Origin of the sequence: Streptomyces sp. NPDC053541, from assembly GCF_044544705.1 — a bacterium.
In the GTDB taxonomy this organism is placed as follows: Bacteria; Actinomycetota; Actinomycetes; order Streptomycetales; family Streptomycetaceae; genus Streptomyces.
The window spans coordinates 400962-442310 of the sequence record NZ_JBITXM010000009.1; the positions used below are offsets into that span (position 1 = coordinate 400962).

Sequence of the window (41349 nt, forward strand, 5' to 3'; positions counted from 1 at the left end):
CGGGGGGGGGGGGGGGGGGCGGGGGGGGGGGCGCGGGGGGCCCCCCCGCCCCCCCCGGGGGGGCCGGGGGGGGGGGCGGGCCCCCCCCCCCCGGCGGGCCCCTTCGTTCCGCGGGGACGGGGTCAGACCGTGTCGACGAGCTCCGTCTGCCCCTTGGCCTTGCGGACCCGGTCCTTGACCAGGCCGATGGCCAGCACCAGCGCCGCCACCAGGAGCGAGAGCACGACCTGCTCGCGGTTGCTGCCGCCGTCGTAGACCATGTAGCCGAGCACGAAGGTGATCATCGCGATGGTGGCCCAGGTCAGGTACGGGAAGAGCCACATCCGCACGATCAGCTTCTCTGGCGACTCGCGCAGGATGATCCCGCGCATCCGCAGCTGGGTCACGCAGATGACCAGCCAGACGAAGAGCGCCACCGCGCCGGAGGAGTTCAGCAGGAAGGCGAAGACGGTGTCGGGCCACTTGTAGTTGAAGAAGACCGCGACGAAGCCGAAGGCCACCGAGGCGAGGATGGCCGCCGTCGGCACACCGCGCGCGTTGGTGCGGGCGAAGGCCTTCGGGGCGTCACCGCGCTGGCCCAGCGAGAAGGCCATCCGGGAGGCGGTGTAGAGGCCGGAGTTCAGACAGGACAGGACGGCGGTCAGCACGATCACGTTCATGACCTGGCCGGCGTGCGGGATGCCGATGGAGTCGAGGGCGGCGACGTACGAGCCCTTGTCGACGATCGACTTGTCGTTCCACGGCAGCAGGGTGAGGACGACGAAGATCGAGCCCAGGTAGAAGACGCCGATCCGCCAGATCACGCTGTTGGTGGCCTTGGTGACGGCCTTCTGCGGGTCCTCCGACTCGCCGGCGGCGAGGGTGACGATCTCGCTGCCCATGAAGGAGAAGACGACCATCAGCACACCGGTGAGGATCGCGCCCGCGCCCATCGGGAAGAAGCCCCCGGTGTCGGTGAGGTGCGCGAAGCCCGCGCCCGGGTTGTCCGAGCCCGGCAGCACGCCGAAGACGGCGAGCAGACCGACGACCACGAAGGCGCCGATGGCGACGACCTTGATGCCCGCGAACCAGAACTCGAACTCGCCGTACGAGGAGACCGAGGCCAGGTTGGTGGCGGTGAGCACCACCATCACGATGAGCGCCCAGCCCCACTGCGGGACGGCCGGGATCCAGCCCTCCAGGATCTTGGCGCCGGCGGTGGCCTCGACGGCCAGCACGACCACCCAGAAGAACCAGTAGAGCCAGCCGATGGTGAAGCCGGCCCAGCGGCCGAGCGCCTGGTCCGCGTAGGCGGAGAAGGAGCCGGAGGTGGGGCGGGCGGCGGCCATCTCGCCCAGCATCCGCATCACGAAGACGACCATCGCGCCGACCAGCGCGTAGGACAGGAGGATGGCGGGGCCGGCGGCGGCGATGCCGGAGCCGGAGCCGACGAAGAGGCCGGCGCCGATGACACCGCCGATGGCGATCATCGACAGGTGGCGGTTCTTCAGTCCGGCCTTGAGGCCGTTGGCGTCGGCGGGCTGGTTTTCACCGGGGTGTCCGGTGGTTCCGCCTTCCTTCGCCAGGGTCGGCTCCGTGTTCATGAACGCTTCCTTCGGTGTGGGGGCCGCTCGGGTCGCGAGCTGGGGACATGAAACAGAAAGACCGGTGGGTACGGAAGAGATGATTCCGGATCGTGATTCAGGACATATGCGGGAGATAAGGTCCAGACCAGTCGACGACAGATGTCCCGCGGCGGCCCGTTCCGGCGTCGGACCCCGCTGACCGCTACCCGCTCCCGGCCGTGCCACACTCGGAACATGCGCGTCTACCTCGGCTCCGACCATGCCGGCTACGAACTCAAGAACCACCTCGTCGAATGGCTGAAGGCCCACGGCCACGAGCCCGTCGACTGCGGACCCCACATCTACGACGCCCAGGACGACTACCCGCCGTTCTGCCTGCGCGCCGCGGAGAAGACCGCCGCCGACCAGGGCAGCCTCGGCATCGTGATCGGCGGCTCCGGCAACGGCGAGCAGATCGCCGCCAACAAGGTCAAGGGCGTCCGTGCCGCCCTCGCCTGGAGCGAGCAGACCGCCGCCCTCGGCCGCGAGCACAACAACGCCAACGTCGTCGCCGTCGGCGCCCGCATGCACTCCGAGGAAGAGGCGACGAAGTTCGTCGAGATCTTCCTGAACACCCCGTACTCCGGCGACGAGCGCCACACCCGCCGCATCGACATGCTCACCGCCTACGAGACCACCGGCGAGCTCCCGCCCATCCCGGCCCACCACCCGCAGGAGCCCACCGCCTGATGCCCGAAGGGCACACCATCCACCGGCTGGCCGCCGACTACCGGGAACGGTTCGGCGGCCGGCCCGTGCGCGTCTCCAGCCCGCAGGGCAAGTTCGCCGACTCCGCCGCCCTGCTCGACGGCACCGTCCTGGAGCGCACCGAGGCCCACGGCAAGCACCTCTTCCTCGGCTTCCCCGGCGAGGAGTGGGTCCATATCCACCTCGGCCTCTTCGGCAAGGTCGGCTTCGGCGACGCGCCGGCCCCGCCGCCCACCGACACCGTCCGGCTGCGGCTCGCCAACCCCGAGGCGTACGTCGACCTGCGCGGGCCCACCACCTGCGCGCTGATCACCGACGCCGAGAAGCGGGCGATACACGAGCGGCTCGGCCCCGACCCGCTGCGCCCCGACGACGACCCCGGCCGCGCCTGGAAGCGCGTCTCCCGGTCCCGTACGACCGTGGCCGCGCTCCTCATGGACCAGAAGGTCGTCGCGGGCGTCGGCAACGTCTACCGCGCCGAGGTCCTCTTCCGGCACGGCATCGACCCGTACCGCGCCGGCCGGGACCTGACCCGGCCGGAGTGGGACGCGATCTGGACCGACCTGGCGGCGCTGATGCGCGAGGGCGTCCGGCTGAACCGCATCGACACGGTCCGCCCCGAGCACACCCCCGAGGCCATGGGCCGCCCGCCCCGCGTCGACGACCACGGCGGCGAGGTCTACGTCTACCGCCGCGCCCACCAGCCCTGCCACATCTGCGCCACCGAGATCCGCACCGCGGAACTCGCGGCCCGCAACCTCTTCTGGTGCCCGGGCTGCCAGAAGGGCTAGCCCGCTAGAAGCTGTGCGGCAGCCACGGGGCCACCGGTGAGCCGAAGGCGACCGAGGCCGCCGTCAGGGTTCCCGGCCGCAGCTCGCGGACGCGACCCGCCGCCGCCAGGGACAGCAGCGACACCCCGCCCAGATACGCGGCGCCCAGCTCCCGCACGCTCAGCGCCAGGTCCGCCGGGTCGTCCGTGCGGACGCACCGGGCGCCCGCCCTGTCGGCGGTCAGCCGCCAACGGCCCTCGTTCCAGGGGCAGAAGGCGTCCGCGACCTCGAACACCACGTCCACCGGCGTCTGGTACGCGCGCGCCTCCAGGGCCGCGCCCAGCTCCACCAGGCGCACGAAGAGGATCTCCCGCAGGGTCGGCTCGCAGCGCCGGACGTCCGTCACCAGGTGCTGCCAGGCGTCGTCCACCGGCCGGCTGAAAACCCGCACCCGCGCGGTCAGGTCCACCGAGCACAGGAAGCGCCAGAGCGCCGCCTCCGCCACCGGGTCGAGCCCGGCGAGCTGGTGCACCGAGACCGAGCCGTCGGAGCCCGCGAAGGACCAGTTCGGCTTGATCGCGTAGTGCGCGTAGCCGACGACCCGCCCGTCCCGCTCCGCCAGCACGCACAGCCGCGGCGAGGCGCCGTCCCGGTCGCCCGGCGGGTCGAGCAGCGCGACCCGCTCCCAGCCGGGGCGGCGCTCCAGCATCCCGGGCCGGCCGGGGACCAGCGCCGCGTACACCGCCTCGGTCGCGTCCAGCGCCTCCGTCGGCGACGTCACCCGCAGCGTGATCCCGTCCGTGCCCTCCGGCACCGTCAGGCCCACCCGGGTCGTGTCGATCGTCGCGTGCACCGCCTGGGTCGCCGCCCCGTAGCCGAAGCGCCCGTAGATCACCGGCTCCGAGGCCGTCAGGACCGCCAGCGGCTCGCCCCAGCTCCGTACGTCCTCCAGCTGGCGCCGCATCATCGCGGTGAGGATGCCGCGCCGCCGGTGGGTGCCGGCCACGCTCACCATCGTCACGCCGGCCGCCGGCACGGACCGCCCGCCGGGCACGGTCAGCCGGAAGGAGAAGGCGCCCGCCGTGCCGACGCACCGGTCGCCGTCCCAGGCGCCGAGGGACCGCTCGTGCTCGGTGAGCTCCTGCCAGAGCTTGCGCTCCTCGTCCGCCTCCGGAACCCCGCCGAACGCGAGTTCGAGCACCGCGTACCACTTGTCCCATTCGGCCGGGTCGAGCACCCGTAGTTCAGTCGTCATATGCCATCGATATCAGCGCCGGCTGCCCCAACGCGACCCGGTTTCGGCCGCCTTGTCACCTGGGTCCCCCTGCACGAGCTCCGGGCGGGTGGATAGGGTCCAGGCCAATGGGACGTCGCGGCGCAGTGGACTCGTACGCGGCCCGGATGCGCAGGCGCGCCCGCCGGGCCCGCACCGTGCTGCGCCGGAGCGGGGTCGACTACTTCCGCGGCGACGGCTCCGACTGGATCGCGCTGGCCGGACTCCTGCTCACCGTCCCGGCCATCGCCGTCGGCAGCCTCACCAACCCCGTCTGGTGCTCGCCGGTCGCGCTCGTCCTGCCGATCGTCGCAGGCGGGCTGCTGCTGCGGCCCGCCAGCCTGCTCGGCCTGTACGCGGCGGCCGCCGGCGCGCTGATCGTCGAGTCCGTCGTCCTCGGCCCCTACACCGAGGGCCCCGCCCGGGTCACCCCCGGCACCGTCCTGGTGGTCGCCGCCTGCGGGCTCTTCGGCCTGCTCATCGCCCAGTTCCGGGCCCGGGTCGGCGTGCCCTGGCGGCGCGGCGGCACCATGCTCTTCGACCTGCGCGAACGCATCCGGGTGCAGAGCGCGCTGCCCCGCCTGCCGGCCGGCTGGCACCGCGAGATGGCGCTCCGCCCGGCCGGCGGCCAGTCCTTCTCCGGCGACTTCGTCGTCGCCGCCCGCACCAACGGCGGCCGCACCCTCGAAGTCGTCCTCACCGACGTCTCCGGCAAGGGCATGGACGCCGGCTCCCGCGCCCTGCTGCTCTCCGGCGCCTTCGGCGGCCTCCTCGGCTCGCTGCCCCCGCACGGCTTCCTGCCCGCCGCCAACGCCTATCTGCTCCGGCAGGACTGGGACGAGGGCTTCGCCACCTCCGTCCACCTCGTCCTCGACCTGGAGTCCGGCGACTACGAACTCCTCTCCGCCGGCCACCTCCCCGCGCTCCAGCTGCACGCGGGCACCGGCCGCTGGGAGGAGAAGGCCGCCGAGGGCCCGCTGCTCGGCGTCTACGACGGCGCCGAGTTCCACCCCGTCAAGGGCTCCCTGCGCCCCGGCGACGTCCTGATGCTCTTCACCGACGGCCTCGTCGAGAGCCCCGACCGCGACATCGCCGAGGGCATCGACCGCCTCACCGGCGAGGCCGACCGCCACGTCGCCGCCGGCTTCGAGGGCGCGGCCTGGCACCTCATCGAGGCCTGCGCGAAGGACGTCAACGACGACCGGGCACTGCTGCTCATCTCCCGTTCTTCGTGAACGCCCAGGCCATCTCGGGCTCGGTCACCGGCTTCATGACCTTCCGTACGACGGGGGTGCACAGCAGGGTCATCACCACGAGGATCGCCACCGTCACGACCACTCGGCCCAGCGGGGTCTGGAGCTGCTCGAGGCCGTCGTAGAACCCGGAGTAGGAGCCGAGGCGGATCACGATGCCGTGCAGCAGGTAGCCGCAGATGGTGCCGGCACCGAGGACCGTGAACCAGCGTTGCGTGCCCGGCACCAGCGAGAGGAAGGCGGCACAGAGCAGCAGGGTGAGCAGGAAGAGGACACCGGCCCAGAACACGCCGGGGAGCAGGCCCATGGACAGCTCCTGGACGCTGCGGGAGCGGTAGACCCAGTTCAGCGGGACGTACGGGGTCACCCGGTAGGTGACCACCAGCGTCACGGCCAGCACGGCCAGGGCGGCCACGCGCACCGGGGTCCGGCGCAGCCACGCGAAGTGCTCGGGCCTCATCCGCAGGCCGATGACGAAGAACGGCAGGAACTGCAGGATCCGGGGGAGTTCGAGCTGTCCGCCGAGGCCCGGCGTCACCGTGGCGAGCGCGGCGATCGCGAGGGAGACCGCGACCGGCCACCGCACGACGGACCAGAAGGGGGCCGTGATGCGCCACGCGAAGAGCGCGAGCAGGAACCACATCAGATACGTGGGCTGGAGCAGGCTGAACGGCCTGCCGGGCTCGACCCAGCGGGTCAGCAGCGTGTACACGACCTCGAAGACCACGTACGGCAGCGCGACGCCGGTCAGCAGCCGCTTGAGCTGGGCGGGCTTCCCGGTGTAGCTGCGCGAGAGGTAGCCGGAGACGAGGATGAAGACCGGCATGTGGAACAGGTAGATGAACTCGTACAGGGCCCGGGCGGACCGGCTCCCGATCAGGACGACGGGCAGGACGTGCCCGACGGCCACCAGCAGGATGGCCAGATACTTCGCGTTGTCGAAGTACGGGTCCCGGCGGGACGCGGCCGGGGCGCCGGGGGGCGTCGCGGGCCCGGCGGGCGCGACGGCCGTGCCGACGGAGTGGCCCTGGTCGGTGTGGGATGACATGGCCGTTGACGCTATCTGTGCGTCACCTGTGCGAAAAGTGTCGTGCGGACTGTCGTCAAATCACCCCCAAATGCCACAAATTCAGGCATTGGCTCATAGGTCATCCCTCTGAAACGGGGTAAAAGGCGCACCGTTGTGCTCGTGTGCCGTTCGTCTCTCTTTTCCTCGGCCCCTTGCCGGGACGATTCGTCACCCGGCCGCAGCGGGCAGGGAGTTGGTGGCACGATAGGTGCAACGGGGGTGTTCTGTGACGTGCGCTCCCGGGCGGCAAGGCGGGACCGACCGAGGGTGTGATCAGTTGTGGCCATTTCGCTGTCTGTGGTGTTGCTGTTGGCGATCGTCCTGGTGGTGCTGATCCGCGGCGGGAACCTCAAGGCCGGTCCGGCCGTCGTCGCGGTGCTCTTCGGCTTCTTCCTCGCCTCCACCGGCATGGCCGACGACATCCAGCGCTTCCTCGACTCGATAACGCAGACGATCGGCGCCATCAAGTTCTGATCCCGCCAGGGGCGGGCGCCGACGGAGCGGACACCGGGCGAAAGAGCCCCCGCCGCGAACGGCGGGGGCCCCGACCCCGTGTGGCGCGCGGCCGGGCTCAGAACAGCCGGAGCTCCCCGAAGCCCGAACCGCCGAGCGGTACCGGCGCGCCCAGGGTGCCGTCCGCCTGCCCGGGGTGCAGCACCAGATCACCCCGCCGGTCGACGGCGACCAGGTCGTTCACCTCGTCACCGGTCAGATCGCCGGCCGTGACCAGCGACGGCACCCGCCGCGCGCTCCACCCCGAGTCGGCCACCGTCACCGGCGGCACCAGCGCGTACGGCGCGACCGGGCCGTAGTCGACGCCCGCGAACTCCAGCGAGCCCTCCTCCGGGTCCCGGGCGAGCACACCGGCCGCGAGGTACCCGTAGTTCCCGTCGGACGCGACGATCGTCCGCCCGGCCCAGCCGCTCGACGCCAGCACCGTCGGCTCCATCGCGGTCAGCCCGGAGAAGCCCGGGTAGAGGTCGAAGACGAGCAGCCGGTCGCCCTCCACCGCGACGATCTTCGGCAGGAAGCCCTCGGGCGTCCGGTTGACGGCGATCGCCGTCACGGCGGACCAGTCGTATCCGGTGACCTCCGAGGGAGAGCCGAAGCCGCCCGCCCCGTCGCCCGGGTACACGAAGAGCTTCGCGCCCTGCCGGACCAGCAGGTCGTTGCGCACGTCATTGGGCTGCTGCTGCCCGTACCGGTTGAGCAGGTAGCCCGCCCGGGCCACCACGGCGCCCGACCAGTCCCGCTCGTCGGCGACCACCGGCGCGGCGAAGCCGCCGCCCTCCCGGCCGGCGCCGAGCGTCAGGCGTCCCCGGTCGTCCACCCCGAGCAGATCCGGCCGGCCGTCGCTGTCGAAGTCGCCGAACGGCTCCACGAACGGCCTGCGCACCCAGTAATCGGCGCCCGCCGCGTCCGAGACGTTCCCCGCGCGGTCCACCGCGCGCGCCCACACGGTCGCCGGGCCGCTCTGCTCCGGCGTCACGAACGTCGTGGTGGCCGTGCCGTCCGCGCCGACCGGCACCCGCCGGTCCACCGCGCAGGACGCGCCCGGCTGGGTCAGCGGATCCACGCAGAAGTACGAGGCCTCCGTCCCCTCCGGCAGCGCGATCCGCACGGTCCGGACCGTGCCCGGATCCGAGGCGTTCGGGTACGGCGTCGCGTCCAGGAAGGTCACCGTCGGAGTGCCCGGCCGCGTGTGGTCCGTCGAGAAGCCGCACGCCGTGGTCCACTCCGAGGCGCCGCTCGCGCTCTCCACCCGCGCCTGCCACCAGTACGGGCCCTCCGGCGGCACCATCTCCCGCGGGACCCGCAGCGTCACGGTCGAGCCCCCGCTCGTCCCCAGGGTCACGTCGGCCACGGGAGTCTCGGGCGCCCCCTCGCGCCACAGCCGGAAGTGCGCCTCGGGAAGCCCCTCGGTGCTGCTCTGCCCCTGGACCCTCACCGTCAGGTTCACGTCCGTGTTCCCCACCCAGGCGAGCTCGCCCGCGGTGGTGCAGCCGCCGGGCTGTGCCGACGGATCGCTCACCGTGTACGGGTACTCGGCGGCCGACGCCGTGCCGCTGCCCAGCAGCACGGCAGCGGACGCGAGCGCCAGCGAGACCGCCGCGCCCCTCTTCGTCCCCTTCATCTTTCCCTCCCCTGAAGCCTGTTGATCGCCCCGGCCGAGACGCTAGCGCGCGGGCCCGGCGCGGAGCGCGGGGATTACGGGGAAGGGGGCGGGAACCGGCCTGCCCGGAAACGGCGACGGCCCGGTCCCTTCCACCGAGGAAGGGCCGGGCCGGCACGGACAGAGCGGGCGACGGGAATCGAACCCGCGTAGCTAGTTTGGAAGACTAGGGCTCTACCATTGAGCTACGCCCGCGAACGGAGCACCGCAGGCCAGGGCCCGCGGCACGGACGCCATCGTAGCGGGTCCGGGCGGGTGCCCGCACGCCCCGGTGAAACGGGGGCGTCGCACCGTCTCCGTCCATGTACCCTACGTGTCGCACCGACGGGGTGTGGCGCAGCTTGGTAGCGCGTCCGCTTTGGGAGCGGAAGGCCGTGGGTTCAAATCCCGCCACCCCGACCAGCCAGGAACACGTGACCAGCCAAGATCACGTTGTGGGGCGCCTGCCGCTTGCGGTTACTATGCAAGCTGCGTGCCCGTGTGTCTCTCTGACCGGGCCGATCGGCCGGAACCGCCCCTGGCGGTGAAGCCGGAAACCAGGAATCAGCCACCAAGGAGACCGAACCGTGAAGAGCGCCGTGGAGACCCTGAACCCGACCCGGGTTCGGCTCACTGTCGAGGTGCCCTTCGAGGAGCTCAAGGACAGCCTCGACGCGGCGTACAAGAAGATCAACCAGCAGGTCACGGTCAAGGGCTTCCGCAAGGGCAAGATCCCCGCGCGCGTCATCGACCAGCGCTTCGGCCGCGGTGCGGTCCTCGAGGAGGCCGTCAACGACGCGCTCCCGAAGTTCTACACCGAGGCCGTGAACGAGGCCGAGGTCAACCCGCTGGGTCAGCCCGAGGTCGACATCACGGAGCTGAAGGACGGCGAGCTGCTGGCCTTCACCGCCGAGGTCGACGTCCGCCCGACCATCGAGATCCCGGACTACTCCGGCATCGAGGTCGAGGTCGACGCCGTCGAGGTCACCGACGAGGACGTCGAGAAGTCCGTGGAGCAGCTGCGCGAGCGCTTCGCCTCCACGAAGCCGGTCGAGCGCGCCGCCGCCGAGGGTGACGTCGTCACCATCGACCTGCAGGCCAAGGTCGACGGCGAGGTCCTGCCCGACGGCATCGCCGACGGCGTCTCGTACACCATCGGCTCCGGCGAGCTGCTCGACGGCATCGACGCCGCCGTCACCGGCCTGGAGGCCGGCGGCGAGGCCACCTTCACCTCCGAGCTGAAGGGCGGCTCGGCCGCGGGCAAGGAGGCCGAGGTCACCGTCAAGGTCACCGCCGTCGCCGCCCGCGAGCTCCCCGAGCTGGACGACGAGTTCGCGCAGATGGCCTCGGAGTTCGACACCCTCGACGAGCTCAAGGCCGACAGCCGCAAGCGCCTCGAGAACATGAAGCAGTTCGACCAGGCCACCCAGGCCCAGGAGCGCGTCCTGGAGAAGTTCCTGGAGCTCGCGGAGATCCCCGTTCCCGAGAAGCTGCTCGAGGACGAGATCAACACCCGCAAGCACAACCTGGAGCACCACCAGCTCGGTCAGATGGGCCTGACCCTCGAGAAGTACCTGGAGTTCCAGGGCAAGACCGTCGAGGAGTTCGAGGCCGAGACCAAGGAGCAGGCGGTCAAGGGCATCAAGACCCAGTTCCTCCTCGACGAGCTCGTCTCCAAGGAGAAGCTGAACGTCGAGCAGGACGAGCTCACCGAGCACCTGATGCGCCGCGCCGCCTCCTCCGGCATGTCCCCCGACCAGTTCGCCCAGGCCGTCGTCCAGGGCGGCCAGGTGCCGATGCTGGTCGGCGAGGTCGCCCGCGGCAAGGCCCTCGCGGTCGTCGTCGAGGCCGCCAAGGTCGTCGACACCAACGGCAACGTGGTGGACCTGTCCGACGAGGACGAGGAGCAGGCCACCGAGACGGTCGAGACCGTCACCGGCGAGGCCGAGGTCTCCGAGGAGAAGTAAGCCCCACCAGGATCGGCGGGCGGCCCAGGCCGCCCGCCGGACCCCGCGCCACGGGCCCGGACGCACCCCTGTGCGACCGGGCCCGTGGACGTACCGGGACCCCCGCCGGGCCCGGTGGTGACCCGTTCATGCGCGCCCAACTACCTTGCGCTCCCAGCGAACAGTTCGGGAACCGGGATGGCGTTGTCCTACCTGCGCGTTAGGGTCCATGAATACGGGGGCAGTGCCCTCAGAACGAGACGCGAGACGGCCCGGGGCCGTCGGAGACGAGCAGGTGGATACGTGACGAATCTGAAGCCTTACGCCGCGGGTGAGCCGTCCATCGGTGGCGGCCTCGGCGACCATGTCTACAACCGGCTGCTCGGCGAGCGGATCATCTTCCTCGGCCAGCAGGTCGACGACGAGATCGCCAACAAGATCACCGCGCAGATGCTCCTCCTGGCCGCCGACCCGGAGAAGGACATCTTCCTCTACATCAACAGCCCCGGTGGCTCGGTGACGGCCGGCATGGCCATCTACGACACCATGCAGTACATCCCCAACGACGTCGTGACGATCGGTATGGGCATGGCGGCCTCCATGGGCCAGTTCCTGCTCACCGGCGGCACCGCCGGCAAGCGCTTCGCGCTCCCGAACACCGACGTCCTGATGCACCAGGGCTCCGCGGGCATCGGCGGCACGGCCTCGGACATCAAGATCCAGGCCGAGTACCTGCTGCGCACCAAGAAGCGCATGGCCGAGATCACGGCGCACCACTCCGGCCAGACCGTCGAGACGATCATCCGCGACGGCGACCGCGACCGCTGGTTCACCGCGCAGGAGGCCAAGGAGTACGGCCTCATCGACGACATCATCACCCACGCCGCGGGTGTCCCGGGCGGCGGCGGCACGGGCGCCTGAGCCCAGGCAGCCCGCTCCCAGCCCAGCCCCCGCCGAACGCCACCAGGACGGTGAACACCCAGATGCAGAACAACCTCTCCGCGAGCGGCCTCTACACCGGCGCGCCGATGGACAACCGCTATGTCGTCCCGCGCTTCGTGGAGCGCACCTCGCAGGGCGTGCGCGAGTACGACCCGTACGCGAAGCTGTTCGAGGAGCGCGTGATCTTCCTCGGCGTGCAGATCGACGACGCCTCCGCCAACGACGTCATGGCGCAGCTGCTGTGCCTGGAGTCGATGGACCCGGACCGCGACATCTCGATCTACATCAACAGCCCCGGCGGCTCCTTCACCGCCCTGACGGCCATCTACGACACGATGCAGTTCGTGAAGCCGGACATCCAGACGGTCTGCATGGGCCAGGCGGCCTCCGCCGCGGCCGTGCTGCTCGCCGCCGGCACCCCCGGCAAGCGGATGGCCCTGCCGAACGCGCGCGTGCTGATCCACCAGCCGTCCGGCGGCACCGGCCGTGAGCAGCTCTCCGACCTGGAGATCGCGGCCAACGAGATCCTGCGCATGCGCACCCAGCTGGAGGAGATGCTGGCCAAGCACTCCTCGACCCCGATCGAGAAGATCCGCGACGACATCGAGCGCGACAAGATCCTGACCGCCGAGGACGCCCTCGCGTACGGCCTGATCGACCAGATCATCTCGACCCGCAAGAGCACGGCGGGCGCGTCGGTCTGACGCTCGACTTTCCCTTGGCACGGCACGTGTGGCCGAATCGCATCCATGTGAACCGTGCCAAGGGGGGCCCGAACGGGGGGTCCGGCAAGGTACCGTCGAATATGAGGCACCAGGAGTCGCTGAACCAAGCGCTCCCAGGCGAAGGGGAAGCACCTCGTGGCACGCATCGGTGATGGCGGCGATCTGCTCAAGTGCTCGTTCTGCGGAAAGAGCCAGAAGCAGGTGAAGAAGCTCATCGCGGGACCCGGTGTGTACATCTGCGACGAGTGCATCGACCTCTGCAACGAGATCATCGAGGAAGAGCTCGCGGAGACGAGCGAAGTGCGGTGGGAGGAACTTCCCAAGCCGCGCGAGATCTACGAGTTCCTCGAGGGGTACGTCGTCGGGCAGGAGCCCGCGAAGAAGGCCCTCTCGGTCGCGGTGTACAACCACTACAAGCGCGTCCAGGCCGGCGAGAACGGCGGCGCGCAGGGCCGGGACGACGCCATCGAACTGGCGAAGTCCAACATCCTGCTGCTCGGTCCGACCGGCTCCGGCAAGACGCTCCTGGCGCAGACCCTGGCCCGGATGCTCAACGTGCCGTTCGCCATCGCCGACGCCACCGCGCTGACGGAGGCCGGCTATGTGGGCGAGGACGTCGAGAACATCCTGCTGAAGCTGATCCAGGCCGCGGACTACGACGTCAAGAAGGCCGAGACCGGCATCATCTACATCGACGAGATCGACAAGGTCGCCCGTAAGAGCGAAAACCCGTCGATCACGCGCGACGTCTCCGGCGAGGGCGTGCAGCAGGCCCTGCTGAAGATCCTGGAGGGCACCACGGCCTCCGTTCCGCCGCAGGGCGGCCGGAAGCACCCGCACCAGGAGTTCATCCAGATCGACACGACGAACGTGCTCTTCATCGTGGGCGGCGCCTTCGCCGGTCTGGAGAAGATCATCGAGTCGCGGGCCGGCGCCAAGGGCATCGGCTTCGGGGCGACCATCCGCTCCAAGCGCGAGATCGAGGCGAGCGACCAGTTCCAGGAGGTCATGCCGGAGGACCTGGTGAAGTTCGGGATGATCCCCGAGTTCATCGGCCGTCTCCCCGTCATCACCTCGGTCCACAACCTGGACCGCGAGGCCCTGCTCAAGATCCTCGTCGAGCCGCGCAACGCGCTGGTGAAGCAGTACCAGCGCCTCTTCGAACTCGACGGCGTCGAGCTGGACTTCGACCGCCCGGCCCTGGAGGCCATCGCCGACCAGGCCATCCTGCGCGGCACCGGCGCGCGCGGCCTGCGCGCGATCATGGAGGAGGTCCTCCAGTCGGTGATGTACGAGGTCCCGTCCCGCAAGGACGTGGCCCGCGTGGTCATCACGGCGGACGTGGTCCGCGACAACGTCAATCCGACGCTGGTCCCGCGGATCGTGAAGAACGACGGCCGCCACGAGAAGAGCGCGTAGCGCGGCAGGACAAGGAAAGGGGCGCCCCGGAGAACCGGGGCGCCCCTTTCGTGTGCGTGGGCCGGGTCAGGCCTTGGAGCGCGCCGTGTTGTAGAGCTTCGCCGCGAGGTCGGCCACCTCGGACTGGGGGAGCGGGGCGCCGCCGGTCATCATCGTCGACAGGTCGATCAGGTTGACCGAGCCGACGGTCGAGTAGTCGGCCCAGATGCAGGTCGGGGCCTCCAGCGACTTCGGGCCGAGGGCGCCGCTGCTGGAGGGCTTCTCCTGGGTCATCTTCACGTTCTGGCACTTCATCAGGGCGCCCTTGAAGCCGGCCGGCTCCACGACCTCGGCGGTTCCGACGAGTTCGTACTTCACGCCCAGCTTCTTGGCGTCGGGGTTCGTCCCGATGCCGGCGAAGTAGGCGTCGATCGTCTTGTCCGGGTCGGCGATCTCGCCGTACAGACCGCTGAAGCTGAGCTGCTTGCCCTTGAGCGGCGCCGTGTCGTTCTTGTACTGGCCGACGACCTGGGCGGCGTTCTTCACGCCCATCGCCTCGGCGCGGGCCTTCTGCTCGGCGGTCAGCGTGGGCGGCTTGGACGCCCCCGAGGTCTTCTTGTACGCGTCCACCGTCTCCGGGGCCGTCAGCTTGTACCCCTTCGTGTCGTCGCTCACCGCGCCGTTCCCCGCGCCGCTCCCGCCCAGCACGAAGTACGCACCCACGCCGAGCGCCGCCACCACCGCGATGCCGCCGACGATCCAGCCGGCCTTGGACTTCTTCGGGGCCGGGCCCTGGGGCATGTAGCCGCCGGGGCCCTGCGGGGCGCCGTACGGGGGCTGCTGGGGCGGCTGGCCGTAGGGGCCCGGCTGCTGGGGCTGCTGGGGGTAGCCGTACGGGGCCTGCGGGGCCTGCGGCGGGACGCCCTGGGGGGCCTGCTGCGGGTAGCCGTAGCCGGGCTGGGGGGCCGGCGGCTGGCCGTAGGGGTTCGGCTGACCGCCGTAGGGCCCGGGCTGCTGCCCGTAGGGGTTCGGCTGGCCGCCGTACGGGCCCGGCTGGTTGTAGCTCATGGACAGGTTCCCCTCACAGGATGTTTATGCGTAGCGAACATCCTGTCGGAAGCCCCGCCCCACCGGAGCGCTGGGGGGCACACCGTTACCGAACAATCGAGTTTCAGGACACGTCCGGGACACCCCTAAACTGGGCCCGTGACCGAGAACACTCAGCAGCAGACAGCAGCCACCACCGAATTGCCGACCCAGTACACGCCGGCCGAGGTAGAGGGGCCGCTGTACGAGCGCTGGGTAGAGCGCGGGTACTTCGAGGCCGACGCGAAGAGCGAGAAGCCCCCGTACACCATCGTCATCCCGCCGCCGAACGTCACCGGCTCGCTCCACCTGGGCCACGCGTTCCAGCACACGCTGATGGACGCCCTGGTCCGGCGCAAGCGCATGCAGGGCTTCGAGGCCCTGTGGCTCCCCGGCATGGACCACGCCGGCATCGCCACCCAGAACAAGGTCGAGCAGCAGCTCGCCGAGGAGGGCAAGTCCCGCCACGACCTGGGCCGCGAGGAGTTCGTCGAGCGCGTCTGGCAGTGGAAGGAGGAGTACGGCGGCCGGATCCTCGGCCAGATGCGCCGTCTCGGCGACGGCGTCGACTGGTCGCGCGAGCGCTTCACCATGGACGAGGGCCTGTCCCGCGCCGTCCAGACCATCTTCAAGAAGCTCTACGACGACGAGCTGATCTACCGCGCCGAGCGCATCATCAACTGGTGCCCGCGCTGCCTCACCGCGATCTCCGACATCGAGGTCGAGTACCAGGAGGACGCCGGCGAGCTGGTCTCCATCCGGTACGGCGAGGGCGAGGAGAGCCTGGTCGTCGCCACGACCCGGGCCGAGACGATGCTCGGCGACACCGCCGTCGCCGTCCACCCGGACGACGAGCGCTACAAGCACCTGGTCGGCAAGCAGATCAAGCTGCCGCTGACCGACCGCACGATCCCCGTCGTCGCGGACACGCACGTCGACCCGGAGTTCGGCACCGGCGCCGTCAAGGTGACCCCGGCGCACGACCCGAACGACTTCGCGATCGGCCAGCGCCACGACCTGCCCTCGCTGTCCGTCATGGACGAGCACGGCGTCATCACCGTTCACGGCCCCTTCCTCGGCCTGGACCGCTTCGAGGCCCGCTCGGCGATCGTCGGCGCGCTCAAGGAGCAGGGGCGCATCGTCGCCGAGAAGCGTCCGTACATGCACTCCGTCGGGCACTGCTCGCGCTGCAAGACCACCGTCGAGCCGCGTCTGTCGATGCAGTGGTGGGTCAAGGTCGGGCCGCTGGCCCAGCAGGCCGGTGACGCCGTCCGCGACGGCCGCGTGAAGATCCACCCCGAGGACATGTCGCGGCGCTACTTCGACTGGGTCGACAACATGCACGACTGGTGCATCTCGCGCCAGCTGTGGTGGGGCCACCGCATCCCGATCTGGTACGGCCCGAACGGCGAGGTCGTCTGCCTCGGACCCGACGACGAGGCGCCGACCGGCGAGGGCTGGACCCAGGACCCGGACGTCCTGGACACCTGGTTCTCCTCCGGCCTGTGGCCGTTCTCCACGCTCGGCTGGCCGGAGAAGACCCCGGACCTGGAGAAGTTCTACTCGACCGACGTCCTGCTCACCGGCCACGACATCATCTTCTTCTGGGTCGCCCGGATGATGATGTTCGGTCTGTACGCGATGGACGGCCAGGTCCCGTTCACGACGATCGCGCTCACCGGCCTCGTCCGCGACGAGTTCGGCAAGAAGATGTCGAAGTCGAACCCGAACGCGGTCGACCCCCTGGACTGGATGGACGCGTACGGCTCCGACGCCGTCCGCTTCACCCTCGCCAAGGGCGCCAACCCGGGCGCCGACGTCCCGATCGGCGAGGACTGGGTCCAGGCGTCCCGGAACTTCGCCAACAAGATCTGGAACGCGACCCGCTTCGCGATGATGAACGGCGCGACCATCGAGGGCCCGCTGCCGGACGCCTCGCAGATGTCGGCGACCGACCGCTGGATCCTGTCCCGCCTCAACGAGACGGTCGCGCAGGTCGACGCGTACTACGAGGACTTCCAGTTCGCCAAGCTGAGCGAGTCGCTCTACCACTTCGCGTGGGACGAGGTCTTCGCCTGGTACGTCGAGCTGTCGAAGACCACCTTCTTCGCGGGCGGCGAGCAGGCCAAGGTCTCCGGCCGGGTCCTCGGCGAGGTCCTGGACGTCATGCTGCGCCTGCTGCACCCGATCGTCCCGTTCGTCACCGACACCCTGTGGACCACCCTGACGGGCGGCGAGTCCCTGGTGATCGCCGACTGGCCGAAGGACTCCGGCTTCCGCGACAAGGCGGCCGAGGAGGAGATCGAGCTGGTCCAGCGGCTCGTCACCGAGGTCCGCCGGTTCCGCAAGGAGCAGGGCCTCCAGGACGCGCAGAAGGTCCCCGCCCGCCTCGAACTCGCCGGTACCGCGCTGGTCGCGCACGAGGCCGCCATCCGGCAGCTGCTGCGCCTCCAGCCGGAGGGCGAGGGCTTCGCCGCCACCGCCTCCCTGCCGGTCGCCGGCGCGACGGTCTCGCTCGACCTGTCGGGCACGATCGACGTGGCCGCCGAGCGCAAGCGGCTCGCCAAGGACCTCGCCGCCGCCGAGAAGGAGAAGGCGCAGGCCGAGGGCAAGCTCGGCAACGAGGCCTTCCTGGCCAAGGCGCCGGACAACGTGGTCGACAAGATCCGCACCCGTCTGGCCAAGGCGGAGGAGGACATCGCCCGCATCCAGGCCCAGCTGGAGCGCCTGCCGCAGGCGTGACCCGTACGGGGTGATCCCCAGGGCAGCACCGAGGGGCCCGGCACCGCACACGCGGTGCCGGGCCCCTCGCGCGTGGGCCGGCCCGGTCGGGCGCTTCATGCGCATTTCCGTCGTAAGTGCCCGATGTCACACCGGGCGGGACTTCGGGTCCTCGGCGGCGGGACGAAGGACCCGGGATGATGGAACGCATGCTTCCCCTTCCCGCCCCGTCCGCGCTGCGCCGCTGCGCGGACCGGTGGGCGGTGTCGCCCCGCGCCATGGACCTGGTCGCCGCGCTGAGCGCCTTCGGCCTGATGGTGCTCGACGTGCCGGGGCTGGCCCGCGCGGACAACTCGCTCACCGGGGTCACCGCCACCCTGGTCCTCGCCGCCGGCGCCGCCACCCTGGTGCTGCGCCGCCGGGCGCCCTGGGTGCCGTTCGCGGTGGCGCTCGTCCTGATGGGCTGGCTGCACGAGCTGACGATGATCCAGTTCGCGTTGTACTCGCTCGGGCGCTTCCGGGGCCGGCGCACGGCCGTGCTCGCCACCCTGCTGTACGTGGCCGCCGCCTACGCGTACTTCCAGACGCCCGGCTGGCCCGCCCGGCACGGCGAGGCGCTCAGCGACTTCCTCAGCCTGGTGGTCCCCATCGGCGTCCTCGCGGCCGGTGTCGGCATCGCCGCCTACCGCCACGACCTGGTGCGCGCCCTGGAGGCCGAGCGCCGCGAGGCCGCCGCCCGGCAGGCCGTCCAGGAGGAGCGGATCTCGGTCGGCCGGGACGTCCACGACCTGGTCGGCCGCGAGCTCACGGTGCTCGCCGTGCGGGCCGAGGTGCTGGCCGCCCGGGCCGGGCGGGACGCCGGGGGAGAGGCGTACCGGAAGGACTTCGAGGAGCTCGCCGACACCGCACGGCGGGCCCACCGGACGCTCAACGAGACCCTCGTGCGGCGCGCCGACGAGTGCGCCGCGCCCGGGCTCGACGGACTCGCCGCGCTCGCCGAGGAGAGCGGGCGGATCGGCAGCCCGGTACACCTGGAGGTCGCCGAGGAGGCGAAGGCCCTGTCGCCGCTGCGCCAGACGGCCGTCCACCGGGTGGTCCGCGAGTGCCTGACCAACGCCGCCAAGCACGCCCCGGGCCTCCCGGTCACCGTCACGATCACGGTCGAGGGCCCCGAGCTCCGCGTCGAGGTGCGCAACCCGCTCGCCCCGGCCCCGCCCGACCGCGCCCCCGTCTCCACCGGCACCGGCCTGGTCTCCATGGCCGAGCGGGTCACCAGCATGGGCGGCACGCTCACCGCCCGCCGCGAGCACGGCGCCTACGTGGTCCGCGCGACCCTGCCGGCCGGCCTCGGCCAGAGCCACCGCGCCGCGCGCCCGCGCGGCGCGGCGGCCCCGTCGGGTGCTGTCGGCGGCGCTCCGTAGACTGGACGCGTGAGTGAGCCGAGCGACCCGACCGACCCGCGCGATGCCAGCGACGAGCTGTTCGACGACATCGTCGACAACGAGACCCACCGTGACCCGGACCTGGCGGTGATCGAGGCCGGCAGCCGCACCCTGCGCACCATGGGCGGCCCGCCGCAGGGCGACCCGGTGCCGGCCCGGCCGGCCGACCCCGAGGTCGACAAGGCGCTGCGCGAGGTCGAGACCGAGCTGTCCACCCGCTGGGGCGAGACCAAGCTGGAGCCCTCCGTCAAGCGGATCGCCGCGCTGATGGACGTGCTCGGCGAGCCGCAGCGCGCGTACCCGTCGATCCACATCACCGGCACCAACGGCAAGACCTCCACCGCCCGGATGATCGAGGCCCTGCTCGGCGCCTTCGACCTGCGCACCGGCCGCTACACCTCGCCGCACGTGCAGACCATCACCGAGCGCATCAGCCTGGACGGCGCCCCGATCGACCCGGAGCGCTTCGTCGAGACCTACCGGGACATCGCGCCGTACGTGGAGCTGGTCGACGCCCGTGAGGAGTACCGGCTCTCCTTCTTCGAGGTGCTCACCGCAATGGCGTACGCGGCCTTCGCCGACGCCCCGGTCGACGCGGCCGTGGTCGAGGTCGGCATGGGCGGCACCTGGGACGCGACCAACGTCATCGACGGCTCCGTCGCCGTCGTCACCCCGATCGACCTCGACCACACCGACCGGCTCGGCGGGACGACCGCCGAGATCGCCGGCGAGAAGTCCGGGATCATCAAGCAGGGCGCGACCGTGATCCTGGCCCAGCAGCCGGTCGACGCGGCCCAGGTGCTCCTGAAGAAGGCCGTCGACGTGGACGCCACCGTGGCCCGCGAGGGCATGGAGTTCGGCGTCGTCTCCCGCGAGATCGCGGTCGGCGGGCAGCTGCTCACCCTGCGCGGCCTCGGCGGCGAGTACGACGAGGTGTTCCTGCCGCTGCACGGCGCGCACCAGGCGCACAACGCGGCCGTGGCGCTCGCCGCCGTCGAGGCCTTCTTCGGCATCGGCGCGCAGCACGCCCGGACCCTCGACGTCGACACGGTCCGCCGGGCCTTCGCCCAGGTGGCCTCGCCGGGCCGGCTTGAGGTCGTGCGCAAGTCCCCGACGGTGATCCTGGACGCCGCGCACAACCCGCACGGCGCCCGCGCCACCGCCGAGGGGGTCAGCGAGGCCTTCGGCTTCTCCCGGCTCATCGGCGTGGTGTCCACCAGCGCCGACAAGGACGCCAAGGGCCTCCTGGAGGCCTTCGAGCCGATCTTCGCGGAGGTCGTGATCACCGCGAACTCCAACCCGCGGGCCACCGACGTCGACGCGCTCGCCGCGCTCGCGGTCGAGGTCTTCGGCGAGGACCGGGTGGTGGTCGAGCCGCGCCTGGACGACGCCCTGGAGACGGCGATCACCCTCGCCGAGGAAGAGGGCGAGTACGCGGGCGCGGGAGTCCTCGTGACCGGTTCGATCTTCACGGTCGGCGACGCCCGGCTGCTGCTCAAGAGGGGCTGAGGCGGAGCCATGCGGGTGCTGTGTTCCTCGACGCTGATCGGCGAGTTCTTCGTCATCGGCTTCGCCGGGCTGGTCGCCATGAAGGACGACACGCTGGCGATGTCGACCGTGTGGTGGGTCTGCGGGATCGCGATGGTCCTGTCGGTGCTGCTGTGCGGGATGATCACCCGTCCGGGCGGCGTGCAGCTCGGCTGGGCCCTGCAGATCGCGCTCATCGCCAGCGGCTTCTTCGTGCCGGTGATGTTCTTCCTCGGCGCGGTCTTCGCCGTGCTGTGGTGGGCCTCGGTGCACTACGGGCGCCGGATCGACCGGGTGAAGGCCGACTGGGCGGCCCGCCAGGCGGCCGAACCGGTCTCCGCAGGGCCTGACGCTGCGTGATCGGCCCCGGCCGGGGCCCTGTAGATTCGTACGCCCGCACACTGTTGTCTGAAGGAGTTCTTCCGTGAGCCAGCGATCGCTCGTCCTGCTCAAGCCCGACGCCGTCCGCCGTGGTCTGATCGGCGAGATCATCGGCCGTATCGAGCGCAAGGCGGGCTGGACCATCACGGCCCTGGAGCTGCGCGAGCTCAGCGAGGAGACGCTGGAGCAGCACTACGGCGAGCACAAGGGCAAGCCCTTCTACGAGCCGCTGATGGGCTTCATGCAGTCCGGCCCGGTCGTCGCGCTGGTCGTCGAGGGCGAGCGGGTCATCGAGGGCCTGCGCACCCTGGCCGGCCCGACCGACCCGATCGCCGCCGCGCCCGGCTCCATCCGGGGCGACTTCGGCACCATCGTCCGCGAGAACCTGATCCACGCCTCGGACTCCGAGGAGTCCGCCGCCCGTGAGCTGAAGATCTTCTTCCCGGGTCTCGTCTGAACCCTCCGCTGACCGGGTGTCATCCGATCAGCGTCACGGCCTGGGGGCGACCGAAGGAATTCGGTCGCCCCCAGGCATATGAACGCCGATCCCGGGAACGGATCGCCGCGTCCAACCGTCACCTGTACAGAGGTGGACTGGGGCGGTCCGCCGCGCGGTATCCGTGCGGGCGGCACTACGATGGAAAACTCCACGCCGTACCACCTTCAGCCACCACCTCGCCGACCTGAGAAGCCGTCAACGCTCCGCTAGGGAAGGCCCGACGCATCCTCATGGGAAACAAGGGGAACTCAATGTCGTTCATCGGCCGTGACATGGCTGTCGACCTCGGGACCGCCAACACGCTGGTGTACGTCAGGGGTCGAGGCATCGTTCTGAACGAGCCGTCCGTCGTCGCGATCAACACCAACACCGGCGGCATCCTCGCGGTCGGTGCCGAGGCGAAGAAGATGATCGGCCGGACGCCCGGCAACATCGTCGCCGTCCGTCCGCTCAAGGACGGCGTGATCGCCGACTTCGAGATCACGGAGCGGATGCTCCGCTACTTCATCCTCAAGATCCACAAGCGCCGCTACCTGGCCCGCCCCCGGGTCGTCGTCTGCGTGCCCTCCGGCATCACCGGAGTGGAGCGCCGTGCCGTCATCGAGGCCTCCACCCAGGCCGGCGCCCGCCAGGTGCACATCATCGAGGAGCCGATGGCCGCGGCCATCGGCTCGGGCCTCCCGGTCCACGAGGCCACCGGCAACATGGTCGTCGACATCGGCGGCGGCACCACCGAGGTGGCCGTCATCTCCCTCGGCGGAATCGTCACGGCACAGTCCATCCGGGTGGCCGGCGACGAGCTGGACAACGCGATCATCCAGCACATCAAGAAGGAGTACTCGCTCCTCCTCGGTGAGCGCACCGCCGAGCAGATCAAGATCACCATCGGCTCGGCCTACGACCTCGAACAGGACGAGCACACCGAGATCCGCGGCCGCGACCTGGTCTCCGGCCTGCCCAAGACCGTGGTCATCTCCGCCGCCGAGGTCCGCAAGGCCATCGAGGAGCCGGTCAACGCGATCGTCGACGCGGTCAAGACCACCCTCGACAAGTGCCCGCCGGAGCTCTCCGGTGACGTCATGGACCGCGGCATCGTTCTCACCGGTGGCGGCGCCCTGCTGCGCGGCCTCGACGAGCGGCTCCGCCGCGAGACGGGCATGCCGATCCACATCGCCGAGGACCCGCTGGACTCCGTGGCCCTCGGCTCCGGCAAGTGCGTCGAGGAGTTCGAGGCGCTCCAGCAGGTCCTGGACGCCCAGCCGCGCCGCTGACCCGCGGCGCGCCCGCGCCCGCACCCCCACCCGTACAACTCCATCTTCACACCCCGTCACATCCCGTCGTTTCGAGGAAGGGCACGGCCGCCGCACGTGAGGGACACACGAGAGAGCCGGCTGCTCCTGGTGCTGCTGATCGCCATCGCGTTCGCACTGATCACGGTGGACATCCGAGGAGGCCAGGAGTCGCCGGTCGACGGTGCCCGACAGGCCGCGGCCGCGGTCTTCGGCCCCGTCGAGAACGGAGTCGCCTCGGCGGTCGACCCGATCGGCAACGCCATAGGGGCGGTCCGCGACTCCGGCGAGCGGCACGACCGGATCGCCGCCCTGGAGCAGGAGAACGCCGCCCTCAAGGCGAAGCTCGGCAGCGACGACCGCAACCGCAGCCGGCTGCGCGAGCTCGACGCCATGCTGAAGACCGCAGGCGCCGGGCAGTACGGCATCAAGGGCGCCGAGGTCATCGCCATAGGAGCGGCCCAGGGCTTCTCCTGGACGGTCACCATCGACGTCGGCGCCCGCGACGGCATCCGCCGCGACATGACCGTGCTCAACGGCTCGGGCCTGGTCGGCCGGGTCACCACCGTCGGCCCCAGCACCTCCACCGTGCTGCTCGCCAACGACCCCGACTTCACCGTCGGCACCCGCATGGAGAAGACCGACGAACTCGGCTTCGCCACCGGCCAGGGCGACCGCCCGCTGCTCGTGCAGCTGCTCAACGGCAAGGCCAAGGTCAAGCCCGGCGACCGGCTCGTCACCTTCGGCTCGCAGGCCGACAAGCCCTTCGTGCCCGGCGTGCCGGTCGGCGAGGTGGTCCGCGTCGACCCCTCGGGCGGCGGCCTCACCCGCAACGTCTACGTCCGCCCGTACGTCGGCTTCACCAAGCTCGACATCGTCGGCGTCGTCGTCCAGGCCCCGCGCACCGACCCGCGCGACATGGTCCTGCCGCAGAAGCCCAAGCCCGCCCCGACCGTCACCGTCACGGTGACCCCGCCGCCCCCGGACGGGCAGCAGCAGCCGGGCGGCAACCAGAACCAGCCGCAGCAGCAGGGCGTGCGGCCGGCCGATCCGCAGGGCCCGGCCGCGCCGCAGGACCCGGCGGCCCCGGCCGACCCGCAGAAACCGGCCGACCAGCCGGACCAGCAGCAGCCGCAGGACCAGGGGGAGACACCGTGAAGATCAACCGCATCCTCCTCTCCGCGGCCCTGATCGTCGTCGCCCTCGTCGTCCAGGTCTCCGTCCTCGCCCGGCTCCAGCTCCCCGGCGCCGTCCCCGACCTCGTCCTGCTCACCGTCGTCGCCCTCGCCCTCGTGCACGGGCACGTCACCGGCGCGCTCGTCGGCTTCACCGCCGGACTGCTCGCCGACCTCGCGCCGCCCGCCGACCACGCCGCCGGGCGCTACGCCCTCGTGCTGTGCGTCGTCGGCTACCTGTGCGGCCTGGCCAAGCCCGAGAACGGCCGGCTCAAGTCCGCCACCGGCCCGATGACCGTGGTCGTCGTCGCCGCGCTCGGCTCCACCCTGCTCTACGCGGGCGTCGGCGCCCTGGTCGGCGACACCGCCGCCCGCCATGTCGGCCTGGGCTTCCTGTTGTTCACCGCGGCCCTCTACGACCTGCTCCTCGCGCCCTTCACGGTGCCGCTCATCATGGCGATCGCCCGGCGCGCGGAGAACGACCCGCTGGCCGACACCAACGGCGGCAGCGGCGCCGACGTCGCCTCCGGCTGGCTGTCCTCCGGCACCGGCCTGCGGATCGGCACCCAGCGCGGCGGACTGCGCGTCAAGGCCGCCCGCACCCGCGCCTCACGCGCCGGACGCATCAAGGGAGTCAAGCGACTGTGACCCAGGGGGAAGCCGCAGCATGAGCAACATCCCCGAGACCGGGCGGACCCCCCGGGTCCAGATCCGGCTCGTCGTCATCCAGGTCCTCGTCTTCTCACTGCTCTTCACCCTCGGCGGACGCCTCTGGTACCTCCAGATCCGCAACGGCAAGGAGTACACGGACGAGGCCAAGAACAACCACGTCCAGCAGGTCGTCCAGCCCGCCGTCCGCGGCTCCATCCTGGACGCCCGCGGCGTGCCGCTGGCCGACAACGAGACCCGGCTCGTGGTCTCCGCCTCGCGCACCGAGCTGATGAAGATGAAGGACGACGGCAAGGGCGTCCTCACCCGCCTGGCCGGCGTCCTCGGCATGAAGCCCGAGGACGTGGTCAACAAGATCCGGCTCTGCGACTCCAAGACCCCCAAGCCCTGCTGGAACGGCTCGCCCTACCAGCCGATCCCGGTCACCGACGAGGCCACCACCCAGCAGGCCCTGCAGATCCGCGAGCGCGCCGAGGACTTCCCCGGCATCACCGCCGAACCCGCCGCCGTCCGCCGCTACCCGGCCCCCGGCAAGGCCCGCACCTCCCAGGTCCTCGGCTACCTCTCGCCCGTCACCGACGAGGAGATCACCAAGGCCAAGGACACCGATTCGCCCTACCTGCGCTCCGACCAGGTCGGCCGCTCCGGCCTGGAACGCACCTACGACAAGGAGCTGCGCGGCAAGGCCGGCGTCACCCGCTACGAGGTCGACAACCTCGGCCGGGTCATCGGCCAGGCCAAGGCCGACCCCGCCGTGCCCGGCGCCAACGTGGTCACCTCCATCGACGCCCGCGTCCAGGCGGTCGCCGAGTGGGAGCTGCACAACGCGATGGTCGAGGCCCGCAAGACCTTCGACAAGAACACCAACGAGAACTACAAGGCCGACGCCGGAGCCGTCGTCGTCATGGAGGCCAAGACCGGGCGCATCGTCGCCATGGCCTCCCAGCCCGACTACGACCCCAACGCCTGGGTCGGCGGCATCTCCGCCAAGGACTACGCCGCCCTCACCGGCAAGGACTCCAACTTCCCGCTGCTCAACCGCGCCATCCAGGGCCAGGCCGCCCCCGGCTCCATCTTCAAGGTCGTCTCGACCACCGCCGCCGTCAACGCCGGCTACGACTTCGACGGCCGCTACCAGTGCGGCAGCTCGTACTCCATCGGCAACCAGGTCTTCAAGAACTTCGAGTCGCAGAACCACGGCCCCATCAGCCTCGGCCGCGCCCTCGAAGTCTCCTGCGACACCGTCTTCTACGCCCTCTCCCACCAGCAGTGGATCAAGGACGGCGGGATGAAGCCGAAGAAGAACCCGGGCGACTGGTTCTACAAGACGGCCCATCAGTTCGGCCTCGGCGCCGAGACCGGCATCGACCTCCCCAACGAGGTCAGCGGCCGCGTCCCGGACCGCCAGTGGAAGCAGAAGTTCTGGGAGGCCAACAAGGACTGGTGGTGCAAGAACGGCAAGAAGGGCGGCACCTACGTCCAGCAGCTGTCGTACGAGAACTGCCTCGAAGGCAACCTGATGCGCGCCGGTGACTCCGTCAACTACTCCATCGGCCAGGGCGACACCCTCGTCACCCCCATCCAGATGGCCACCATCTACGCCGCCATCTCCAACGGCGGCACCCTGTGGAACCCCACCGTCGGCAAGGCCGTCATCAGCGCCGACGGCAAGAACGTCCGCGAGATCGCGCCCAAGTCGCACGGCCGGCTGCCCTTCGACGCCAAGACCCGCGACTTGATAGACGAAGCCCTCGCGGGAGTCGCCACCCGCGGTACGGCCGCCTGGCGCTTCGGCGGCTGGCCGCAGGACAAGATCCCGATGCACGCCAAGACGGGTACCGCCGAGGTCTACGGCAAGCAGACGACCTCCTGGTTCGCCACGTACACCAGGGACTACGCGATCGTCATGACGATCTCCCAGGGTGGTACGGGCTCCGGCGCCTCCGGCCCCGCCGTGCGCAACATCTACGACGCGCTCTACGGACTCGACGACTCCGGCAAGCAGGACCTCAAGCGCGCCCTGCTCCCGCAGCCGCAGAAGGCGCTGCCGAAGATCGAGGCCGACGGCTCCATCGACGCGCCGAAGATCCAGCCGTACGACCCCGAGGCCGGCAAGGTCGACCCGGAGAAGGCCCTCGCGGACGGCACCCAGCCGCCCGCCCCGCCGGCCGACCCGGCGAAGAAGCCCGACGACGACCCGCTCGCGGGCCCGCCCCCCACCCACCGAGGGAGGCTCTGACCCGATGAGCGCACCCCACGGCTTCTCCGTCTCCCGCTACGCCCCCGAGCGCGGCGCCCTCGCCCGGCTCACCGCCCGCGACTCGGTGCTGCGCCGGCTCGACTGGCCGATGCTGCTGTCGGCGCTCGCGCTGTCCTTCCTCGGCTCGCTGCTCGTGTGGTCCGCGACCCGCGGCCGCACCGAGCTGAACCAGGGCGACCCGTACTACTTCCTCTTCCGGCACGTCCTCAACACCGGCATCGGGCTCGCCCTGATGATCGGCACGGTCTGGCTCGGCCACCGCACCCTGCGCGGGGCCGTGCCGTTCCTCTACGGCCTCTCGATCCTGCTGATCCTCGCCGTCCTCACCCCGCTCGGCGCCACCATCAACGGCGCCCACGCGTGGATCGTGGTCGGCGGCGGCTTCTCGCTCCAGCCCAGCGAGTTCGTGAAGATCACCATCATCCTGGTGATGGCGATGCTGCTGGCCGCCAAGGTCGACGCCGGCGACCAGCTCCACCCCGACCACCGCACCGTCGCCAAGGCGCTCGGCCTCGCCGCCCTGCCCATGGGCATCGTCATGCTGATGCCCGACCTCGGCTCGGTCATGGTCATGGCCGTCATCGTGCTCGGCGTGCTGCTCGCCTCCGGCGCCTCCAACCGCTGGGTCCTCGGCCTGATCGGCGCGGGCGTCCTCGGCGCGGTCCTGGTCACCACGCTCGGCATGCTCGACGAGTACCAGATCAACCGCTTCGCCGCCTTCGCCAACCCCGACCTCGACCCGGCCGGCGTCGGCTACAACACCAACCAGGCCCGCATCGCCATCGGCTCCGGCGGCCTGCTCGGCGCCGGGCTGTTCAAGGGCTCCCAGACCACCGGCCAGTTCGTGCCCGAGCAGCAGACCGACTTCGTCTTCACCGTCGCCGGCGAGGAGCTCGGCTTCGTCGGCGCCGGGCTCATCCTGGTGCTGCTCGGGGTCATCCTGTGGCGCGCCTGCCGGATCGCCCGCGAGACCACCGAGCTGTACGGCACGATCGTCGCCGCCGGCATCATCGCCTGGTTCGCCTTCCAGTCCTTCGAGAACATCGGCATGACGCTCGGCATCATGCCGGTGGCGGGCCTGCCGCTGCCCTTCGTCTCGTACGGCGGCTCGTCGATGTTCGCCGTCTGGGTGGCGATCGGACTGCTCCAGTCGATCCGCGTACAGCGCCCGATGACCGCCTGACGGCGGTTAGATTCGGGGTATGGCCGAGACCAAGCGCGAGATCGAGCGGAAGTACGAAGCCACGGCGGGCGGCCCGCTGCCGGACCTCACCCGGGTCCCCGGGGTGGCCGAGGTCGTCGACGACGGCGTCATGGAACTGGACGCCGTCTACTACGACACCCCCGACCTCCGGCTCGCCGCCGACGGCCTCACCCTCCGCCGCCGCACCGGCGGCAGCGACGCCGGCTGGCACGTGAAGTTCCCCGTCACGGTCGGCGTCCGCGACGAGATCAGGGCCCCGCTGAGCGACACCCTCCCGGGTGAGCTCGCGGGGCTCCTGCGTTCCCGCGTCCGGCACGCCGAGGTCGTGCCCGTCGTCCGGCTCCGCTCCGCACGCGACGTGCGCCGGCTGCTCGCCGCCGACGGCAGTCCGCTCGCCGAGCTCTCCGTCGACACCGTCCGCGCCGAGCGCCTGCCCGACGGGCCCACGGCCGACTGGACCGAGATCGAGGTGGAACTCGCCGACGGCGTCGACGACCCGGCCCTCCTCGACACCGTCGAGCAATGCCTCCGCACGGCGGACATCCACCCCTCGACCGCCCCCTCCAAACTCGCCCGCGCCCTCGCCGAGACCGGCACGGGACCCGAGGCCGACACCCGAGCCGGATCCGACACCCGAGCCGACGCCGGGCCCCGCCCCGCGAAACCCGGCACCGCCGGTGCCGCCGTCCTCGCCTACGTACGCGAACAGCACGAGGCGATCGTCGCGCTCGACCCCGCCGTCCGCCGCGAGCTGCCCGACGCCGTCCACCAGATGCGCGTCGCCTGCCGCCGGATGCGCAGCGCCTTCAAGACCTACCGCCGGGTGCTCGACCGGGAGGTCACCGACCCCGTCGGCGAGGAGCTCAAGTGGCTCGCCGGAGAGCTCGGCGTCGCCCGCGACCAGGAGGTCCTCGACGCCCGGCTGCGCGCCCGCGTCGCCGACCTGCCCCCCGACCTCACCCTCGGGCCCGTCGCCGCCCGGCTGCGCCGCCGGGACGCCGCACTCGCCAGGAGCGCCCGGCGCCGGGCCCTGGACGCCCTCGACTCCGAGCGCTGCCTCGCCCTCCTCGACGCCCTCCACGCCCTCCTCGCCGACCCGCCGCTGCGCGCGGACGCCCGCCGCCCCGCCCCCAAGGTCCTCGCCAAGGCCGTGCGCAAGGACCACAAGCGGCTCGCCCGCCGGATCGAGCACGCCCTCGCCCTCGCCCCCGGCGAGGAACGCGACCGCGCCCTCCACGAGGCGCGCAAGGCCGCCAAGCGCGCCCGCTACGCCGCCGACGCGGCCCGCCCCGCCCTCGGCAAGCCCGCCAGGAAGCTCGCCAAACGCGTCAAGGCCGTGCAGTCCCTCCTCGGCGAACACCAGGACGCCGTCGTCGCCCGGGCCGCGCTCAGGGAGATCGCGATCCAGGCCCACGGCGCCGGCGAATCCGCCTTCACCTGGGGACTTCTCCACGGCCGCGAGGAGGCCGCGGCCGCCGCCGCCGAGCGGGAGCTGCCCGCGGTCTGGGCCCGCGCCTCGGCCCCCGGACTCACGGCGGCGCTGACCCGCTGAGCACCGGGGTACGCTTGAGAGTCGCCCCCCTGCCAGCTCACGAAGGTTCGAGATGTCTGCTGCCGAGTCTGTCTTCCCGCAGCTCGAAGCTCTGCTCCCGCACGTGCAGAAGCCGATTCAGTACGTCGGTGGAGAGCTGAACTCCACGGTCAAGCCGTGGGAGTCCGCCGACGTCCGCTGGGCGCTCATGTACCCGGACGCCTACGAGGTCGGTCTGCCCAACCAGGGCGTCATGATCCTCTACGAGGTACTGAACGAGCGCGAGGGCGTCCTCGCCGAGCGCACCTACAGCGTGTGGCCCGACCTCGAGGCGCTGATGCGCGAGCACGGCGTCCCGCAGTTCACCGTGGACAGCCACCGCCCGGTCGGCGCGTTCGACGTCTTCGGCCTGAGCTTCTCCACCGAGCTCGGCTACACCAACATGCTCACCGCCCTCGACCTGGCCGGCATCCCGCTGGAGTCGAAGGACCGGACCGTCGACCACCCCATCGTGCTCGCCGGCGGCCACGCCGCCTTCAACCCCGAGCCGATCGCGGACTTCATCGACGCGGCGATCATCGGCGACGGCGAGCAGGCCGTCCTCGACATGACCGAGATCATCCGCCAGTGGAAGGCCGAGGGCCGGCCCGGCGGCCGCGAGGAGGTCCTCTTCCGCCTCGCGAAGACCGGCGGCGTGTACGTCCCGGCGTTCTACGACGTCGAGTACCTGCCGGACGGGCGCATCGGCCGCGTCGTCCCCAACAAGTCCGGCGTGCCGTGGCGCGTGTCCAAGCACACCGTCATGGACCTGGACGAGTGGCCCTACCCCAAGCAGCCGCTCGTCCCGCTCGCGGAGACCGTCCACGAGCGCATGTCCGTCGAGATCTTCCGCGGCTGCACCCGCGGCTGCCGCTTCTGCCAGGCCGGCATGATCACGCGCCCCGTGCGGGAGCGAAGCATCACCGGCATCGGCGAGATGGTGGACCGCGGCCTGAAGGCCACCGGCTTCGAGGAGGTCGGCCTGCTGTCGCTGTCCTCCGCGGACCACTCCGAGATCGCCGACATCGCCAAGGGCCTCGCCGACCGCTACGAGGACGAGAAGGTCGGCCTGTCGCTGCCCTCGACCCGGGTGGACGCCTTCAACGTCGACCTCGCCAACGAGCTGACCCGCAACGGGCGCCGCTCCGGCCTCACCTTCGCCCCCGAGGGCGGCTCCGAGCGCATGCGCAAGGTCATCAACAAGATGGTCTCGGAAGAGGACCTGATCCGGACCGTCGCCACCGCCTACGGCAACGGCTGGCGCCAGGTGAAGCTGTACTTCATGTGCGGCCTGCCCACCGAGACCGACGAGGACGTCCTCCAGATCGCCGACATGGCGATCAACGTCATCGCCAAGGGCCGCGAGGTCTCCGGCCAGAACGACATCCGCTGCACCGTCTCCATCGGCGGCTTCGTGCCCAAGCCGCACACGCCGTTCCAGTGGGCCCCGCAGCTGTCGGCCGAGGAGACGGACGAGCGCCTGGCCAAGCTGCGCGACAAGATCCGCGGCGACAAGAAGTACGGGCGCTCGATCGGCTTCCGCTACCACGACGGCAAGCCCGGCATCGTCGAGGGCCTGCTGTCCCGCGGCGACCGGCGCGTCGGCGCGGTCATCCGCGCGGTGTACGAGGACGGCGGCCGCTTCGACGGCTGGCGCGAGCACTTCTCGTACGACCGCTGGATGGCGTGCGCGGAGAAGACGCTGCCCGAGTTCGGCGTGGACGTCGCCTGGTACACCACCCGCGAGCGCACCTACGAGGAGGTCCTGCCCTGGGACCACCTGGACTCCGGTCTCGACAAGGACTGGCTCTGGGAGGACTGGCAGGACGCGCTCGACGAGACCGAGGTCGAGGACTGCCGCTGGACCCCGTGCTTCGACTGCGGCGTCTGCCCGCAGATGGACACCCACATCCAGATCGGCCCGACGGGCAAGAAGCTGCTGCCGCTGACCGTGGTGAAGTAGCCGCGCGGTCCCGCGTTGCGATCGGGTGACGGCCCGGCGGAGGGGAGAACCCTCCGCCGGGCCGTCCGCGTCCCTCCGGTCATGAGCACGGAAAACCCGGCGCCGCCTCCGCCTGCCGCCCCGCACGCCCTGATCCGCATCCCGGTCCGGATCGTGGTCCTGGTCCTCGTCCTCCCGGTCCGCCTCGCCTGGGACGCCCTGCGCACCGCCACCCGCTTCCTCGACCGCACCGTCCTCCGCCCCCTCGGCCGGGCCCTCGCCTGGCCCTTCGTGATGCTGTGGCGGTACGTGGTCGTGGTCCCGGCCGTGTGGCTGTACGGCGCGGTCCTCGTGCCGCTGGGCCGGGGGATCGGGTGGCTGCTCACCCGTACGGGGCAGGGGCTGGCCTGGCTGCTCACCGGCCTCGGCCGGGCCCTCGCCTGGCCGCTGGTGATGCTGTGGCGGTACGGGATCGCCACCCCGGCGGTGTGGCTGTACGGGGCGGTCCTCGTGCCGCTGGGCCGGGGGATCGGGTGGGTGCTCACCCGTACGGGGCAGGGGCTGGCCTGGGTGTTCGGCGGCCTCGGCCGGGGGCTCGCCCGGGTCTTCGGCGGGGTCTGGCGGGGCCTGTCCTGGTTCCTGGGCGGGATCTGGAACGGCGTCTCCTGGGGCCTCGTACGGCTCGGCCGGGGGATCGCCGTGCTCGCCCGCTGGACCGGGACCGTCCTCGCCTGGCCGTTCGTGGCCCTCGGGCGGTGGGTGCTCGTGCCCTTCGTCACCTACGGGATCGCCCGGCCCGCCGCCTGGCTGTGGCGCCGGGTACTCGCCCCGCTCGGGCGCGAGCTGGCCGACGCGCTCGGGATCTGCTGGCGGGCCGCCGGCTTCGTGTCGCGGGCCTTCGGCCGGGCGGTCGGATGGGTGCTGCGCACCCTGCTCGTACGGCCGCTGACCTGGGCGTACCGTCACCTCGTCGCCCTGCCCCTGGCCTGGGCGTACCGCACGATCTGCACCCCCGTCGGGCACTGGATCCGCGACGCCGTCTGGACCCCCGCCCGCACCGCCCTCCGCCAGGCCGGCCGCGCCACCGGCACCGCCCTCGCCCAGGCACGCGACACCGTCCGCCGGGCCCGCCAGGACGCCTGGCGCGCGCTCGTCGGCGGGGCCGGACCGGACCGGGGCGGGGAACCGCAGGTGGCGGGGGCGCGTACTCTGGGTAGTACAACGAACGTGCCCGGCGCGGCGCCCGCACCCGAGATCTCCCTGCACAAGCAGGGGTGAGCCGGGCGGGTCCCCCGGGACACCACCCGCATTTCGAGGGCGGCGCGGCCGGCCGCGCCCGCCCCGCACCGAGGAGAAGAACCACTGGGCAAGCGACAGCCCGAAGGCCCGCCGCCCGCACCGGCGGTGCAGCGCATCCGACTGCGCTACACCAAGCGCGGCCGCCTCCGGTTCACCAGCCACCGTGACTTCCAGCGCGCCTTCGAGCGCGCCCTGCGCCGTGCCGAGGTGCCCATGGCGTACTCGGCCGGCTTCACCCCGCACCCCAAGGTCTCGTACGCCAACGCCGCACCGACGGGCACCGGCTCCGAGGCCGAGTACCTGGAGATCGCCCTCACCGAGGCCCGCGACCCCGAGACGCTGCGGGCCATGCTCGACGAGTCCATGCCCGACGGCCTCGACATCGTCGACGCCGTCGAGGCCCGCGTCTCCGGCCTCGCCGACCGGCTCACCGCCTCCGTGTGGGAGCTGAGGCTCGACGGCGTGGACGCCGACACGGCCCGCAAGGCCGCCGAGGCGTTTCTCGCGGCCGAGACCGTGGAAGTACAGCGCAAGACCAAGAACGGTCTGCGCACCTTCGACACCCGCGGTGCCGTCGTGGAGCTGACCGCGGCCCCCGCCCAGGGCGATCCCCAGGGTGATAGGCCGCTGGACAGCGCCTGTGCGATACTGCGGCTGGTTGTTCGGCACGTGACACCTGCCGTTCGACCCGACGACGTCCTGTCCGGTCTCCGAGCTGTGGCCGACCTGGCGCCGCCGGTCCCCGCAGCGGTGACCAGGCTGGCGCAGGGGCTCTTCGACGAGGAGACCGGCACGGTGACCGACCCGCTCGCGCCCGACCGCGAGGCAGTCACGGCCGCTTCACCCACGGCCGCCGCGACCGCCTCAGCGACGGCGCCGGGTGCGGGTACCGCGTAGGGAGCGTCGTCGCAGCGCCGCCCTGGTACTCGGGAGCCACCTGGGTCGGGCAGCGCAACGACCAGGAGACTTTCGCCAGGCCGTCCGCAGAAGGCGTACGGAACCGGCGAGCCAGACACTGAGCTCCCGTGCGGCGCCCGCGCCCCGGACGGCGGCACCGCGCTTCACGCGCGTTCGTGCCGCCGGACCGGAACCGGACGCGGCGCCCGGGAGCGTGACGGGAGAACCGCCCGCATGCTCGAACAGCACGAAGAGAACGAGAACGGCAACGCCCCCGGTGACAAGCTGCCGCCGCGCCGCCGTCGCCGCGCCGCGTCCCGGCCGGCCGGTCCGCCGGTGACCGCCGGGACCACCGCCGAGACCCCCGAGACCACCGAGATCGTGACGGCCGCCCCGGCCGCCGCGCCCGTGGCCGAGGCCGCACCGGCCGAGGAGGCCGCCCCGGCCCCCCGTACCCGCCGCCGCGCCACCCGCAAGGCCACCGCGCCCGAGACCACCCCCGCCCCGGCCGAGGCCGAGGCTCCCGCCGGGGAGCCGGCCGTCGCCGCCGAGCCGGAGCCGGAGGCCGCTCCGGCCCCGCGCACCCGCCGCCGTGCCACCCGCGCCACCGCCACCCCGGTCGCCGCCGAGGCCGAGGCTCCCGCCGCGGAGCCGGCCGTCGCCGCCGAGCCGGAGCCGGAGGCCGCTCCCGCCCCGCGCACCCGCCGTCGCGCCACCCGCGCCACCGCCACCCCCGCGCCCGAGAGCGCCGCCCCGGCCGCCGAGCCGGTGACCGAGGCCGCGCCGGCCGAGGAGGCCGCCCCGGCGCCCCGTACCCGCCGCCGTGCCACCCGCAAGGCGACCGCGCCCGCCCCGGCCGAGGCCGTGAGCCCGGACGTCGCCGCCGAGCTCGCCGCGGAGACCTCCGGCGAGGCGCTGCCCGAGGACACCGTCGAGGAGATCGCCTCGCACGGCGCCGAGGTCGCCGCCGCCGAGCAGGCCGCCACCCGCGGCCGCACCCGCCGCCGCGCGTCCTCGCCGCAGTTCACCGCCGGCACCGAGGCCGCCCCGGCCGCACCCGCCGCCCCGGCCGAGGAGGCCCCGCGCGCCCGCCGCGCCGCCCGCCCGGCCGTCGCCGTCTTCCAGGCCCCGGTCTTCACCGAGCCGATGTTCCAGACCCCGGAGACCGCCGCCGCCATGGCCGCGGCCGAGGCCGTCGAGGAGGAGCCGGAGGAGGAGACCGAGGTCGAGGCCGCCCCGGCCGAGGTCTACGAGGCCGAGGAGACCCCGCGCTCCCGCCGCCGGCGCCGCCGCCGCGGCGAGCCCGTCGCGGTCGAGCCCGTCCCGGCCACCGTCGCCGACGAGCCCGAGGTCGAGTCCACCCCCGAGGCGGAGGCCGAGACCGAGGCCGAGGAGACCGACGAGTACGAGGACCGGCCGTCCCGGCGCCGCCGGCGCGGTGGCCGCCGCCGTCGCCGCGGCGAGCTCGCCGAGACGGAGGAGACCGAGGAGTCCGAGGAGGGCGAGGACTTCCACGCCGAGGACACCGGCGCCGAGGAGGAGGGCGAGGAGTCCGACGAGGCCGAGGCCGCCGCGGGCGGCTCCAGCAGCTCCCGCCGCCGCCGTCGCCGGCGCCGCCGCAGCGGCGACTCCGCCGTCGAGGCCGAGACCACCGACGAGGACGGCGTCCGCACGGTCGTCAAGGTTCGCGAGCCCCGCCCGGCCCGCGAGAAGTCCGAGCCCTCCGACGAGGTGCAGTCCATCAAGGGCTCCACCCGCCTGGAGGCCAAGAAGCAGCGCCGCCGCGAGGGCCGCGAGCAGGGCCGCCGCCGCGTCCCGATCATCACCGAGGCCGAGTTCCTGGCCCGCCGCGAGGCCGTCGAGCGCGTCATGGTCGTCCGCCAGAACGGCGAGCGCACCCAGATCGGCGTCCTGGAAGACAACGTGCTCGTCGAGCACTACGTCAACAAGGAGCAGGCCACCTCCTACGTCGGCAACGTCTACCTGGGCAAGGTCCAGAACGTGCTGCCGTCGATGGAGGCCGCCTTCGTCGACATCGGCAAGGGCCGCAACGCCGTCCTGTACGCCGGCGAGGTCAACTTCGAGGCGCTCGGCATGGCCAACGGGCCGCGCCGCATCGAGTCCGCCCTCAAGTCCGGCCAGTCGGTCCTGGTGCAGGTCACCAAGGACCCGATCGGCCACAAGGGCGCCCGCCTCACCAGCCAGGTCTCCCTGCCGGGCCGCTACCTCGTGTACGTGCCCGAGGGCTCGATGACCGGCATCAGCCGCAAGCTCCCGGACACCGAGCGCGCGCGCCTGAAGACCATCCTCAAGAAGATCGTCCCCGAGGACGCGGGCGTCATCGTGCGCACCGCCGCCGAGGGCGCGAGCGAGGACGAGCTGCGCCGTGACGTCGAGCGCCTGCAGGCGCAGTGGGCCGACATCCAGAAGAAGGCCAACCAGATCTCGACGTCCGCGCCGAGCCTGCTCTACGGCGAGCCGGACATGACCGTCCGGGTCGTCCGCGACATCTTCAACGAGGACTTCTCCAAGGTCATCGTGAGCGGCGACGAGGCCTGGGAGACCATCCACGGCTACGTCTCGCACGTCGCGCCCGACCTGGCCGACCGCCTCCAGCGGTGGACCAGCGAGGTCGACGTCTTCGCCACGTACCGGATCGACGAGCAGCTGATGAAGGCGCTCGACCGGAAGGTGTGGCTGCCGTCCGGCGGCTCGCTGGTGATCGACAAGACCGAGGCGATGGTCGTCGTCGACGTCAACACCGGCAAGTTCACCGGCCAGGGCGGCAACCTCGAGGAGACCGTCACCCGGAACAACCTGGAGGCGGCCGAGGAGATCGTGCGCCAGCTGCGGCTGCGCGACCTCGGCGGCATCGTCGTCATCGACTTCATCGACATGGTCCTGGAGTCCAACCGCGACCTGGTGCTGCGCCGCCTCCTGGAGTGCCTGGGCCGTGACCGGACCAAGCACCAGGTGGCCGAGGTCACCTCGCTCGGCCTGGTGCAGATGACCCGCAAGCGGGTCGGCCAGGGTCTCCTGGAGTCCTTCTCCGAGACCTGCGTCCACTGCAACGGGCGCGGTGTCATCGTCCACATGGAGCAGCCGGCCACGCACGGCGGCGGTGGCGGCGGCAAGCGCGCGAAGAAGCGCGGCCGCGGCGGTGCCGAGCACGTGCACGAGCACGCCGAGGCCGTGGAGACGGCGGAGGCGCCGGAGGCCGAGACCGAGGCCGAGGTCGCGGCCGAGCTCGCCGCCCCGGTGGCGCTGCCCGAGCCGATCGCCGCGGACGAGGAGCTGTACGGCAGCGCGGCCGAGGCCGAGGCGGCCGCCACCCGCGGTCGCGGCCGGCGCCGGGCCACCCGCCGGGTGTCCGCGCCCGTCGCCTCGCCGGCGGTCACCGAGACGGAGACCTACGAGGTCGTCGTACCGGAGCCGAAGGAGCGGAAGGTCGAGGAGCCGAAGGCCGAGGAGCCCGTCGCGGCGCCGGAGCCCGTGGCGCCCGCCGCCGAGGAGGAGGCCGCGCCCGCGCCCCGTACCCGCCGCCGGGCCACCCGCAAGGCCACCGCTCCGGCCGGTTCGCCGGCCGGCGCCGAGGAGGCCCCGGCCGCCCCGGCCGAGCCGGTCGCGGAGCAGCCCGCCGAGCCCGTCGCCGAGCCGGTCGTCGAGGAGGCCCCCGTGGCCGCCCCGCCGCGGGCGCGCCGCCGGGTGGTCCGCAAGGCCACCGCTCCGGCCGGTTCGCCGGCCGGTGCCGAGGAGGCCGCGGTGGTCGTCGTGACGTCCGCCGCCCCGGCCGAGTCCGTCGCCGAACCGGCTGCCGAGCAGTCCGGCGAGGCGGTCGCCGAGGAGGCCGCCGAGGCCCCCGCCCCGGCCAAGAAGGCGGCCCGCAAGACCGCCAAGAAGGCCACGGCGAAGAAGGCCGCCACCAAGAAGACGGCGGCCAAGAAGACCGCGGCGAAGAAGACGACCGCCAAGAAGGCGGCGAAGAAGACCGCCGCCCCCGCGCAGGACTGACCCAGTCCCCGTCGCGTCACCGCGTGGACCGTCCTCGGACCGAGGACGGTCCACGCGCTCTTCATCCAGGATCGGAATCAGGAACCCAGCCCGATGAACAACACCCCCGCTCCCCGCGTGCGCAAGGCCGTCATCCCGGCGGCCGGCCTCGGCACGCGCTTCCTTCCCGCCACCAAGGCGACGCCGAAGGAGATGCTGCCGGTCGTGGACAAGCCGGCCATCCAGTACGTGGTGGAGGAGGCGGTCTCGGCGGGACTGTCGGACGTCCTGATGATCACCGGCCGCAACAAGCGTCCGCTCGAGGACCACTTCGACCGCAACTACGAGCTGGAGGAGGCGCTGGTCCGCAAGGGCGACGAGGAGCGCCTGGCCCGGGTGCAGGAGTCCAGCGAGCTGGCCACCATGCACTACGTGCGCCAGGGCGACCCGCGCGGCCTCGGCCACGCCGTGCTGTGCGCGCAGCCGCACGTCGGCGACGAGCCCTTCGCCGTCCTCCTCGGCGACGACCTGATCGACCCGCGCGACCCGCTGCTCGCCCGGATGCTGGAGGTCCTGACCGAGCAGGGCGGCAGCGTCGTCGCCCTCATGGAGGTCGAGCCCTCCCAGATCCACCTGTACGGCTGCGCCGCCGTCGAGCCGTCCGCCGACGCCGACGTCGTCCGCATCACCGGCCTGGTCGAGAAGCCGGACCCGGCCGAGGCGCCCAGCAACTACGCGATCATCGGCCGCTACGTCCTCGACCCGGCCGTCTTCGACGTGCTGAGCGGCACCGAGCCCGGCCGCGGCGGCGAGATCCAGCTCACCGACGCGCTGGAGAAGATGGCCGCGGACGAGAGCCTCGGCGGCCCGGTGCACGGCGTGGTCTTCAAGGGCCGCCGCTACGACACCGGCGACCGCGGCGACTACCTGCGCGCCATCGTGCGGCTGGCCTGCGAGCGCGAGGACCTGGGCCCGGACTTCCGCGCCTGGCTCAAGGGCTTCGTCGCCGAGACGTCCGGCGAGACCTCCGCCTAGACGTCCGCCCAGCCGTCCGATCGCGCCTGACCTGCGGTCCGGCCGTGATTTGACCCCCTGCGGGCGCCGCCCGTAACCTAGACCGTCGGCGTGTCGACTGGCACGCCACCACCTCTGAGCACCTTCCTCACGGCTCGTGCCGGGAGAGGCCGTCCGCCCGTCAGGGCAGGGCGGCTGGCGTCAGAGGTCCCTTTACCGAGTGAGAGAGAGTCCGCGTGTACGCCATCGTGCGCAGCGGTGGTCGCCAGCACAAGGTTGCTGTCGGCGACATCGTTGAGGTTGACAAGATTTCCACCGCCAAGGCTGGCGACACGGTCGAGCTCTCGACCCTGCTCGTCGTCGACGGCGACGCCGTGACCAGCGACCCGTGGGTCCTGGCCGGCATCAAGGTCCAGGCCGAGGTCGTGGACCACACCAAGGGCGCCAAGATCGACATCCTGCGCTACAAGAACAAGACCGGCTACCGCCGTCGCCAGGGTCACCGTCAGCAGTACACGGCGATCAAGGTCACGTCCATCCCGACGGCCGCGAAGTAAAGAGGGACTGAGCAATGGCACACAAGAAGGGCGCATCGTCCACCCGGAACGGTCGCGACTCCAACGCCCAGCGGCTCGGCGTGAAGCGCTTCGGCGGTCAGGTCGTCAACGCGGGTGAGATCCTGGTCCGCCAGCGCGGCACCCACTTCCACCCGGGCTCGGGTGTCGGTCGCGGTGGCGACGACACGCTGTTCGCCCTGCAGGCCGGTTCGGTGCAGTTCGGCACCTTCCGTGGCCGCAAGGTCGTGAACATCGTTCCGGTCGCCTGATCGGAACAGCTTGGCGGAGGCGGACCTCACTTCCCGTAAGGGAAGCGGGTCCGCCTTTCGCGTGTTACTAGATAGACATTCCCACCCATAGCTTTAGCTTTCTGGAGGCCCACCCATGACCACCTTCGTGGACCGCGTCGAGCTGCACGTCGCCGCGGGTAACGGAGGCCACGGCTGCGCCTCCGTTCACCGGGAGAAGTTCAAGCCGCTCGGCGGCCCCGACGGCGGCAACGGCGGCCGTGGCGGCGACGTGATCCTCACCGTCGACCAGTCCGTCACCACGCTGCTCGAGTACCACCACTCCCCGCACCGCAAGGCCACCAACGGCAAGCCCGGCGAGGGCGGCAACCGCGCCGGCAAGGACGGCCAGGACCTGGTCCTCGCCGTGCCCGACGGCACCGTCGTCCTCGACAAGCGGGGCAACGTCCTCGCGGACCTCGTGGGCCACGGCACCACGTACGTCGCCGCCGAGGGCGGCCGCGGCGGCCTCGGCAACGCGGCGCTGGCCTCCGCCCGCCGCAAGGCGCCCGGCTTCGCGCTGCTCGGCGAGCCCGGCGACCTCCAGGACATCGTCCTGGAGCTGAAGACCGTCGCCGACGTGGCGCTCGTCGGCTACCCCAGCGCCGGCAAGTCCTCGCTGATCTCCGTCCTCTCGGCCGCCAAGCCGAAGATCGCGGACTACCCCTTCACGACCCTCGTCCCGAACCTCGGCGTGGTCACGGCCGGCTCGACCGTCTACACCATCGCCGACGTCCCCGGCCTCATCCCCGGCGCCAGCCAGGGCCGCGGACTGGGCCTGGAATTCCTGCGCCACGTCGAGCGCTGCTCGGTGCTGGTGCACGTCCTGGACACCGCGACCCTGGAGTCCGACCGGGACCCGGTCAGCGACCTGGACGCCATCGAGGAGGAGCTGAAGGAGTACGGCGGCCTCGGCGACCGCCCGCGCGTCGTCGTCCTCAACAAGATCGACATCCCGGACGGCAAGGACCTCGCGGACATGATCCGCCCGGACCTGGAGGAGCGCGGCTACCGCGTCTTCGAGGTCTCCGCGGTCGCCCGCACGGGCCTCAAGGAGCTCTCCTTCGCCCTCGCCGACATCGTCGCCAAGGCCCGCGCGGCCAAGCCGAAGGAGGAGGCGACCCGCATCGTCATCCGCCCGAAGGCGGTCGACGACGCCGGCTTCACGGTCACCTACGACGAGCACGAGGACGTCTACCGGGTGCGCGGCGAGAAGCCCGAGCGCTGGGTCCGCCAGACCGACTTCAACAACGACGAGGCCGTCGGCTACCTCGCCGACCGCCTCAACCGCCTCGGCGTCGAGGACGAGCTGATGAAGGCCGGCGCCCGCGCCGGTGACGGCGTCGCCATCGGCCCCGAGGAGAACGCGGTCGTCTTCGACTGGGAGCCCTCGATGGTCGCCGGCGCCGAAATGCTCGGCCGCCGCGGCGAGGACCACCGCATGGAGGCCCCGCGCCCCGCGGCGCAGCGTCGCCGGGACCGTCAGGCGGAGCGGGACGAGGCGCAGCGGGAGTTCGACGAGTTCAACCCGTTCTAGGGGTTGGGGGCGTCGGGGTTCCTGTGTGGTGTCCGGCGGACGGAGTCCGGCGTAGTCGTCCGATGCCCGTGAGGCCCTCTGGGGGCCGAGCGGTGCGAGGGCGGCCGTGGGTGGTCCTGCCCACCGCATGGAGGCCCCGCGCCCGGCGGCGCAGCGTCGCCGG

At 71.9% G+C, this 41349-nt stretch carries 32 protein-coding genes and 2 tRNA genes; 28 read left to right on the forward strand and 6 right to left on the reverse strand.

What is annotated here, in order from left to right:
• Positions 1-122 precede the first annotated feature (122 nt).
• Positions 123-1583: an amino acid permease gene (locus tag ACIGW2_RS24500; protein WP_399845853.1), complete on the reverse strand. Its 1461-nt coding sequence runs from the start codon at positions 1581-1583 to the stop codon at positions 123-125.
• Positions 1584-1799: 216 nt separating this feature from the next.
• On the opposite strand from ACIGW2_RS24500, the gene ACIGW2_RS24505 reads away from it, so the two are divergent.
• On the forward strand, positions 1800-2294 hold the full coding sequence (locus ACIGW2_RS24505; protein ID WP_391656476.1) for a ribose-5-phosphate isomerase: 495 nt from the start codon (positions 1800-1802) through the stop codon (positions 2292-2294).
• Positions 2294-3103, forward strand: a complete 810-nt coding sequence (locus ACIGW2_RS24510; RefSeq protein ID WP_391656475.1) for an Fpg/Nei family DNA glycosylase — start codon at positions 2294-2296, stop codon at positions 3101-3103. Before ACIGW2_RS24505 ends, ACIGW2_RS24510 begins: the two co-directional genes overlap by 1 nt.
• Positions 3104-3107: 4 nt before the next feature.
• Here the strand turns inward: ACIGW2_RS24510 and ACIGW2_RS24515 are convergent, their stop codons facing one another.
• Complete coding sequence (locus ACIGW2_RS24515; protein WP_391656474.1) at positions 3108-4337, reverse strand: GNAT family N-acetyltransferase; 1230 nt, start codon at positions 4335-4337, stop codon at positions 3108-3110.
• Positions 4338-4444: 107 nt separating this feature from the next.
• Here ACIGW2_RS24515 and ACIGW2_RS24520 point away from each other — a divergent pair, with 107 nt between their 5' ends.
• The gene (locus tag ACIGW2_RS24520; RefSeq protein WP_399845857.1) at positions 4445-5590 is read left to right on the forward strand and encodes a PP2C family protein-serine/threonine phosphatase; all 1146 of its coding nucleotides are present in this window, start codon (positions 4445-4447) and stop codon (positions 5588-5590) included.
• On the opposite strand, the gene ACIGW2_RS24525 is transcribed toward ACIGW2_RS24520, so the two are convergent.
• Positions 5571-6656: an acyltransferase family protein gene (locus ACIGW2_RS24525; protein WP_391656472.1), complete on the reverse strand. Its 1086-nt coding sequence runs from the start codon at positions 6654-6656 to the stop codon at positions 5571-5573. The two genes, ACIGW2_RS24520 and ACIGW2_RS24525, sit on opposite strands and share 20 nt — an antisense overlap.
• Positions 6657-6956: 300 nt before the next feature.
• Here ACIGW2_RS24525 and ACIGW2_RS24530 point away from each other — a divergent pair, with 300 nt between their 5' ends.
• Positions 6957-7151: a hypothetical protein gene (locus ACIGW2_RS24530; RefSeq protein WP_356072106.1), complete on the forward strand. Its 195-nt coding sequence runs from the start codon at positions 6957-6959 to the stop codon at positions 7149-7151.
• Positions 7152-7248: 97 nt separating this feature from the next.
• On the opposite strand, the gene ACIGW2_RS24535 is transcribed toward ACIGW2_RS24530, so the two are convergent.
• Complete coding sequence (locus ACIGW2_RS24535) at positions 7249-8811, reverse strand: hypothetical protein (protein ID WP_399845860.1); 1563 nt, start codon at positions 8809-8811, stop codon at positions 7249-7251.
• Positions 8812-8974: 163 nt separating this feature from the next.
• Positions 8975-9045 (reverse strand) — tRNA-Gly (locus ACIGW2_RS24540).
• Between the two features lie 130 nt (positions 9046-9175).
• On the opposite strand from ACIGW2_RS24540, the gene ACIGW2_RS24545 reads away from it, so the two are divergent.
• The 5 genes from ACIGW2_RS24545 (at position 9176) to clpX (ending at position 13861) form a co-directional block, all read left to right on the forward strand.
• A tRNA-Pro gene (locus ACIGW2_RS24545) sits at positions 9176-9252 on the forward strand.
• A 164-nt stretch (positions 9253-9416) separates the two neighbouring features.
• On the forward strand, positions 9417-10796 hold the full coding sequence (gene tig / locus ACIGW2_RS24550; protein ID WP_356072111.1) for a trigger factor: 1380 nt from the start codon (positions 9417-9419) through the stop codon (positions 10794-10796).
• Positions 10797-11078: 282 nt separating this feature from the next.
• Positions 11079-11696, forward strand: coding sequence for an ATP-dependent Clp protease proteolytic subunit (locus ACIGW2_RS24555; protein WP_265862392.1), 618 nt, complete (start codon positions 11079-11081; stop codon positions 11694-11696).
• A 62-nt stretch (positions 11697-11758) separates the two neighbouring features.
• A complete protein-coding gene (locus ACIGW2_RS24560; protein WP_265862391.1) occupies positions 11759-12421 on the forward strand; it encodes an ATP-dependent Clp protease proteolytic subunit in 663 nt (220 codons plus the stop codon).
• Positions 12422-12577: 156 nt separating this feature from the next.
• On the forward strand, positions 12578-13861 hold the full coding sequence (gene clpX, locus ACIGW2_RS24565) for an ATP-dependent Clp protease ATP-binding subunit ClpX (RefSeq protein WP_128980430.1): 1284 nt from the start codon (positions 12578-12580) through the stop codon (positions 13859-13861).
• A gap of 66 nt (positions 13862-13927) precedes the next feature.
• Here the strand turns inward: clpX and ACIGW2_RS24570 are convergent, their stop codons facing one another.
• The gene (locus tag ACIGW2_RS24570; RefSeq protein WP_391656470.1) at positions 13928-14908 is read right to left on the reverse strand and encodes a hypothetical protein; all 981 of its coding nucleotides are present in this window, start codon (positions 14906-14908) and stop codon (positions 13928-13930) included.
• 138 nt (positions 14909-15046) lie between these two features.
• On the opposite strand from ACIGW2_RS24570, the gene ACIGW2_RS24575 reads away from it, so the two are divergent.
• From ACIGW2_RS24575 to obgE, 19 genes are all read left to right on the forward strand, one after another.
• A complete protein-coding gene (locus tag ACIGW2_RS24575; protein WP_399845864.1) occupies positions 15047-17668 on the forward strand; it encodes a valine--tRNA ligase in 2622 nt (873 codons plus the stop codon).
• Positions 17669-17856: 188 nt separating this feature from the next.
• The gene (locus ACIGW2_RS24580) at positions 17857-19068 is read left to right on the forward strand and encodes a sensor histidine kinase (RefSeq protein WP_399845867.1); all 1212 of its coding nucleotides are present in this window, start codon (positions 17857-17859) and stop codon (positions 19066-19068) included.
• A 9-nt stretch (positions 19069-19077) separates the two neighbouring features.
• Positions 19078-20598 (forward strand): folylpolyglutamate synthase/dihydrofolate synthase family protein, encoded by a 1521-nt coding sequence (locus ACIGW2_RS24585; protein WP_356072124.1) that lies wholly within the window; start codon positions 19078-19080, stop codon positions 20596-20598.
• 9 nt (positions 20599-20607) lie between these two features.
• Positions 20608-20976, forward strand: a complete 369-nt coding sequence (locus ACIGW2_RS24590) for a DUF4233 domain-containing protein (RefSeq protein ID WP_361585218.1) — start codon at positions 20608-20610, stop codon at positions 20974-20976.
• A gap of 64 nt (positions 20977-21040) precedes the next feature.
• Positions 21041-21454 (forward strand): nucleoside-diphosphate kinase, encoded by a 414-nt coding sequence (gene ndk, locus ACIGW2_RS24595; protein ID WP_356072130.1) that lies wholly within the window; start codon positions 21041-21043, stop codon positions 21452-21454.
• A gap of 293 nt (positions 21455-21747) precedes the next feature.
• Positions 21748-22767, forward strand: a complete 1020-nt coding sequence (locus ACIGW2_RS24600; protein ID WP_019886273.1) for a rod shape-determining protein — start codon at positions 21748-21750, stop codon at positions 22765-22767.
• Between the two features lie 96 nt (positions 22768-22863).
• The gene (gene mreC, locus ACIGW2_RS24605; protein WP_391656467.1) at positions 22864-23943 is read left to right on the forward strand and encodes a rod shape-determining protein MreC; all 1080 of its coding nucleotides are present in this window, start codon (positions 22864-22866) and stop codon (positions 23941-23943) included.
• A complete protein-coding gene (gene mreD, locus ACIGW2_RS24610) occupies positions 23940-24608 on the forward strand; it encodes a rod shape-determining protein MreD (RefSeq protein WP_361585224.1) in 669 nt (222 codons plus the stop codon). The genes mreC and mreD overlap by 4 nt, the downstream gene beginning before the upstream one ends.
• A gap of 19 nt (positions 24609-24627) precedes the next feature.
• Positions 24628-26868 carry a penicillin-binding protein 2 gene (gene mrdA, locus ACIGW2_RS24615; protein ID WP_391656466.1) on the forward strand — a complete coding sequence of 747 codons (2241 nt, stop codon included), beginning with the start codon at positions 24628-24630 and terminating at the stop codon, positions 26866-26868.
• Between the two features lie 4 nt (positions 26869-26872).
• Complete coding sequence (rodA, locus tag ACIGW2_RS24620; protein ID WP_361585229.1) at positions 26873-28072, forward strand: rod shape-determining protein RodA; 1200 nt, start codon at positions 26873-26875, stop codon at positions 28070-28072.
• A 19-nt stretch (positions 28073-28091) separates the two neighbouring features.
• A complete protein-coding gene (locus ACIGW2_RS24625) occupies positions 28092-29645 on the forward strand; it encodes a CHAD domain-containing protein (RefSeq protein ID WP_399845874.1) in 1554 nt (517 codons plus the stop codon).
• Positions 29646-29697: 52 nt separating this feature from the next.
• Positions 29698-31626, forward strand: a complete 1929-nt coding sequence (locus ACIGW2_RS24630; protein ID WP_356072147.1) for a TIGR03960 family B12-binding radical SAM protein — start codon at positions 29698-29700, stop codon at positions 31624-31626.
• Between the two features lie 81 nt (positions 31627-31707).
• Positions 31708-32883, forward strand: coding sequence for a hypothetical protein (locus ACIGW2_RS24635; protein WP_399845876.1), 1176 nt, complete (start codon positions 31708-31710; stop codon positions 32881-32883).
• A gap of 126 nt (positions 32884-33009) precedes the next feature.
• Entirely contained in the window at positions 33010-33801 is a 792-nt protein-coding gene (locus ACIGW2_RS24640) for a TIGR03936 family radical SAM-associated protein (RefSeq protein ID WP_356072153.1), read from the forward strand.
• 234 nt (positions 33802-34035) lie between these two features.
• Positions 34036-37812 (forward strand): ribonuclease E/G, encoded by a 3777-nt coding sequence (locus tag ACIGW2_RS24645; protein WP_399845878.1) that lies wholly within the window; start codon positions 34036-34038, stop codon positions 37810-37812.
• A gap of 93 nt (positions 37813-37905) precedes the next feature.
• Positions 37906-38826, forward strand: a complete 921-nt coding sequence (gene galU / locus ACIGW2_RS24650) for a UTP--glucose-1-phosphate uridylyltransferase GalU (protein WP_391656462.1) — start codon at positions 37906-37908, stop codon at positions 38824-38826.
• A gap of 215 nt (positions 38827-39041) precedes the next feature.
• Complete coding sequence (rplU, locus tag ACIGW2_RS24655) at positions 39042-39362, forward strand: 50S ribosomal protein L21 (protein WP_265862363.1); 321 nt, start codon at positions 39042-39044, stop codon at positions 39360-39362.
• Between the two features lie 14 nt (positions 39363-39376).
• Positions 39377-39631 (forward strand): 50S ribosomal protein L27, encoded by a 255-nt coding sequence (gene rpmA, locus ACIGW2_RS24660; protein WP_030494090.1) that lies wholly within the window; start codon positions 39377-39379, stop codon positions 39629-39631.
• Between the two features lie 115 nt (positions 39632-39746).
• Entirely contained in the window at positions 39747-41186 is a 1440-nt protein-coding gene (gene obgE / locus ACIGW2_RS24665) for a GTPase ObgE (protein ID WP_361585243.1), read from the forward strand.
• The last annotated feature ends 163 nt before the right edge of the window (positions 41187-41349 follow it).

Bases quoted from the DNA above. Each gene is read 5' to 3' on its own strand.
- ACIGW2_RS24560 (WP_265862391.1), top strand. From the start codon at position 11,759: ATGCAGAACAACCTCTCCGCGAGCGGCCTCTACACCGGCGCGCCGATG.
- ACIGW2_RS24645 (WP_399845878.1), top strand. From the start codon at position 34,036: ATGCTCGAACAGCACGAAGAGAACGAGAACGGCAACGCCCCCGGTGAC.
- rodA (WP_361585229.1), top strand. From the start codon at position 26,873: ATGAGCGCACCCCACGGCTTCTCCGTCTCCCGCTACGCCCCCGAGCGC.
- ACIGW2_RS24535 (WP_399845860.1), bottom strand. From the start codon at position 8,811: ATGAAGGGGACGAAGAGGGGCGCGGCGGTCTCGCTGGCGCTCGCGTCC.
- obgE (WP_361585243.1), top strand. From the start codon at position 39,747: ATGACCACCTTCGTGGACCGCGTCGAGCTGCACGTCGCCGCGGGTAAC.
- ACIGW2_RS24630 (WP_356072147.1), top strand. From the start codon at position 29,698: ATGTCTGCTGCCGAGTCTGTCTTCCCGCAGCTCGAAGCTCTGCTCCCG.
- ACIGW2_RS24580 (WP_399845867.1), top strand. From the start codon at position 17,857: ATGCTTCCCCTTCCCGCCCCGTCCGCGCTGCGCCGCTGCGCGGACCGG.
- ACIGW2_RS24515 (WP_391656474.1), bottom strand. From the start codon at position 4,337: ATGACGACTGAACTACGGGTGCTCGACCCGGCCGAATGGGACAAGTGG.
- rpmA (WP_030494090.1), top strand. From the start codon at position 39,377: ATGGCACACAAGAAGGGCGCATCGTCCACCCGGAACGGTCGCGACTCC.
- ACIGW2_RS24635 (WP_399845876.1), top strand. From the start codon at position 31,708: ATGAGCACGGAAAACCCGGCGCCGCCTCCGCCTGCCGCCCCGCACGCC.
- ACIGW2_RS24600 (WP_019886273.1), top strand. From the start codon at position 21,748: ATGTCGTTCATCGGCCGTGACATGGCTGTCGACCTCGGGACCGCCAAC.
- ACIGW2_RS24520 (WP_399845857.1), top strand. From the start codon at position 4,445: ATGGGACGTCGCGGCGCAGTGGACTCGTACGCGGCCCGGATGCGCAGG.
- galU (WP_391656462.1), top strand. From the start codon at position 37,906: ATGAACAACACCCCCGCTCCCCGCGTGCGCAAGGCCGTCATCCCGGCG.
- ACIGW2_RS24510 (WP_391656475.1), top strand. From the start codon at position 2,294: ATGCCCGAAGGGCACACCATCCACCGGCTGGCCGCCGACTACCGGGAA.
- ACIGW2_RS24500 (WP_399845853.1), bottom strand. From the start codon at position 1,583: ATGAACACGGAGCCGACCCTGGCGAAGGAAGGCGGAACCACCGGACAC.
- ACIGW2_RS24625 (WP_399845874.1), top strand. From the start codon at position 28,092: ATGGCCGAGACCAAGCGCGAGATCGAGCGGAAGTACGAAGCCACGGCG.
- ACIGW2_RS24505 (WP_391656476.1), top strand. From the start codon at position 1,800: ATGCGCGTCTACCTCGGCTCCGACCATGCCGGCTACGAACTCAAGAAC.
- ACIGW2_RS24590 (WP_361585218.1), top strand. From the start codon at position 20,608: ATGCGGGTGCTGTGTTCCTCGACGCTGATCGGCGAGTTCTTCGTCATC.
- ACIGW2_RS24570 (WP_391656470.1), bottom strand. From the start codon at position 14,908: ATGAGCTACAACCAGCCGGGCCCGTACGGCGGCCAGCCGAACCCCTAC.
- ACIGW2_RS24525 (WP_391656472.1), bottom strand. From the start codon at position 6,656: ATGTCATCCCACACCGACCAGGGCCACTCCGTCGGCACGGCCGTCGCG.
- mrdA (WP_391656466.1), top strand. From the start codon at position 24,628: ATGAGCAACATCCCCGAGACCGGGCGGACCCCCCGGGTCCAGATCCGG.